The organism is Vibrio sp. M60_M70, assembly GCF_037162085.1.
Taxonomy (GTDB): domain Bacteria; phylum Pseudomonadota; class Gammaproteobacteria; order Enterobacterales; family Vibrionaceae; genus Vibrio; species Vibrio diabolicus.
Genome location: NZ_JARLUL010000002.1, coordinates 1,787,815 through 1,845,355 on the forward strand (window position 1 = coordinate 1,787,815; position 57,541 = coordinate 1,845,355).

General features: G+C 45.7%; 56 protein-coding genes and 2 pseudogenes. 27 read left to right on the forward strand and 31 right to left on the reverse strand.

Annotated features, from left to right (window positions below):
- Positions 1-283 precede the first annotated feature (283 nt).
- Positions 284-2,914, forward strand: coding sequence for a DUF2339 domain-containing protein (locus P4S59_RS23690; RefSeq protein WP_443089056.1), 2,631 nt, complete (start codon positions 284-286; stop codon positions 2,912-2,914).
- An 88-nt stretch (positions 2,915-3,002) separates the two neighbouring features.
- On the opposite strand, the gene P4S59_RS23695 is transcribed toward P4S59_RS23690, so the two are convergent.
- Genes P4S59_RS23695 through flgB form a run of 12 tightly spaced genes read right to left on the reverse strand, consistent with a single transcriptional unit; the run spans position 3,003 to position 12,993 of the window.
- Positions 3,003-4,043, reverse strand: a complete 1,041-nt coding sequence (locus tag P4S59_RS23695; protein ID WP_012842382.1) for a hypothetical protein — start codon at positions 4,041-4,043, stop codon at positions 3,003-3,005.
- 17 nt (positions 4,044-4,060) lie between these two features.
- Positions 4,061-4,960 (reverse strand): flagellar hook-associated protein FlgL, encoded by a 900-nt coding sequence (gene flgL, locus P4S59_RS23700; protein ID WP_005395290.1) that lies wholly within the window; start codon positions 4,958-4,960, stop codon positions 4,061-4,063.
- 11 nt (positions 4,961-4,971) lie between these two features.
- Positions 4,972-6,345, reverse strand: a complete 1,374-nt coding sequence (gene flgK / locus P4S59_RS23705; RefSeq protein WP_337169173.1) for a flagellar hook-associated protein FlgK — start codon at positions 6,343-6,345, stop codon at positions 4,972-4,974.
- On the reverse strand, positions 6,346-6,894 hold the full coding sequence (locus P4S59_RS23710) for a rod-binding protein (protein WP_337169174.1): 549 nt from the start codon (positions 6,892-6,894) through the stop codon (positions 6,346-6,348).
- Between the two features lie 10 nt (positions 6,895-6,904).
- Positions 6,905-8,026, reverse strand: a complete 1,122-nt coding sequence (locus P4S59_RS23715) for a flagellar basal body P-ring protein FlgI (RefSeq protein WP_031780462.1) — start codon at positions 8,024-8,026, stop codon at positions 6,905-6,907.
- Positions 8,026-8,697 carry a flagellar basal body L-ring protein FlgH gene (flgH, locus tag P4S59_RS23720; RefSeq protein WP_005395295.1) on the reverse strand — a complete coding sequence of 224 codons (672 nt, stop codon included), beginning with the start codon at positions 8,695-8,697 and terminating at the stop codon, positions 8,026-8,028. Before flgH ends, P4S59_RS23715 begins: the two co-directional genes overlap by 1 nt.
- Before the next feature lie 32 nt (positions 8,698-8,729).
- A complete protein-coding gene (gene flgG, locus P4S59_RS23725; protein ID WP_005395297.1) occupies positions 8,730-9,515 on the reverse strand; it encodes a flagellar basal-body rod protein FlgG in 786 nt (261 codons plus the stop codon).
- Between the two features lie 27 nt (positions 9,516-9,542).
- Entirely contained in the window at positions 9,543-10,274 is a 732-nt protein-coding gene (flgF, locus tag P4S59_RS23730; protein ID WP_006741308.1) for a flagellar basal-body rod protein FlgF, read from the reverse strand.
- Positions 10,275-10,286: 12 nt separating this feature from the next.
- Positions 10,287-11,483, reverse strand: coding sequence for a flagellar hook protein FlgE (gene flgE / locus P4S59_RS23735; protein ID WP_046873843.1), 1,197 nt, complete (start codon positions 11,481-11,483; stop codon positions 10,287-10,289).
- Positions 11,484-11,510: 27 nt separating this feature from the next.
- Positions 11,511-12,194 (reverse strand): flagellar hook assembly protein FlgD, encoded by a 684-nt coding sequence (gene flgD / locus P4S59_RS23740; RefSeq protein WP_005395303.1) that lies wholly within the window; start codon positions 12,192-12,194, stop codon positions 11,511-11,513.
- Positions 12,194-12,628 carry a flagellar basal body rod protein FlgC gene (gene flgC / locus P4S59_RS23745; RefSeq protein ID WP_005395305.1) on the reverse strand — a complete coding sequence of 145 codons (435 nt, stop codon included), beginning with the start codon at positions 12,626-12,628 and terminating at the stop codon, positions 12,194-12,196. Before flgC ends, flgD begins: the two co-directional genes overlap by 1 nt.
- Before the next feature lie 2 nt (positions 12,629-12,630).
- Positions 12,631-12,993 (reverse strand): flagellar basal body rod protein FlgB, encoded by a 363-nt coding sequence (gene flgB / locus P4S59_RS23750; RefSeq protein WP_005395306.1) that lies wholly within the window; start codon positions 12,991-12,993, stop codon positions 12,631-12,633.
- Positions 12,994-13,070: 77 nt separating this feature from the next.
- On the opposite strand from flgB, the gene flgA reads away from it, so the two are divergent.
- The 4 genes from flgA (at position 13,071) to P4S59_RS23770 (ending at position 15,469) form a co-directional block, all read left to right on the forward strand.
- Positions 13,071-13,868: a flagellar basal body P-ring formation chaperone FlgA gene (gene flgA / locus P4S59_RS23755; RefSeq protein WP_337169175.1), complete on the forward strand. Its 798-nt coding sequence runs from the start codon at positions 13,071-13,073 to the stop codon at positions 13,866-13,868.
- Positions 13,869-14,002: 134 nt separating this feature from the next.
- The gene (gene flgM / locus P4S59_RS23760; RefSeq protein ID WP_006741305.1) at positions 14,003-14,284 is read left to right on the forward strand and encodes a flagellar biosynthesis anti-sigma factor FlgM; all 282 of its coding nucleotides are present in this window, start codon (positions 14,003-14,005) and stop codon (positions 14,282-14,284) included.
- A 20-nt stretch (positions 14,285-14,304) separates the two neighbouring features.
- A complete protein-coding gene (gene flgN / locus P4S59_RS23765; RefSeq protein WP_006741304.1) occupies positions 14,305-14,742 on the forward strand; it encodes a flagellar export chaperone FlgN in 438 nt (145 codons plus the stop codon).
- Positions 14,723-15,469 (forward strand): lytic transglycosylase domain-containing protein, encoded by a 747-nt coding sequence (locus tag P4S59_RS23770; protein ID WP_337169176.1) that lies wholly within the window; start codon positions 14,723-14,725, stop codon positions 15,467-15,469. Before flgN ends, P4S59_RS23770 begins: the two co-directional genes overlap by 20 nt.
- Positions 15,470-15,903: 434 nt before the next feature.
- Here the strand turns inward: P4S59_RS23770 and P4S59_RS23775 are convergent, their stop codons facing one another.
- Positions 15,904-16,422 (reverse strand): NUDIX hydrolase, encoded by a 519-nt coding sequence (locus tag P4S59_RS23775; RefSeq protein ID WP_005395311.1) that lies wholly within the window; start codon positions 16,420-16,422, stop codon positions 15,904-15,906.
- Between the two features lie 278 nt (positions 16,423-16,700).
- On the opposite strand from P4S59_RS23775, the gene P4S59_RS23780 reads away from it, so the two are divergent.
- The gene (locus P4S59_RS23780) at positions 16,701-16,967 is read left to right on the forward strand and encodes a putative hemolysin (RefSeq protein WP_005395313.1); all 267 of its coding nucleotides are present in this window, start codon (positions 16,701-16,703) and stop codon (positions 16,965-16,967) included.
- Positions 16,968-17,216: 249 nt separating this feature from the next.
- Entirely contained in the window at positions 17,217-17,873 is a 657-nt protein-coding gene (locus P4S59_RS23785) for a hypothetical protein (protein WP_048624711.1), read from the forward strand.
- Here P4S59_RS23785 and P4S59_RS23790 read toward each other — a convergent pair.
- On the reverse strand, positions 17,863-18,705 hold the full coding sequence (locus tag P4S59_RS23790; RefSeq protein ID WP_337169177.1) for a YdcF family protein: 843 nt from the start codon (positions 18,703-18,705) through the stop codon (positions 17,863-17,865). The genes P4S59_RS23785 and P4S59_RS23790 overlap by 11 nt on opposite strands.
- A 131-nt stretch (positions 18,706-18,836) precedes the next feature.
- On the opposite strand from P4S59_RS23790, the gene P4S59_RS23795 reads away from it, so the two are divergent.
- A complete protein-coding gene (locus P4S59_RS23795) occupies positions 18,837-20,207 on the forward strand; it encodes an L-serine ammonia-lyase (protein WP_005395319.1) in 1,371 nt (456 codons plus the stop codon).
- A 333-nt stretch (positions 20,208-20,540) separates the two neighbouring features.
- Complete coding sequence (locus tag P4S59_RS23800) at positions 20,541-22,037, forward strand: peptide MFS transporter (protein WP_337169178.1); 1,497 nt, start codon at positions 20,541-20,543, stop codon at positions 22,035-22,037.
- Positions 22,038-22,114: 77 nt separating this feature from the next.
- Here the strand turns inward: P4S59_RS23800 and P4S59_RS23805 are convergent, their stop codons facing one another.
- Entirely contained in the window at positions 22,115-22,351 is a 237-nt protein-coding gene (locus P4S59_RS23805) for a hypothetical protein (protein ID WP_005395322.1), read from the reverse strand.
- A 256-nt stretch (positions 22,352-22,607) separates the two neighbouring features.
- Here P4S59_RS23805 and P4S59_RS23810 point away from each other — a divergent pair, with 256 nt between their 5' ends.
- A complete protein-coding gene (locus tag P4S59_RS23810; RefSeq protein WP_337169179.1) occupies positions 22,608-23,483 on the forward strand; it encodes a LysR family transcriptional regulator in 876 nt (291 codons plus the stop codon).
- On the opposite strand, the gene P4S59_RS23815 is transcribed toward P4S59_RS23810, so the two are convergent.
- The 6 genes and pseudogenes from P4S59_RS23815 to P4S59_RS23840 form a co-directional block, all read right to left on the reverse strand.
- Positions 23,480-24,253, reverse strand: a complete 774-nt coding sequence (locus P4S59_RS23815; RefSeq protein WP_337169180.1) for a phosphotransferase enzyme family protein — start codon at positions 24,251-24,253, stop codon at positions 23,480-23,482. The two genes, P4S59_RS23810 and P4S59_RS23815, sit on opposite strands and share 4 nt — an antisense overlap.
- A gap of 160 nt (positions 24,254-24,413) precedes the next feature.
- A pseudogene (locus P4S59_RS23820) lies at positions 24,414-25,283 on the reverse strand (LysR substrate-binding domain-containing protein).
- Between the two features lie 136 nt (positions 25,284-25,419).
- Entirely contained in the window at positions 25,420-26,400 is a 981-nt protein-coding gene (locus P4S59_RS23825; protein WP_005395330.1) for an OmpA family protein, read from the reverse strand.
- Between the two features lie 457 nt (positions 26,401-26,857).
- On the reverse strand, positions 26,858-27,982 hold the full coding sequence (locus tag P4S59_RS23830) for a M14 family metallopeptidase (protein WP_046873853.1): 1,125 nt from the start codon (positions 27,980-27,982) through the stop codon (positions 26,858-26,860).
- A gap of 113 nt (positions 27,983-28,095) precedes the next feature.
- Positions 28,096-29,495, reverse strand: a pseudogene (locus P4S59_RS23835) (FAD-dependent oxidoreductase).
- A gap of 215 nt (positions 29,496-29,710) precedes the next feature.
- Positions 29,711-30,070, reverse strand: coding sequence for a DUF3316 domain-containing protein (locus P4S59_RS23840; RefSeq protein ID WP_005395335.1), 360 nt, complete (start codon positions 30,068-30,070; stop codon positions 29,711-29,713).
- Between the two features lie 424 nt (positions 30,071-30,494).
- Here P4S59_RS23840 and P4S59_RS23845 point away from each other — a divergent pair, with 424 nt between their 5' ends.
- Both P4S59_RS23845 and P4S59_RS23850 read left to right on the forward strand, forming a co-directional pair.
- Complete coding sequence (locus tag P4S59_RS23845) at positions 30,495-31,403, forward strand: VirK/YbjX family protein (protein WP_046873855.1); 909 nt, start codon at positions 30,495-30,497, stop codon at positions 31,401-31,403.
- A gap of 51 nt (positions 31,404-31,454) precedes the next feature.
- Positions 31,455-32,006, forward strand: a complete 552-nt coding sequence (locus P4S59_RS23850; protein WP_047008000.1) for a porin family protein — start codon at positions 31,455-31,457, stop codon at positions 32,004-32,006.
- A 47-nt stretch (positions 32,007-32,053) separates the two neighbouring features.
- Here the strand turns inward: P4S59_RS23850 and P4S59_RS23855 are convergent, their stop codons facing one another.
- The 5 genes from P4S59_RS23855 to P4S59_RS23875 form a co-directional block, all read right to left on the reverse strand.
- Positions 32,054-32,962, reverse strand: coding sequence for an EamA family transporter (locus P4S59_RS23855; protein WP_337169181.1), 909 nt, complete (start codon positions 32,960-32,962; stop codon positions 32,054-32,056).
- 131 nt (positions 32,963-33,093) lie between these two features.
- Positions 33,094-33,795 carry a phosphonate utilization transcriptional regulator PhnR gene (phnR, locus tag P4S59_RS23860; protein WP_301571250.1) on the reverse strand — a complete coding sequence of 234 codons (702 nt, stop codon included), beginning with the start codon at positions 33,793-33,795 and terminating at the stop codon, positions 33,094-33,096.
- A gap of 9 nt (positions 33,796-33,804) precedes the next feature.
- On the reverse strand, positions 33,805-35,529 hold the full coding sequence (locus P4S59_RS23865) for a putative 2-aminoethylphosphonate ABC transporter permease subunit (RefSeq protein WP_005442364.1): 1,725 nt from the start codon (positions 35,527-35,529) through the stop codon (positions 33,805-33,807).
- Positions 35,530-35,537: 8 nt separating this feature from the next.
- Positions 35,538-36,644: a putative 2-aminoethylphosphonate ABC transporter ATP-binding protein gene (locus P4S59_RS23870; protein WP_005432488.1), complete on the reverse strand. Its 1,107-nt coding sequence runs from the start codon at positions 36,642-36,644 to the stop codon at positions 35,538-35,540.
- A 325-nt stretch (positions 36,645-36,969) separates the two neighbouring features.
- Positions 36,970-37,980 (reverse strand): putative 2-aminoethylphosphonate ABC transporter substrate-binding protein, encoded by a 1,011-nt coding sequence (locus P4S59_RS23875; protein WP_005384363.1) that lies wholly within the window; start codon positions 37,978-37,980, stop codon positions 36,970-36,972.
- Between the two features lie 266 nt (positions 37,981-38,246).
- On the opposite strand from P4S59_RS23875, the gene phnW reads away from it, so the two are divergent.
- From phnW to phnX, 3 genes are all read left to right on the forward strand, one after another.
- Positions 38,247-39,350 carry a 2-aminoethylphosphonate--pyruvate transaminase gene (gene phnW, locus P4S59_RS23880; protein WP_337169182.1) on the forward strand — a complete coding sequence of 368 codons (1,104 nt, stop codon included), beginning with the start codon at positions 38,247-38,249 and terminating at the stop codon, positions 39,348-39,350.
- 26 nt (positions 39,351-39,376) lie between these two features.
- Positions 39,377-40,756: an aspartate aminotransferase family protein gene (locus tag P4S59_RS23885; protein ID WP_337169183.1), complete on the forward strand. Its 1,380-nt coding sequence runs from the start codon at positions 39,377-39,379 to the stop codon at positions 40,754-40,756.
- 90 nt (positions 40,757-40,846) lie between these two features.
- Complete coding sequence (phnX, locus tag P4S59_RS23890) at positions 40,847-41,662, forward strand: phosphonoacetaldehyde hydrolase (RefSeq protein ID WP_337169184.1); 816 nt, start codon at positions 40,847-40,849, stop codon at positions 41,660-41,662.
- Between the two features lie 76 nt (positions 41,663-41,738).
- Here phnX and P4S59_RS23895 read toward each other — a convergent pair whose 3' ends face one another.
- Positions 41,739-42,767, reverse strand: coding sequence for a LacI family DNA-binding transcriptional regulator (locus tag P4S59_RS23895; RefSeq protein WP_337169185.1), 1,029 nt, complete (start codon positions 42,765-42,767; stop codon positions 41,739-41,741).
- Between the two features lie 249 nt (positions 42,768-43,016).
- Here P4S59_RS23895 and P4S59_RS23900 point away from each other — a divergent pair, with 249 nt between their 5' ends.
- The 3 genes from P4S59_RS23900 (at position 43,017) to P4S59_RS23910 (ending at position 45,081) form a co-directional block, all read left to right on the forward strand.
- Positions 43,017-43,460 carry a PTS sugar transporter subunit IIA gene (locus P4S59_RS23900; RefSeq protein WP_005463973.1) on the forward strand — a complete coding sequence of 148 codons (444 nt, stop codon included), beginning with the start codon at positions 43,017-43,019 and terminating at the stop codon, positions 43,458-43,460.
- A gap of 67 nt (positions 43,461-43,527) precedes the next feature.
- Positions 43,528-43,815 (forward strand): PTS sugar transporter subunit IIB, encoded by a 288-nt coding sequence (locus tag P4S59_RS23905; RefSeq protein ID WP_005463968.1) that lies wholly within the window; start codon positions 43,528-43,530, stop codon positions 43,813-43,815.
- 9 nt (positions 43,816-43,824) lie between these two features.
- Complete coding sequence (locus tag P4S59_RS23910; protein ID WP_047007992.1) at positions 43,825-45,081, forward strand: PTS ascorbate transporter subunit IIC; 1,257 nt, start codon at positions 43,825-43,827, stop codon at positions 45,079-45,081.
- 122 nt (positions 45,082-45,203) lie between these two features.
- Here the strand turns inward: P4S59_RS23910 and P4S59_RS23915 are convergent, their stop codons facing one another.
- Together P4S59_RS23915 and P4S59_RS23920 are read right to left on the reverse strand one after the other, a co-directional pair.
- Complete coding sequence (locus P4S59_RS23915) at positions 45,204-45,551, reverse strand: hypothetical protein (RefSeq protein WP_005395359.1); 348 nt, start codon at positions 45,549-45,551, stop codon at positions 45,204-45,206.
- A 9-nt stretch (positions 45,552-45,560) separates the two neighbouring features.
- On the reverse strand, positions 45,561-47,594 hold the full coding sequence (locus P4S59_RS23920) for a S8 family serine peptidase (RefSeq protein ID WP_337169186.1): 2,034 nt from the start codon (positions 47,592-47,594) through the stop codon (positions 45,561-45,563).
- Positions 47,595-48,060: 466 nt separating this feature from the next.
- On the opposite strand from P4S59_RS23920, the gene P4S59_RS23925 reads away from it, so the two are divergent.
- From P4S59_RS23925 to P4S59_RS23945, 5 genes are all read left to right on the forward strand, one after another.
- Positions 48,061-49,317: a type 2 secretion system lipase gene (locus P4S59_RS23925; RefSeq protein WP_005395362.1), complete on the forward strand. Its 1,257-nt coding sequence runs from the start codon at positions 48,061-48,063 to the stop codon at positions 49,315-49,317.
- 761 nt (positions 49,318-50,078) lie between these two features.
- On the forward strand, positions 50,079-51,383 hold the full coding sequence (locus tag P4S59_RS23930) for an OmpP1/FadL family transporter (RefSeq protein ID WP_443089057.1): 1,305 nt from the start codon (positions 50,079-50,081) through the stop codon (positions 51,381-51,383).
- Positions 51,384-51,461: 78 nt separating this feature from the next.
- Complete coding sequence (locus P4S59_RS23935; protein WP_020841751.1) at positions 51,462-52,181, forward strand: carbonic anhydrase; 720 nt, start codon at positions 51,462-51,464, stop codon at positions 52,179-52,181.
- A 78-nt stretch (positions 52,182-52,259) separates the two neighbouring features.
- Positions 52,260-52,811: a YtfJ family protein gene (locus P4S59_RS23940; RefSeq protein WP_337169187.1), complete on the forward strand. Its 552-nt coding sequence runs from the start codon at positions 52,260-52,262 to the stop codon at positions 52,809-52,811.
- 20 nt (positions 52,812-52,831) lie between these two features.
- Positions 52,832-53,266: a hypothetical protein gene (locus P4S59_RS23945; RefSeq protein WP_005374106.1), complete on the forward strand. Its 435-nt coding sequence runs from the start codon at positions 52,832-52,834 to the stop codon at positions 53,264-53,266.
- A 78-nt stretch (positions 53,267-53,344) separates the two neighbouring features.
- Here P4S59_RS23945 and P4S59_RS23950 read toward each other — a convergent pair whose 3' ends face one another.
- Both P4S59_RS23950 and yjjG read right to left on the reverse strand, forming a co-directional pair.
- A complete protein-coding gene (locus P4S59_RS23950) occupies positions 53,345-53,884 on the reverse strand; it encodes an NUDIX hydrolase (RefSeq protein ID WP_337169188.1) in 540 nt (179 codons plus the stop codon).
- Between the two features lie 51 nt (positions 53,885-53,935).
- Positions 53,936-54,610, reverse strand: a complete 675-nt coding sequence (yjjG, locus tag P4S59_RS23955; RefSeq protein ID WP_029800868.1) for a pyrimidine 5'-nucleotidase — start codon at positions 54,608-54,610, stop codon at positions 53,936-53,938.
- Positions 54,611-54,748: 138 nt separating this feature from the next.
- Between yjjG and P4S59_RS23960 the strand changes: the two genes are divergently transcribed.
- From P4S59_RS23960 to P4S59_RS23975, 4 genes are all read left to right on the forward strand, one after another.
- Positions 54,749-55,672 carry a LysR family transcriptional regulator gene (locus tag P4S59_RS23960; protein WP_006741275.1) on the forward strand — a complete coding sequence of 308 codons (924 nt, stop codon included), beginning with the start codon at positions 54,749-54,751 and terminating at the stop codon, positions 55,670-55,672.
- 115 nt (positions 55,673-55,787) lie between these two features.
- Entirely contained in the window at positions 55,788-56,102 is a 315-nt protein-coding gene (locus P4S59_RS23965; RefSeq protein WP_005497913.1) for a hypothetical protein, read from the forward strand.
- A gap of 47 nt (positions 56,103-56,149) precedes the next feature.
- Positions 56,150-56,836, forward strand: coding sequence for a helix-turn-helix transcriptional regulator (locus P4S59_RS23970; protein WP_229614688.1), 687 nt, complete (start codon positions 56,150-56,152; stop codon positions 56,834-56,836).
- A gap of 164 nt (positions 56,837-57,000) precedes the next feature.
- Positions 57,001-57,183: a hypothetical protein gene (locus P4S59_RS23975; protein WP_047008158.1), complete on the forward strand. Its 183-nt coding sequence runs from the start codon at positions 57,001-57,003 to the stop codon at positions 57,181-57,183.
- The last annotated feature ends 358 nt before the right edge of the window (positions 57,184-57,541 follow it).

Sequence of the window (57,541 nt, forward strand, 5' to 3'; positions counted from 1 at the left end):
GCATCAGAATTATGAATATAGTTGAACCCCAATGACTTAACGACTCATTTCTGTTCATCAGGTCTTAAAGTGACATACAAGTATGTAGCTTCGTCGAATTCATCATTACGCATTGAGTTTCATTATGTAGAATGATTCTTAAAGAAAGCGCGGAACCTAGCACTATATGAAGCTAAGGCAAAGCGCTTGGACTAAGCTTTAGCGTACGTGCTCAAAGTTAAGAATCGTGTGTCACGCGACGTACGCAAGGAGAAATGGATTGTACGTAATACTAGCACTATTCATGGCATTGCTCGCCATCCTCATCGGAGTGAAAGCCGCCAACCGAGCAGCACTTTTAGAAAAAGAGCTAACCAAACTTCGTGAAGAGGTAACATCACTGCGAGTCAGTCTAAATAAGGACTCGAACCAACCAACGCGCCAACAATCCAGTGTTGAAGAGGTAACAAAAGAGGCAAACTCCTCATCCTCTAAGGAGCATGACCCGATTACCGACCGAGCATCTTATCCAAACGCAACACATCAAGCTCAATACCAGACAAGCGAAGTTCAACTGGACGTTTTTAGTCAAGAACAAGAGTCTATATTGCCAAGTAGAGTGCAGAGTCTGTTTAGCAACATTCAAGAAAACTGGTTGGTTTGGGTGGGCGCGCTGGCAATGCTAATTGGTGGGGGGTATCTCGTACAGGTTATTGGTAGTCACATTGAGTTTTCGCCACTTATGCGTGTGTCCTTTGCGTTTGTACTCTCGTTACTTATGGTGCTTGTTGGCGAATGGTTCCACCGCAAAGAACAACAAAATCCTCAACGAGCAACACGAGCCCAAGGCTTTACTTATGTGCCTGCCGCCGTTACCGGAACCGGGCTAACTGGCATTTACTGCACGGTTATCTTTGCGTTTGTTGTTTATCAAATGCTGACGCCTAGTGTCTCGCTTATCATCTTAGCCGCTGCTGCATTTTGTAGCTTGGCTCTATCTTTACAGCAAGGGCCGTTGATGGCGGTGCTTGGTCTGATTGGTGGATATACCGCACCGTTATGGATTGGTGGAAGCGAGCCTAATTACTTCTTATTAGCTGGGTATATCAGCGCGATCTCGGTCGCGGCAACATTGCTAATGCAAAAAGTGCATAGTGCATGGATTTCTCCAAGCATCGCGCTTCCACATGTGGTTTGGATGCTGTTGCTCATTGAAAGCATGCCGCTTGAGACACTTTTTTCTTGGCTGGCTATTTATCTCTCAATTACGCTTTATCTTATTTTCGCCGTTCCAAGACTGGGTTGGACACTCAATCCTCGTTCTCATCACTGCCAGAATAAGTGGACAAATCCGCCGACCGCTACCTCTCTCGCGATTGCGTTATTGACCTTTTCGGCTGTCACTAGAATGCCAGAATTGGACACACTGCAAATGGTGTACTGTTATGCGCTGCTCGTTGCGACAGTATGGCTCCCAGCGGTTCGCACAGGTTGGTCATTGCGCGTATTTTTGCCTTCCATATTGGTCTCTGCGACCGCACTTGTTGTCCTCACTGTCGCGTTTGACGCTTTGTATATGCCAGAACATGGTGCCAGTATCTTACTCGCATTGGCCACCAGTATTGCACTGATCTGCTGTCGAACTTATTGCCAGTCACTCAGTGACCGATCGCAACTTAGCGGCGTACTTCTGTTGGTACTGGCTCCAGCAATGAGTTTGATTACGTTGTTTTATGTCGACGAATTTATGCAAGGCTACCTGTGGTACTGGACTGCATTCTGCGCATTGGTGACCGTTTATTACGTTGTACTTGGTCAGCGCTTACATTCGCTAGCATTGGAATGTTCTGCCGTCATGCACGCTTTAATCGTAGGCATCGCCTTTGTTTGGTTAAGCGATACCTGGTTGACGACAGCAATCTCGATACAAGTTGCGGTAATGGCGTTGCAGACGCAATCAGGGTTATTTCGCCCCGCAAGTTGGGCGATTAAAGTGGCGATGGGGATACTGGTCATCCGCCTCACACTTTTACCCTTCATCCCTGAATGGCAACCCGTAGAAGCAGGACATTGGGCTTGGGTTATTGTGAGTTACCTACCGTCTCTCATCATCCTGCTCTATGCTCGATCAACGCTAAAGCAAGTGGACCTCGAACTGACCAACTGGTTTGAAGGCGCATTTTTGCATGTATTCTTAATGGCGCTATTCACTCAAACCAACTACTGGTTAACTGGGCAGTACGGCTATTTGGGACACATTGATTTCGCAAGCGCCATCGTTTTTGCTAACCAAGCGTTGGTTATGGGTATGGTGTACAGCTACCGTAGCCAATTTGCACAACGCTTAAGCCGCATCTATGAAGCCTACAGCTACCTGCTTTGGTGTGCCTTCGCATTGCTGATAATTTTGCTTAATACGGCAGAGTCGCCATTGGTGACTGACAACGTCTCAGCCCAAGCTCTTCCCGTTATTAATATGCTAAGCGTCGGCTGGTTGCTGCCAGCTTGTATCCTACTTATCGCAACATTTAGAGGCTGGAATACGTTACAGGTTCATCGATTTGCGGTTGCTAGCCTAGGCTTTGCACTTGCTGCTATTTGGTTAGGTATGTCTATCCGTCAATTCTGGCAAACCACATCCATGATGCTGTACCAACCGACTAGCATGGCAGAACTGTTCAGTTATTCAGTAGCAGGTTTGCTTGTGGGTGGATTGCTTACTTGGCGCGGTGTGACACACAGAGGGTTGATGATGCAGCGCGTGGGTCTAGTGGTTTTAGCTTTTGTCGCACTAAAAGTATTCTTATGGGATGTTAGTTCTCTGGATGGGTTCTGGAGAGCAATCAGCTTCTTAGGTTTAGGAGCATCTTTAATCGCGCTTGGGTGGTTATTCCAGAAATTGAATCGCTCGGTGGCAAAAGCACTCGAACCATAAACGAATTAAAGAGAGATTCCCGACAATGCGCCGTTATCGTTATTGGGGGGCGATAGCGATGCAAAGCCGGGAATCATTGGAGTGTTCGTTATTTTAGCAACGCAACAACCGTATGACGACGCACGTTTGCTTGTGCATTCAACGCTTGGAAAGTCGAGGTAAACTCACCAGACTTCTGCACAAAACCATCCAGTTTTGCATTCACATCATCCACAGAAAGCTGCGCGGTTTTATTTTGAATTGAGCGCATTTGAGTATTCAACTCTCCATGAAATGCTTTCGCTTCCTGCAAGCTCGTTTGCACTTGTCTTAGGTGCTGGTTCACTTTGGCAATCGTCTGTTTCATACCATCGCGTGACGCCAAATCAAACCCAAGTTCTGCAATACCATCTGGCTCTGACTTTAGATTCAGAACGTTCGGCTGGCCCGCAGGAAAACGGTGTCCTTCGCCCGTGACCATCACTTTCTGCTGCATTTGCTGATAAGCGTTGTCTCTGGCTTCAAATAAAATGCTGCCATCGTCAGCTAATGAGGCACGCATCCCTAAAGCAATCAAGCTTCGGTCAAGCATTTTGACAGTTCGAGCACCATCGGCTTGTCCATCGAACTGAATCATTACCGCTTGACCCTGAGGGAAATCCAAACGAATTTGCTCAGCTTTGTCACTTAAGCGATGCACATTCAAGCCAGGAATAGAAAAGCGACGAATGTCTGCTTTATCTAGCTTTAAATGCAGTTCGTTGTTGAGCACTTTCTGGCCGTCGAACCGAGCATGCTCCACAACGTTCTGAATGGTGGCTTTAGAACGAACCAATGTATCCTGCAAGCCAGGTACATTTTGCACGCCTTGATTCACCGCTTGCGTCAAACCACGTTTAATTTGAGTCAGCTCTTTGCCTATCACCTGCAACGATTTCGATGCGATCTGCACTGCCGTCGCTTGCTGCTGACCCTGGGTCAGTTGAATCCCAGAGACAGAGTAGGCTGACGCAGTGTCAGCCTGAACTTGCGCCGGGCGCGGTTTAATTGCAGTACTTGAGTCTGCAGAACGGGTCGGCATGATAGAGGCTTGTTCTTGCCCACCCAAGCGTATGCTATGGGGTCTAACCTCTACTGTACTCATTACCATAAAAGAACTTCCTAACCTTATAGACGGTCAAACAACGATAGATCATTGATCTTTACATAGCTCGCTTGCGTTGCTTGCAAAGCCGCCATGTAATTGCTCAAGCGTACCGATGCTTCACCGTAATCCAGAGCTGAGAGGTCACCTGATACTTTATCGACGAACAGTTTATTCTCACCATGAGCACCGCCAACCAAATCTAGGTTATTGTGTCGACCACCAATCTCCGTCATCGTGCCAAGTACGCTTGCCAACGTATCATCAATGGCACTCAGGCTTGCGTCCACTTCAGCTTGGAAATTCGGACTCGGGTTCTCAAATTCTGTAATTAGATTATTAATTTGATCCAGTACGTTTTTACCGCCACCAAGGTCCAAAATGTCCTTTGCCGTCATGTTGGAATCCATCGTTACGCCTTTCGCAATCGTCACGACACGTTTATCGCTGTTGCCCTCGATGACATAACTACCGCTTGCACTGTTTATAGCAGGGGTGTCAGTTTTGGTGCCTGAAAATAGGTAGTGCCCTTCTTCATCCTGAGCATTGAAAGACGATTCAATTGAATCACGATAGCTCTTTAGCTCCGTGATCATACCGGTACGGTCTTGATCAGTCAGTGAGCCATTCGCGCCCCATAATGCAATATCACGCATGCTCATTAGGCTCTCTTTCACTGAGTCTAAATGTGTTTCTTGACTCGAAAGCGTGGTTTTGACGTTTGCGATATTGTTTTGATATTGGGCGATGGCGCTGTTTTCACGATCCAAATTAAGCAGCTTAATCGATGCCATTGGATCGTCAGATAGTTTAGTTAGACGCTCACCTGTCGTCATTTGTTGTAGCACGTGCCCCAGACCTGCATTGTTACCTTGCAGGCTTTGCAGCATCATTTGGCTAAATTGATTGTCACTGATTCGCATCTGGGTTTCCTTTAGAATAACTGCAATACAGAATCGAACAGCTGATTCGCTGTGCTGATCACTTTCATGTTGGCATTGTGTGCATTAGCAAACGTCATTAAGTTAGCCGCTTCTTCATCACTGTTAACGGCACTCACATTGTCACGAGCCGCATGTGCTTGCTTGTTCATGGCTAACTTAGCTTGGTAATCAGCGTCTGCTTGGCGTGCTTTAATCGCGGTTTGACCCACCATAGAACTGAATGCGTCATTCAAGCTCACAGAGCCATAGCCAGTCACAGAAACAGGCTTGTTGCTTAAATTAATCAACGACTGCAACACATCCGCATTACCTGGCGTACCATCACTTGAAAAAGCAAGCTCACCTGGAGGTAACTCAGTGATATCCAAACTTGCCGCTGGGTTGGCAGGGTCGTAACTGAACAATGGTTTACCTGGGTTACCATTTAAATCTTGTCCAGTAGCGAGCACAGCGTTGTATTCATCCGCTAACGCTTTCGCCATGTCATTCAAAGCCAATTGGTTTGGTTTTAATACATCGGTTTGATAATCGTTAATCGCACCTAATTTGCCACCAAGAGAGTCACCAATCGCAAAACTTTGGCTTGAGAATGTTACGTGTAAGTCTGCTACGTAAGGGTCACTAGGGTCTGGAACGGCTGCGAGTTTGCCATGGTCCGTGCCCATCACAAGTGGCTGACCAGAGGTCAACGTTACCTGAACACTGCCGTCAGGCTGTTCTGTTGTTCTGATTTCGATGGTTTGAGATAACTCGCCGATCAATTTATCTCGTTCATCCATAAGTTGCGATGGGTTGCCACCTGTTCCTTGCATTTCAACCAGCTGCTTGTTTACCTTCGCGATGTTTTCCATGAGGCTATTCGCGTGGTTGAGTGCCGCATTACGCTGGTCGCTCATATCTTTATGTTGGTTGTGCAAAGACTCGGTAAGCGTATTAAAGCGGCGTGCCAACGCTTCAGATTCGTTGATGATTTGTTGACGGTAAGGGATCGACTCAGGCTTAACCGTGGCATCGTTAAGCGCAGCGTTTAGAGAGTCCAAACCAGCAGAAATACTGAAGCCATCGGCCCCTAGCGTATTTTCCAATTGGCTCATGTTGCTGGTGTAACCAGAAGCGTACGCCGCCATACTGTTAGTTGACCACGTTTGCTTAATCAGAAATTGGTCTGTAACGCGGCGAATGCTGGTGACCTCTACCCCTAAACCAGGGCTTAAGCGGTTGGCTTTTCCGTCATCAACTGATGCCATCAACGCTTGTTGACGGCTATAGCCCACAGTATTCACGTTCGCCACGTTTTGTGCCGTTACGTCTAAGGCCACGCGGTTCGCGCCTAAACCTGAAAGGGCAATATTAACTAGGTTCATTTACAGCTCCATTTTCCTGATCAACGGCTGAGAAAACGCGGTAGTCATACCGGCCTCACCGAGCACCTGTTTTACAGAGGCGACGGCTTGAGAGGCGGTATTAAATAAGCTTGAGTTCCCCTCAATCTCGTTAGCATCAAGCTGTGAGATAGATTCAGAATTCGCACCTTTACCATCATTTGCAGATGAGATGTTACGCGCAGCATCAAAGGCGACTTCGCGCATAGAGGGGCTAAGTTGCTGGATGAGCATATTGGCAATGCCGGAGCTCTGCTTTTTTGCCAGTTCCATTGCCAGTTGCCCATCGTACATATCGCGGAAAACGCCTTGCTGTTGGCTCGCAAACGGGCTGTCTTTATCCGCTAGAACATCGCTGCTGCTGCGCATTTGACGCAGCACCATTTGTAAAAACATCGCCTCAAATTGACCCGCTACTACTTCAAGCGCGCCTTCCTGCTCTCGACTCTGCTTGATGTTGGCAAGTGCGCTGTTGTCGTGATACAGCATCGAATTCAGTTGAGTTTGTTCATTGGTACTGTCTAGTTTCATCCTTAACTCCTTAAATCACGACCAATTCAGCGTTCAATGCACCCGCTTCGCTCAGTGCTTGCAGGATAGACATTAAGTCAGTAGGTGTGGCACCTAAGCTGTTTACCGCAGTCACAATAGTGTTGAGCTCCGTGCCTGGAGGCCAAATCACCATTTGAGCTAAATCTTCGTTCACATCAAGATCCGTTTGGTTAACGACTTTCGTATCGCCATTTGCAAACGCATTTGGCTGACTGACTTGTTGTGATTCAGAAATTCGCACGGTTAAGTTGCCATGGCTCACTGCTGCCTCACTTACTTTGACACTCTTACCGATCACGACCGTTCCCGTACGAGAGTTAAAGACAATTCGAGCCGGCTTGCGGCCTTCCACGACGCTCATTTCTTCAAGCATCGACATCATCACTACGCGCTGTTGGGTATCTTTTGGTGCACGCATATCAATGCGCGCTTTATTGATCGCAACAGCAACGTTAGGCCCAAAAGTGTTGTTGATTTCACGCGCGATATTTTTTGCCGTCGTGAAGCTTGGTTTACGCAGGTTTAAAGTAACTTCATCACGCTGGTTGAAATCAGTTTTGATTTCTCTCTCTAACGTCGCACCATTCGGGACGCGACCTGCCGTTGGCGTATTAACTTCGACTTTAGAGCCACTTCGCCCTTCTGCAGATAAACCGCCAACCACGACGTTTCCTTGTGCAATGGCATACACTTCACCATCAATACCGCGTAAAGGCGTCAACAATAGCGTACCGCCACGGAGGCTTTTCGCGTCACCAATTGAAGACACGACCACGTCCAAAGTTTGTCCGGGGCCCGCCATTGGATCAACGGTTGCTGTCACGCTCACAGAAGCCACATTTCGTAGCTTAGGGTTCATACTGTCATCAATTTGAACCCCAAACTGACGGAGCATGTTGGTGATAGATTGAGAAGTAAATTTCACTTGGTTTCGGTCACCCTGGCCAGCTAAGCCAACCACCAAACCATAACCGACCAATTGGTTTTCTCGAATGCCGCGCACATCGACCAAGTCCATGATCGGAATTTCCACTTCGGCATGTGAAGTGGTTGGTAATCCCAAGGTCAACACCAATAGGAAAGACGTAAAGAAAGATTGCATTGTCTTCATTAGAAAGGTACCCATGGGCTGTTGAAGAATTGAGTTAGCCATCCGGCTGCGTTGCTGTCAGCCAGAGCTCCGCGACCTGCGTAGGTAATTCGTGCATCAGCAATTCGTTGAGAAGAAACTTGGTTGCTGCGATTAATATCATCCACACGAACAATGCCAGTGAGACGAATAAACTCATCTCCCTGGTTTAGGCGCAGCCATTTTTCGCCACTGATACGCAATACACCATTAGGTAACACCTCGTGTACCGTTACGGTGATTGCACCTTGCAGCTTATTGCCCTGTGAGCTTGAAGCACTGCCATCAAAGTTGCGGCTGCCATCGACACTAACCCCTAACTCATCGAACGTTTTCGTTCCTATGGTCGGCGCCGCGAAATTAACCGCTGAGCTTTTGCCAAACTTAGTACCCGCTTTTTTGCTCGATGAGGTTTCTTCTGATAGTTGAACCGTTAACACATCGCCAACTCGGTAAGCACGACGATCCTGAAACAGGGTCATCGTGTATTGGTGACGATAAAGGCTACCAGACTGGGTTTCCGGCAACGTGTAATCGAGCGTTGGTGGTGCATATTCCTCGGCATTTGGCTCAGGCGGAATAAATTCCTGACGGCCGGCACATCCCACCAGCAACACGGCGGCTACTGCCCAACTCTTAGAAAGCCATTTCATTGCTTTTTCCTTCATCATCACCAATTTCATACTTACATTGATTGCGAAACAAACTTCAGCATGTCATCTGCAGCAGAGACCACTTTCGCATTCATCTCATACGCACGTTGAGTCGTGATCATGTCGACCATCTCTTCCACTACTTGTACGTTTGAACCTTCCAATGCACCTTGCTTGATGAGGCCTGCGCCATCTTCACCAGCAATCAGTTCATCTGCCGGGCCGCTGGCTTCCGTTTCACGGAACAAGTTACCACCCACGGCCTCTAAGCCTGCTGGGTTAATGAATTTTGCGAGCGTGATTTGACCAAGCTGCTGTGGCGTTGGATCGTCCGCCGTCGTTGTTGTTACCGTGCCATCAACACCAACAGAGAATGAAGAGGCATTATCTGGGATCTGAATTTGTGGCTCTAACGGCAAGCCTTGGCTATTAACCATCAAGCCTTCAGAGTTGACATGGAACTGACCATTACGTGTGTACATGATCTGTCCATCCGAGTTTTCGATTTGAAAGAAACCCTGTCCCATTACGGCAAGATCCAACTCTTGTGTTGTATTTTGAGTGTTACCTTGCGTAAACACTTTTTGCGTGCCAACTACGCGAACACCGCTACCTAGCTGAATACCACTTGGCAACTCGTTAACTTGGTCTACTTGAGCACCAGGTTGACGCTGAATGCTGTAGAAAAGGTCTTCGAATACAACTCGGTCACGCTTAAAGCCAACTGTATTTACGTTCGCTAGGTTGTTAGAAATGGCAGTCATCTTCGTGTCCTGCGCTGCCATGCCTGTTTTACTTACCCATAATGCTGAATGCATTTTTTATTACTCCTTGCGGGGCGAGACTTATCTCGCCGCCATTAATTTATTACCAGCTTGTGCCAACGTCTCGGCCGTTTTCATCATGCGAACTTGCATCTCGAAGTTACGCGTTAACGACATCACGCTAATCAACTCATCAATGGCAGATACGTTACTGCCCTCGATGTGCTCAGGAGAAAGTTGCACCGTTTCATCGGCAGCGAATGGCACGCCATCTACACTGTGCAGTAGGCTGTCACTCTCTTTTTGAAGTTGGTTCATTTCTGGTTTAACCAACTTCAACGTTCCTGCGACGATTTCTGCGCCACCACCTGGTGGAATCACGGATACTTGACCACGCTCGCTGATTTCAATCTTTTGATAATCAGGCACAACCAAAGGCCCATTTTCACCAAGAACAGGAAAACCGTTGATGGTCATGGCACCAAAAGTGTCGACTTGGATATTGCCCGCTCGCGTGTACGCTTCGTTACCCGCAGGAGTTTCAACAGCAAGATAACCCTCACCCATGATGGCGACATCCAACGGGCGTCCCGTTTTCATAATGTCGCCAGAATCAAAGCGCGTTGAGGCAGAGTTGGTCACAACCATAGTGCGACCATCAAAACCTGGGCCTTGCATTTCTACACTGCGCACGCGCTCCATATCCGCTCGAAAGCCAGCAGTATCAGCGTTTGATAAGTTGTTTGAACGCACGTGCTGAGCCTTAAGAACTCGACTCGCACCTGACGTTGCAGTAAATAACAAGCTATCCATGCAAAACTCCCATTACACCGCGTTAAACAAAGCTTGAGTTAGCTTGTCGCTGGTAGAGATGGTTTTCGCGTTTGCTTGGTAGTTACGCTGTGCGGTCATAAGCGCCACAAGCTCACTGGTTAGGTCAACGTTAGAACCTTCTAGCGCACCTGGGGTTAAATCACCCAACGTACCTGAACCAGGGACACCCATGATTGGCGCACCAGAGCTAAAGCTTTGAGTCCACGCCGTACCACTCACTTTTGCTAAACCTTGTGTGTTGGCGAAGTCTGCAAGTACAACTTGACCTTGCAGCTGTGATTGGCCGTTAGTGTAGGTCGCGTAAACCATGCCATTACCTTCAACGCGTACACCTGCAAGCTCACCGGATGTGTAACCGTTCGGGCTGTTAGTACTTACGCCGAATTTAGCACCAAACTGCGTGCTGCCTTTCAAGTTAATGTCGACACTCATCGCGTTTGCGCCTGCCGCAGGGAATGAAACATTAAACGGAGCCGTCGGTGAAGAAAGCGAACCGTCTTTGTCAAACGTTACTGGTACCGTTGTCACTGGTGTTGCGCCACCATCCACTTGAACATTCACTTCCCAAGAGTTAGAAGCGGTCTTAGTGAAGTACTGGGTTACCGTGTGCGAGTTACCCAGCGAGTCATAGACTTTTGTGGTGTAAGACGAATTGAATGAGTTTGGATCGTCCGGATTAAACGGCGTTACCGTTTTATCAATGGCAGACGCACTTGCATCAAAGTTTGCAACAAAATCAAGACCGTCTGTCGCTTTTGCATTCAGTGATGACGTAGATACTTGGATATTGCCCACAGAGCCTGTCATCAGGTTGTTGTTGCTATCCACACTGTAACCTTGCAGTTTTGCGCCACTGTTAGCTGTAACAAAGTTATCTTTATCTGTCGCGAATACACCTGAACGCGTGTATAGCGTTTGACCCATGTTGTCTTTAGTGACAAAGAATCCGCCACCGTTGATCGCCAAGTCCATCGCACGGCCAGTTCCTGAGATACTGCCGTCTTTGTCGAAGTTCTGTGAAATTGACGCGACTTCTACACCACCAGGTTGCATGCCGTTGTATACTGCGGAGAATTCTGTGCGGCCACCTTTAAAACCATACGTTGATGCGTTGGCAATGTTGTGACTGATTGTGTTTAGCTCTGTGTTGGTCGCGTCCAGACCACTTAGTGCGATGTTAAAACTCATAAAAAGACCTCTGATTTCCCTATTTGGTTAAGCACCAAACTGAGTGATTTGATAGAAAGGAACGTTGCCAACGCCATGGACATTGACTAATGCTGCGCCGCCAGTATTTGGAATACGCACTTGCTCAACAGTGCCAGCCATGAGCACATTTGGACTTGCTTGCCCTTCTTGCACTTCTACTGCCACTGAGTATTTGCCTGGTTTAAGACCAAGTTCTTCAGGATTAATTGAAAAGTCGACGTCACCTTTGCCGTGAGCACCTAATGGCACTTTAGTAGATTGACCAAACTCATCTTTCACAACTAACGTCACTTGGTTTGAGCTATGAGCGAGTTCGATTTTTCCGTTCTGTACGCCTTCACCAAGCTCAAATTCTTTGGAATTGACGTAAACAGTTTGTCCGACGAGCCCCGCTGTCGATAGCACTTGCATGTTGTCGAGGAGAATCATGCTCTGTTGCATTGTCTTGGACATATTCTCGGTACTTTGAACTTGAGAGAATTGAGCCAACTGACCAACGTATTCCGTGCCATCAAGTGGGTTAAGTGGATCTTGGTTTTGGATCTGCGCCACCATCAAAGAAATGAATTCGTTCTCTAATGAAGAAGCACTGTTCATATCTTTAGGATTTGGTGCAATGCCATTGTTCTCTTTTGCTTTAGTGCTCACAGGAGCATCAGACGATAAAGGTGTATATTGTGCGAGACTCATTAACTGCCCTGCCCTAATCTAAGCAGACCTTGCTGCATACTTTTCACATTTGATAACACTTCAACATTGGTTTCGAAGCTACGTGTCGCTGACATCATGTCTGCCATTTCAGCCACGACATCGATATCTGGGTAATACACATAACCTTCACCATTGGCCAACGGGTTGTTTGGCTCAAAGCGTTTCTCGGCTTCTCCCGCATTTTTCACAACGTCAACAATGCGAACTTCAGCATTGGGATAAACCCCGTTTTCCGTTGTCAGCTGCGCTTTTTGGTACACAGTCGCGAATACGGGCTTCAGCGCTTTATAAGCGTCATCTGGATTTGCAGACACCGCGTCCGCGTTAGCTAAGTTACTGGCGACCGTGTTAAGACGCACAGTTTGTGCCGTCATCGCGGATCCAGTGATCGAGTAAATATCAGTGAATGACATAATTAACGTCCCTCAATCGCTTTCGTTAAGCCATTAAATTTCATGTTGAGAAACGTCAGGCTAGTTTGAAAGTCCATGTTGTTTTGCGTGAATTTCGCTTGTTCAACACCCAGTTCTACAGTGTTGCCATCTTTGCTGTTCTGGTAAGGCACCGAGTATTGGGCCTGAACCTGAAACTTAGGCACTGGTTTGTTCACACCGCCTGCAGCCACCTGGTTCATTACGGTGGTGAAACTTAGGTCTTTCGCCAAATACCCAGGGGTGTCAACATTTGCTAGGTTACTGGCAAGGACTTTGGTACGCTGAACGCGAAAATTAAGTGCCTCTGGATGTACACCTAAAGCATTTTCAAATGTGATCGCCATGCATCTTCCTTACAGTTGGCTCGAATACGCCAACATACAAACAAGATGCGTGCCATAAAAAATAGCTATATATATCAATGACTTACAAACAAGGATGGAAGCCAAACTTCCGGCTCACGGAAAGCATTAAAAGCAAGGGGAAAGTGCTTACTTCCTCAACATTAATGCTAACTCTGCTTGCTCTAATACCAGGACAAACTTTCGCCAACACCTCTGGCAGAACCCTAAGCGTTGAGGAGATAAAATCTGTTGTAGCAGAGCATTTCAAACAAGAAGTGGCCCAAAATGCTCACTCTAACCAGTGGGGAGAATACCAACTGGATTTCAACATGTGGGTACCAGGCTCGGCGAATCACCTACCTGAGTGTGAATCGCCTCTGGTCATCACTGGTCGCGACAATCAAGCGTTGCCAGTTGGAAACCTTAAGCGCTCAGTAAGTTGCGATGACATCGCTTCACCCTGGCGAATTAACGTCACGATAAAATCTTCTCTGACACTGCCTGTCTTGGTTGCCACAACCACGGTCGGTCGAAATGAAGTTGTGACTGCCAAGCACGTTAAACTGGAAACGCGCACCATCTCGCGACAAGACGATTTTTATACTCGCCCAGGACAAGCAATTGGCTTAGAAACCTCTCGCCGTTTACGTGCAGGGCAAGTGGTCAACCCATCCAATTTATCGGCTCCACCTTTAATCGAAAAAGGCAATGAAGTCATAGTGATTGCGAGCAAAAATGGATTTAGCGCCAGCACGAAAGGAGTCGCCTTAGAAGATGGTGCGAAAGGGCAACAAATTGAAGTAGAAAACCTAAGTTCAGGCAAGGTCATTAGAGCTGTCGTAACCGGGTTAAACCAGGTTCATACTCAATTTTGATTTTGGACTCAGAGTAACATTTTTTAATTTTGGCTCTCGTCAGTAACGCTGAATTTCGAGTACAAAAAAATATTTAATGTTTATCACATCCTAACCGCCTATTTAATTTAGAACATGATGATGAGGACCACAGCATGAAAATCGACAAAGTCGCGGGCGGTCATGTCCCACAAACAAAATTACAGCAAGCAAGCAAACAGCCTGTCGACGTCGTCGAACAGAGCAAAGTACACGAGCCTGCATTTCAAGCGAATACCGTAGCGATAGATCGCGCTCAAGCTGAAATGGCATCACTACCTGATGTTGATATGGAAAAAGTAGAACAAGTACGTAACGCATTAGCGCGTGGCGAACTTAGCCTAGATACCAAAGCACTATCAAAGGCGATCATGCAATTCCATACAGGTCACGAGTAATAACAAACTAGGAAGAGATCATGGCAAGCGCAGTATCGCAGCGAATTCAACAATTTATTCGCTCAATACCTGAGGATATCAAGCTCTATCAACAACTTATCCCTTTGCTTCAACAGCAAAAAACGTTGTACTTAAAGTTTGATGGTGAGGCACTGAGCAACAATGTTCAGAAACAAATGCCAATACTCAATAAACTTAGCCGCTCAGCCAGTGATAGAAGCCAGTGTATGCGAGAGCTGGGGTTAGCGTGTAATGACGCCAGCGTAAAACGAATTTTCAATGCTTTGCCTGCCCAAATAGGTATGCAAGCTAGAAAACAATGGGCGCTATTGGAAACGTTGGTAAGTCAGTGCCAACAATACAATCAGAGCAATGGCCACAGCTCTGCGGCGTTCCATGAGTTGGTCAGTCAACTCAAACAACCTGTGCAACACACTTATGAAGATAAATCGTTCTAAACGATGTTCGTCTTGCCTACAGATTCAGTCGCCATCTCGGCTGAGTACTGTAGGCCTTTTTATTTTTATCGCCTTACTATCCTGCCTTTCAATCACCAGTCAGGCGAAACCAAGCTCAGCTGATATTCAAACGCAATATCAAGTTTTAGCCCCATACAAGCCACAAATTGCCAAACGTCTCGATTCATCCAGCCTGGTAATTCATCACATTTTCAAACAACTGCAAAGCCACTCTTTACCAAAGACTCTAGCCTTAGTGCCAATGTTGGAATCCTCTTACAACCCCAAAGCCGTTTCTCATGCCAACGCCGCCGGACTTTGGCAACTGATACCAGCAACAGCTCAACGATTCGGGTTGACTGTAGATACAAAACAAGACGATCGCTTTGATACAGAAGCAAGCACAGCTGCAGCACTCAAGTATCTGACGTTTTTATACAACAAATTCGATCAAAACATGGCGCTGACATTAGCGGCCTACAATGCAGGCGAAGGGCGTGTCGCACGCGCTATTCAGCGAGCAGGCAGTAACGACTTTCAGAAGCTCACACTACCTAAAGAGACTCGCCAATACGTTAGTCGATTCTTCGCGCTGGAAAAGTTGATAGATATCGGTCAGTTACAATCCTCATCATTTCAACCTTTACTCTTATTTGCTTCAGATGCTCCGATGGTTTCGCAACCGCTGATCGACTTTAGTCCACTACCTCCGTTGGTCAATTTGTGATAAAAATCACGACAAAATCCAATGTCAGAAAAACGTAAAATTACAAGATCGTGTTCGGCCAATTTGAAAACTCGTGATCTCTATGCAAACGTGTGCAAAAAAGTTGAGGTAAGGTATCTCAAAGATAAGAAAGAGTAGTGGTTTATTAAAAGGTACCCAAATTGCGCTTGCCAATTGGGTAGATATGCGTCACATTGCGTTTGCAAAAAACATGAAAACCAATGGTTGGACCTAATAATTATTTACACACTAAATGTAAAACAGCTATTGTTTTCATAGTTCGAAACAAATTTAAAATATCAAGATGACGCTTCGCTTGCGCGTCTGGAATAAGTCCGGGTTCCGGGGGAGTCCGGACTTTTTTTATCGATTTAAAAGCTGACCTATTAACAGAACAACGAGTAGGTAAGTCACTATGAGGCAAGCTAAGTTATTTATAGTAATTCTTTAGAAATCAACTGAAGCAAAAACGTTTCGCGCTCGATGCTCATGCCTTTTTTCGGGCTTTCTGCCATGGTCTTTTCATTGTGCGCTATCGCTTCGTGAATGTTCATCCATACTGGACGCATTCCATTTTTAACTTCATAGTCTTCATAAGCCGTTTCGCCTAACTCACGATCGATTTTACATGTATAGCAATACGACACCATGTGCATTACGTCAGCGTCGTCTTTGTACCAAGGACGAAATTCCTCAAAGATCCCGAAAGGCTTAATACCATGGATATTCTGCGCGCCGGTTTCTTCTTCTAGTTCACGAACTAGTCCAGCAATCACATCTTCACCATCATCAATACCACCACCAGGCAAAGTGTAGTCATGGTAACGCTCTGTATAGAGCAACAACACATCTTCACCATCTAGTACGATGGCGCGTGCCGCATTGCGCTGGAAAATAATTTTGTCGTCCAAGTGCTCAATGTCCGGATGAACGGTCGATTTTAAGTGTCTCATCGAAAATACCACTGTCATGTTTTGCGCGCATATTACCGAACTTCACGCTTTAAATCATCGTTGTCGGTCCAAATGCGTTCAAGACATTGGTTTGAACGCAACGGTTCTAACCTTCGTAACAATCCGCAACAAATAGAAGTGTGACGTGATAACCAGTAAAAGATGAGAATATCTAAATTCTTATACGTCCCTCTTACTTTTAACATCGATAAGACAATAATCTCTGAAAGTTGCCTATAATCAATACAATACTCGCCCACCCCATGCGGAGATAAAGAATGAAAAAGACAAATTTAATGATGGCTATGGCTGCAACGTTGGTACTGGCTGGTTGTTCAACTTACGAAGGTGCCACTCGCTCGACTGAGTATACCTCCGTCGCAAATCCTGCAGCCGTTTACTGTGTTCAGCAAGGTGGTGAGTTGGATACCGTTTCGGAAAATGGCGAACGTGTGACTTACTGCGTGCTGTCTGACGATAATCGTGTCGAGCAATGGGAATACTATCGCGACAATCATAAAGAAAGTGAGAGTGGCGACTACTAAAATTTTTTGTCGACACGCCAGATTCCCTCTATCACTTAGGAGCCTTTAGGCTCCTTTTTTATTTGATTTATCAAAACTTTCTCACTTCATTTTTACATACCTCTGACTTTACCGCATATCGACACTATATCGAACAGTGTTCTATTCTTGACATTCCTCTGACATAACTTTCCACTTGGACAATAAAATCCCAAACACAGATCACACTAATTCACATTTCTTCCACATTTTCTGGAACAGGTGAGCAAGATGAAAACACAAATAGTAAAAGAAGCCGAGTCAGCCCCAAGCAACGTTGTTACTGAAGAGTCAAAGCGCATCATTTATAAATCGAGTTTAAGCGCATTGATGATTGTCGCTATCAGTATTCTCGTTAACCTCAGTCTTCGCCTTGATTATGTCGTGTTGGGTTCAAGCCTTGGTGAGCTTTCCATAACAGAAACACTCCAGCTTGTGATGCTCGCGATTGCGTCATGGTCATTTTTCAGCCTATCTAAACAACAGCCTCAGCTAAAGCATGCGGCCATTTTGATTGCCGGCTTTTTCGCGGTGCTCATTATTCGTGAAACAGACTATTGGACAGACATGATTCGTCATGGTTCTTGGGTTTTCCCTGCGCTCGCTGTAACCGCACTGGCTTGCGCCAAAGCTTACCAAGGTGGTAAAGGTACCATGAACGAAATGGCGACCATCTTAACGGTGCCCCACATGAAACTGTTAATTGGTGCCGTGATGCTATTGTTGGTCTTCTCTCGCTTATATGGCATGGGCAGTTTTTGGCAACAAGTGATGGACGAGAACTACATCCGTGATGTTAAAAATATTTCGGAAGAAGGCATGGAACTCCTTTGCTACTGTTTGATCGCATTGAGCGCAGTCCGCACAAAACGCGAACTTAATGAATAGACTCAGGATCCAAGCGGCGGTTCAATGCAGTTAATATCGGATGAACGATCCTTAACGCTTGTTCCGCAGCTCCTACAGATTCATCCAAGGCCGTCATTTCGATGGCCTTTTTCATGTCTTCAATCTGTTGCAAACTATCTTTATCGAGTGGTAAAGCGAGCAATTGCTGAATGGCATGTCTCGCGATCATAAGCGGCTTCTTTCGGACAACCGATAAGTCTCGTAAAAATGCTCCCTGCTTGACCCCTTCTAAATAAACTCGGTAAGTCGTGAGTTCATCCAGTAATAAAAATGCCGCCGCCACAGGCCCTTTATGTGGGTATGGTACGCTGATATGTTTGTTGATATCCAATGGTAAGTTGAGAGTAACGCCCATGGAGGCGCACTCAGATTTTAGTACTCGTAATAATCCCTGCTCATCCATCAAGGTTTGGATTTCTATGATTCGCTCAAGGTGGTAGTCATTCGACAACAAGGTGACCTCAACCGAACGCGCTGACCATAACTGGAACAAACCACTATCACACAAAACGCGAGAAGCGTAACGCATGTTCTGAAACGTATTCAAAGATCGATTTTCTAAAAGTACTTGATGTTCAGGGAACGGATGCACAGCGGCCGCATTTAGAGATTTAAAATAACTGTACATTGCATCTGCTTCAGAAATGCGTTGACCTTGCGTTAATCCACCACAAAAAATAATCGCCGTTCGCTCTGTCGGCAATGACGCAATCACATTAGATAACGCTTCGACTCTTGTTACCCCCTCAACGGTCAATCTGCTATTGACGAGGCGTTTACCTAAAACGATGACCACATTGTCTAACTTCATTTCAAAATCTCGCGCTTAGTTGGCAGTGTTACAAAAATCTTCTTTCACTCCCGGCCTACAGGCTTTAACATCTAGTTAACAACACTGTTCTAGAGACCTTTATAAAGGTTCACTGCTAAAGGAAGTCAATTATGCTGTCGATTTTCGATATATTTAAGATTGGTGTCGGGCCTTCTAGCTCCCACACTAATGGTCCTATGCTTGCCGGATTCCATTTCACTCAACTAGTTAGCGACTCTATGGCGAAAGTGCATCGGGTGCAAGTGGACCTTTATGGCTCATTATCGCTCACTGGTAGAGGGCACCACACAGACCGAGCCACTGTCCTTGGTTTGATGGGAAATAAACCCGATACCATTAAAATGAGTAGCGCTAAAAGTGCGCTACAAAATACTATAGACAACAACACGCTGCTACTCGCTGGTACGCACCAGATTGAGTTTAGCTACGACCATGACATCGTCTTTCATAGTGACAACCTTCCCCTGCATGAAAACGGAATGACGATTACCGCACTAGACGCTGCGGGAGACCAAGTGGCGTTTGAAATTTATTATTCCATCGGAGGCGGATTCATCGCCACCGCTGACGAACTAGAAAACGGCACGCAACAAGATGAAGTCGCGGTACCATTTCCTTTCACATCAGCGGATGAGATGCTGGAAAAAGCCGAGACTAACGGTTTTAGTTTGGGAGGTATGATTCTACAAAACGAACTGGCATTCCGCTCAGATGAAGAAATTAGCCAAAGAGCAGAACAAATTTGGAAAGTGATGTCGCTCTGCATGCAACGTGGTTTCGATACGGAAGGGATTTTAGAAGGTGGTCTCAATGTCACTCGTCGTGCACCAAACCTTTTGAAGAAGCTCGAAGCCAACGCTGCAGTTGAGAATGATCCAATGGAGATCATGGATTGGATTAACCTCTTTGCCTTTGCGGTTAGCGAAGAAAATGCAGCTGGCGGACAAGTCGTTACTTCTCCAACTAATGGCGCTGCGGGGGTGATTCCGGCGGTATTGATGTACTACCATCGCTTCATCAAAGAGCTTGATATTAAACAGCTGAAAGATTTTCTTGCAGTCGCTGGCGCTATCGGCATCTTATACAAAACTAACGCGTCAATTTCCGGCGCCGAAGTGGGTTGTCAGGGAGAGGTCGGGGTATCTTCATCCATGGCAGCCGCTGGTTTAACGGCACTCAGAGGCGGCAGTAACGAGCAGATTTGTATTGCTGCGGAAATTGCGATGGAGCATTCATTAGGAATGACTTGTGACCCGATCGGCGGCTTGGTTCAAGTGCCTTGCATTGAAAGAAATGCCATGGGCGCAATGAAAGCCATTAATGCCTCACGTATGGCATTAAAGCGCACGAGCAAATGCCTTATTTCATTAGATAAAGTTATCGAAACCATGTATCAAACTGGTAAAGATATGAACAAAAAATACCGTGAAACTTCCTTAGGTGGCTTGGCCGTCATTCATATGGCACCGCCATGCGAATAGTCAAATAAGCCCGCTATATCATTGCTGGCGATGCACTTCGTCAGCAATTTCCTTTCTCGCAAGACCTCTTTTTATTTGCCAGTAATCCTATAAAACCCCACCAGCCCCAATCAGTAACAAATACAACAAAATTAAACAAAAACAGAATTAAGCACTGCTTTATTCAAATTGATCTAGAACAACACATTAGCATTTAGCCACCTAAGCATTAGAAAATATAGTGCAGCATTTCCACGTTATGCGACAATTATTTCAATACTCAATCTTTCGTTTCATTACTATTTAATAGAAATAACAATACCTACCTTTCTCCGCTAATGTGAGTACAAAATTATGTGGAATAAACTCAATAAATCCATGATGTTCTGCCAAATGATGTTTGGCTTATCATTTTACGGTGTATTAGTAAGTCTAACTCGATTTTTTCTAGAGGATCTAAATTACAACGAAGCCGATACGATGATGATCGTTGGTGCTTTTTCGGCGATCGGGCCACTTTTCGCGATCGCGGGCGGCTTTATTGCAGATAAGTTTTTAGGAGCTTATCGCTCACTTTCTATCGCATATTTCGCTTTTGCATCCGGTTACGTATTACTCGTGTTGGGGGCTTCTGCTTCTAACGTTCCACTTTCAATGTGTGGTATTGCGCTCGCCAGTTATGGCCGCGGCCTGATGTCACCCTCTTACCCTAGCCTCTATAAACGAACGTTCAAATCACAAGAAGATTTTGAAAAAGGATACCCAATCAATTATTCAGTGAATAATGTTGGCGCCTTTTTAGGTCAATATTTGTTCCCAATGATTGCCCTTGTGATCGGCTTTAATGGCGGTTTTACCATCTCTGCTGTTATGGCAGCAGCAGCATTGATCATGCTATTGGTATTCCGCAAAGATCTTGTTGGCGTAGCCTCTGAGCTTGATCAAAAAACCGTAAGTTTAAAAAACTGGGTACTTTTTGCATTGATTTCATTGGCAATGATCGCGTTGGTATTTTTCATGTTTTCAAACATGGATATTGGCCAAAATATCGTATACGCCATCGGAGGGGCGGCGATCGCATACTTCATATCTCTGATGCTTAAAGCGAGCAAAGCTGAGTCTTTGAAAATGGGGACCATCTTAATTGTGACCTTGCTGACAACCTGTTTCTTTGTTTACTACGGACAAATGATGACCTCGATGAACATGGTTGCTATCAACACATTAAAAGGCTCTCTATTTGGTTTTATTCCGCTCGAACCAGAAGCAGCAATGGCAATGAACCCGCTTTGGTGTATGGTTGGTGGTCCTATCGTAGCTGGCTTTTTTGGGTTGCTGGAAAAGCGAGATATCTACCTCTCTACCGCGACAAAAATCGCCTTGGCATTTGTACTGACCGCAATAGCGTTTGGTATCTTGACGTTTGCCGTGACTACCGTGGGTGAAGATGTCGTGATCATGCCAGAAATCTTTCTCGCTATTCACTTCTTCCAGGCGATTGCAGAAGTCATCGTGGGTTCGATGGTCGTAGCGTTTATTCTTTCCGTCGCGCCGAAGCACATCGAAAACTTCTCTGTGAGCCTATTTTCTGTGGCAATCGCATTAAGCGGTATTATTGGTGCTGCATTCTCAACCTCTATCGCGTTAGAGAAAGGACAGACCATCACACAAGACATTGTACAAAACTTATATGGTGATTATTTCCAATTACTCACTGTCCTTGCTGTCGTGATGGTCGCTATCGCAATGGCAGCGTCACTCATTATTCGCAAGATGCTTGATGCGGCGAAAGAAAGCGATCCTCAAGCGCAACCAGTCGAGATCGAAGCTGGGGTTGAAGTTCAAAGCTGAGTTTGATGATTTACCTATCTCAAAATATAAAAAATGCCGCGATATTCGCGGCATTTTCTTAACAACAACATGTTCGATTAATCACGTCGACCACGAAGTTCAATTTTTTGTGTAGCAGCATCCGTTTGGATGATTACCCCGCCATAAGCCGTTTCATTTCGACCTTTCAGCGTCAGTTGAGAATCTGCGCGCTCGACGTCGACCTGATTTTTCGTAGCCATCGTCATATCAATCGTGCCCGTGTATGACCCATCGCCAGCTAATGCTATGTTTGTTGAGCAAACCATCAAACCAAGTGCGATTAATTTTTTCATACGTCACCTCTGTTTTTGTTATTACTTTCTTTCGATGAAAAAACTGTAACAACAGAAACATGTTCATACGAGGAAAGTCATCATTTACCAAATGGAAATCCAAACCACTAAATTGATATGACCAAGCCTATTTGCTGTCCACCGTCGCCTTCAATAAACCATAAGATACGACAGCATGCTTAAATTGACCGAACGTTGTCTTTTATTCAGAAATTCAGAGATATGATTTCTCGGCAGAAGATAAATGAGACGATGTATGAGCATTAATCTGGACATTCAAAACATATTGGTACTAAAGCGGATGTATGAGTTACGTAGCGTCCGATTGGTGGCAGATTCACTCGGAAAGACATCAGGATCAATCAGCAAAAACCTGACAAAAATGAAAGCGCAGCTCGATGATCCTTTGTTCATTCAGACTAAAAATGGCTTTGAACCGACCGCTTTTGTCGAAGCGAACATGCCACATTTTGAACAAATCCTCACCAGTATTGATTCCATCAAACCACAGAGTTTTTCACCCGCTCATTTTGACGGCTCGATCACTATTTATGCGAACACATTGTTTTGGGATTACTTTGGTGACAAGTTTTACTTAGAATTACTAAAACACGCCCCAAAAGCAAAGTTCGCTTGTTTACGTTGGGGGAGCGACGCGAAAAAGCGATTAACTGAGGGTGAAAACGCTATTGCGATTCATTATTTTGATGAGGATCTTCCGCAGTCAATTATTCAAAACGAACTAGGTCGAGGAAAAGCAGTATTTTTTGTTCGAGATGAGCATCCCGCTCAACATTTCCAAGAGCTAGAAAACTACCCCTTTTTACTTTTCAAAACGCCGGGATGGAACGACTACCGATACCCGTTGTTGGAAAGGCTCAATCATATGGGGTTCAGAACCACACCTAAGGTAGAAATTGAACATCCTGCGATGATTCAAAAAGTGCTCCTACAAACGGATCATTTTGGTATAACCATGAGTGGACATGTACCTAAGGGCTGCCGAAGTATCGCGCTTCCTGGCGGGTTAGAGCTTGATGTTCGCTACGTGATGAGCTGTCGTCGCTCACAACAGCAAGCCCCGATAAACCAGTGGTTATTCAATGTCATTAAAGATATCACCCAGCCCTAACCTAAAAGTCCTAGGGTGATGACTTGTCTATGTTTTCTTAGGTACTCGATATCGTTGAGGTAAGCGGTATGATGGCAATCTTCTAGGTTCGCTTGAAACCTATCATCACCTTGAGCTGCGACCCCTCTCATATAATCAACTAACGCGGAGAGTCGATGTGTCATCACCTCCACCAGCTCTTCCCGTTCCAATCTCGAACACCCATAAGCGTCACAGAAGAGTTTTGCACGCTGAATTTGTTGCTCCAAACAGCTCATTTTATCGTGCTCATCGGTTTTAAATGGTGCCCAACCATAGACCGAAAAAGCGACATCCCAAACTCTTGGCGCCGGATGCGCCGTATCAAAATCAAACACACCAACGACAAACTCTCCACGGAGTGCCACGTTATATGGCATGAAATCACCATGACAAATCACCTCTTGTGGTGTTCGTGGTGGCAGCATCCAGTGCAGCGTTTCATTTTGATATTGCTTAAGGAAACCCTCAGATGCATCGTGCATATCGCGTAACATTTTTGCCGCAGATTGGAGCGCGGAAACAGAAGCAATGTTGCCAATCAATGGATAGTTGTAAGTCTCTCCTTCGACATAGCTAACCCACTCTTTTCCTTTTTCAATACCAACCGCTTTAGGGCATGCCGTAAAGCCTCGTGAATGAAGATAGGTAAGTAGCTGATGGATAGTCATCGTCCAATAACTGGCAGGACGAGATATCAAATTCCCTTTTCGATAGATGGCATTTTCTCTACCGCCTTGCATTGTTTCCATAACAGTATCCTGTGTGGATTAAGTGCGCATCAGATAACGTAAAGCTAGATCATCATACACTCAAAGCTTTTAGAGAAGGTTGACTGACCCTATAAGAAACCGCGCATTTTGTTAGGTAAATCGCAAGAATAAGTACCGCTGTAAAATAGACCGTAAAACATCAAAGGCTTTGTATTAACCATTGGGCAAAGGTGTTTACGTGTGACTTTTCTGATGCTCTAACCATCATATAGTGTGCGCCGGAGCTGGGCATACGCCAATCTCCGATTTGTACTAATATCCCTTGTTGCAACTCATCCTCAACAAGAAAGTCTCTCACCAGCAAGACACCAAGTTGATTGGTTGCAGCTTGAATAGCAAGCAGTGAATGTTCAAATTCGGCTATAACTTTGCTCACCTTGCCTTGATAACCTTGGTACGCAAACCACACCGGCCAAGATTCATGATAACCGCCGGTGCAGATTTTAGGTGTTTGAGACAACTTCGTGAGGTCATCAATCGGATTTAACTGAATAAAGCCGGGGCTTGCTACAACGATCCAGTTTTCTTGGGTAAGCTGAATAGCTTGTTGCTCTTGCCAACCGCCATCTCCGTTAATAATTTCTATATCTGCGATCGCACTGGCGTTTGGAACCGTATTCGCGGTTGTCGAGATCTTAAAGGAAACATCTGGAAATTGACGCTGAAAATCGGCCAGCCTTGGCATTAGCCATTGCGAGCAAAAACTGTGGGCGACATGTAAGGTAATTTGCTTGTTCTGTGGGCGAGTAAATAAATGATGGGTCGAGGTTGATAAGGTTTGAAGCACATGGTTAACCACAGGCCAGTATTCTTTTGCTGAGCTGGTCAGCGTAAGGCGCGTACCCTTGCGCTCGAATAATGTTGCATTTAACTGCAGTTCTAGCGATTTCACCTGCTGACTGACGGCCGCACGGGTCACATTTAGCTCCTCTGCGGCTTTAGTGAAGCTCTGTAATCGCGCCGTGGCTTCAAACGCTCAGAGCAAATTAAGCGGCGGTAAACTTTGCATAACACTCTCCCAAATACTCAGTAGCCATGGTATGAACTGGTGATGACAAATTGATGAAAGTGCTGAGTTTGTTAAGCGGGATCAAAAAAGCCAGCGTGATACACGCTGGCTTTTGGAACTGTCTCTTAAGCAGGAATTATTCTGCTTTCTCAGTGGTTTGGTATTCAAACGCAGGGACAACTACTTCAACACGACGGTTCATTTGACGACCTTGACGTGTTTCGTTGCTTGCTACTGGGTTAGCTTCACCCATGCCTTTCACTGTCATACGCTCAGCCGCAATACCTTTTGCTTGGAACTCGTCAGCAACGGCTTTAGCGCGTTTTTCTGTAAGTTGCTGGTTGTACGCAGCAGAACCCGTCGTATCACTGTAACCCGTGATCTCAACTTGAGCTTGTGGGTAAGTGTTCATCAGATCAACGGTACCAGAAAGGGTCGATGCATCTTTCACTTCTGCACTTTCTAGGTCGAATTGTACTGTCGCTGTTGTTTGAGCAGGGTAAACATGCTCAACAATACGTGTTGCAGGGCGTGTTTCTACTACTTCCTCAACCACTTCTTCTTGAACTACTGGCTCAGAGCCGAACTTGTAGTTAAAACCAATACCGAAGAAATCTGAATCCATATCTTCAATCACGTCATCAGACATATCTTGGTAACGTTGGTATTCAGCACGTAGGCTCCAGTTGTAGTTGATTTTGTACTCAGCACCTAGAGAGCCTGTTGGTACGAAATCTTTTTCGTCACCCGCCATCATGTATGCAGCACCAACTTTCGCGAATAGATTCCAAGAATCCGTTAGCGGTAGGTTGAATTTAGGAGCAAGAGTCAACGCCCAAAGATCACCGTCAACGGTGTTTAGGCCCGGCTTTTTGAAGTTTGCAGTGAAGTCACCAAGGTAATCAACACCGTACTCTGCTGCAACGTACTCGTTGAAGCTGTAGCCCAGGTGCATAGATGCTGCAAAACTGTCGTCGTCACAAGGTTCGTTTAGGTAACACGCATCATTTAGAGAGTTGTAACCTACTTTACCGCCCATGTAAGTGTCAGCAAGTGCAACGTTTGAGATCACACCACCAGCAAGTACAGTAGCCACTGCTATAGCGATTTTTTTCATTATTCTTTTCCTTTTTCTTGTACACAAAGCAACACATCGAGGCAGCATACTGCCGTAAAATATGAAGCCGTAACTTTCTCTTTTCTTCGAACAGAAATAGCTAAATAGCGTAGGAAAGAATCAAAAAATGATATTCAAACGCCAATGACGTAAAACGGAGAAAGATAACCTCAAGACCATCTATTCATGAGCTTCATCCGCATACCCAACCGAGAAATAAAGTCTCGTTGCGTTGGTTTAGCCATAGTCAATTCGTTGCGGAGAATATCACAAAATAGCCAGTTTTCTGTGACGCAAATCACCATAAAAACCCATTTTCTCAAATTTAAGAATCGACATTTAAGCCTGTGAATGGCAACAAATTTTTACAGGAGAGAATAGATATCGAAGGCATAAAAAAACAGCTCATTTAAAATGAGCTGTTTTCGAAATAATGAACAGACGTGAACTTATCGAACTAGATTTTATCCGCCACGGTAAGCGTTGCAGCTAAGACATCTTGCCCAAATAATACACTGCGTTCTGGTGACCAACCATAAAGCGGATCTGGGTGATTGTTGTTGTCTTTAAATGGCATCTCGATCGTGTACGACAGGCATTTGAACTGCTCCGCGACCCAGTTTGAGCCTACCGTCAAATTCGCTTTACCCGGCTCATCTTTATCATAACCAATCTCATCTTGGAACTCAGGTGTAATAGTCAGTAACGCTTGCTTAAATGATGCCTCTAAAGTGGCAAGATTTTCATCGTAAGAAGGAATACCTTCTGAGCCAGCGACGAAGTTGTAAGGAATTGCTTCATCACCATGGATATCTAAAAACATGTCAACACCCGTTTCCAGCATACGTTGACGCACAAGGTAGACTTCTGGACTTTTCTCCATAGACGGAGTTTGCCATTCACGGTTCAAGTTCACGCCTACCGCGTTCGTACGTAAGTGACCACGAATACCACCGTCTGGGTTCATGTTTGGTACCACGTAAAGCACTGCTTTTTCCAGTAATGCACGCGCAACCGTGTCATTTTCGTCCAGTAGACGTTGGATCATACCTTCCATGAACCATTCAGCCATGGTTTCACCCGGATGTTGGCGTGCAATCATCCAGATTTTCTTTTTGCCTTCTTCTGGCTCACCAAACGTTAGCAAGCTCATGTCATTGCCGTCTAATGTGTGGCCTAGTGTTTCTAGTTGGCAGTGGTGCGCGCTTTGTGCCATGTGTAACAGATCTAAATGACGATCGTATGTGTAAGGCGCAAAGTACGCGAAGTAAATTGAGCTACGCTCAGGGATAACAGTGAAAGTCAGCGTGTCACCATCGAACTCTGCTGGTATACGGAACCATTCTTCACGGTCGTAAGACGCTACGACATCATAACCTTGCCACCCTTCTGGATAAGCCGACTTAGCCAAATCAAGCAGTTTGATCGTGTGCGACTGCTCGGCTTCGGTTTCTAGACGGAAATGGAACCACTGGTAGAATTCCGACATATTGTCATTAGGGATTTTAAGTTGGATGTCATTTTTGTCGTCCGCTTTCACTACGTGAATGCTGCCGCTATCGAAGTTGCTGAATACTTTCATTATATTACTCACCTTTTAAATCTGAGCTTGAAAGACAGAGGCTAACACAAGGGTACATTGCCCCCCAATGACTTTCACTGCAAACTGTCTCGTTTGTGGCTAAAGTTTTCAGTTTAGTCGAGCTTATCCGCTTTGCCTGCTGGTCCTGCGAGTTTCGCTAGCCATTTATCCCAAACAAACGGATGTTTCTCATTATCTTCCGCTTCCTCTTTTCGGCGAACAGCATTTCGTACCATCATTGCTCCCAGCCAACGTATTGGTTCTGATGGAAAATACCCAAGCGGTCCTTGCGCTAAACCACTTCGCGTCCACTCGTTATCTAGCCCTAACACCAACGACGATAAAATTTTTCCACCCATTCGAGTTTGGGCAACGCCGTTACCTGAATAACCAAACCCGTAAAAGACATTGCTTTGCTTATCCAATTGGCCAAAAAAGGAAACCCAGTTGCGGAACGATCCGAACCGCCAGTCCAAGAGTACTCAAATTCAGCCCCTTTTAAGCGAGGAAAAAGGTTGTCGAATGATTTTTTTAGTAGAGTTTGATAACGCGTCGGCTTGTTAAACATCGCGTCAACTTGGTTGTTGAAAGAGAACTGATTACCGCCTTTGCCTAGCATCAAACGGCCATCTGGCGTATCTCGGTAATAATGTACGAAGATGCGTGAGTCCAACACACTCGAACCCGCTTGCCAGCCAGATTGAGACAAAGTATCACCAAGCGGCTTGGTGATCACCATGTCGGAAGAGACCACCACGATACTGTTTTTGAACTGTTTAAACTGCTCCACCATCCATGCATTTAATGCCAACACCACCTGCTGCGCTTGAATGTTTCCTTTAGGTGTACAGACGGTGGCAGGTTTTCCATAATCTAGACGCGTCATTGGCGTGTTCTCATAAACTTCTACACCCAGATCAATAGCAATACGGCGTAACCCTCGCGCAAGTAAGGCGGGTTGTACGTTAGCAGCAACCGGAGAGTGGTAGCCTTCAATATGGCGAGGTGAACCCGCATTAGCACACAGTTCCTCCACCGAGCAACGACGCCAACTGTTCACATCTAGCCGTTGTAACTCGTCGACAACTGGTTGCATTCCTCCAGCTTGCGCTCGGTTTGTCGCCGTATAATAAACACCGTTGAGTGATAGCTGTGCATCAATCCCATGTTGCTTGCAAAATGCGTCAATCTCCAACACCACTTGTTCCGACTCTTTTACCAACCAAACAGCATGTTCTTCACCGAATAACCGTTTTAACGTCGGGAACTTGGTAGACCATGTCAGTATACAGCCGCCATTCGCGCCAGATGCCCCACTGCCACACAAGCCCTTTTCGATAACAACCACCTGTTTTTCAGGAGATTGCTGCTTAATCATAATCGCTGTCCAAAGTCCGGTGTAGCCACCACCGACAATAGCAACATCGGTATCAATATTTTGATGTAATGGTTGCGGCGTTTCTGGCTGTTCAGCTTCAATGGCCTGTTTGAACCAGTATGAACTGTGTGTCATCGGATATCCTTGTTAGTGCGTTGCATCGTTTCTGTAAACACTTTACAAACGATGAGCACAATCAACGAGCAAGAATATCTAACGCTGAGCGATAGCAAATGTTGCGCTGAGAGAGTGGAAGTTTCCGCTATCAATGAATACAAAAATGGGGAGCAGCGCTCCCAAAACAAACAGCAAGGATATAAATTATCGGAAAATCGAGACCGTCTTACTGGTTAGTATTTACCGGTTTCACGCATGCGGTACTCGTATTGAACATTGAGAATAGGCTGGTATACAACTTGCCCGTCACTTTGCAAGAACTCATTCACCATGACTTTTGAGTCAGTGATAGAAAACGACTGGCGATCAACATACTCTGTAAGGCTTGTAAACTCGTCACGAAGCTGACCTGGTGATTTGCTTTGATAGTTCTGAATCATGTCACGACCCATTTCATAAGCCGCTTGTTTGCTATCCATAACATCACCGTGGATCGTTTCGGTATCGTTTGTCCACTGATAGCCACCAGCAAAAACAACAGAAGGTGCAGCAGTCAGAGCAATCATACTTGCTAAAGTCATTAAGCGTTTCATAAACCTCTCCTTACTTACCTTTATACCGGGCCTAAATTGGCTCGATATTTATAAGGTACGTATAAAGACCAGAAACACGTCAAAATAATTTCAAATAACGTTCAATTCTTGTTCAACTCATTTCACTTTAACTTAGCAACACGGCATCATACTCTGCCAACACGAGCATTTTTCTACCTCGTAATCACAACGTTCAAAGTGGCTTCCAAACTGACATTTCCTTACCAACCCATACAATACCTAAGGTCAATTTTCTCTTAGAATCCCAACAAAAGAACAGTGTTCAAAACCTTATATAAACGTCGGGCACAGCAAAACCTCCCCTTTTAGTAGTGCTTTGCATTTCCCCCTTTTTCGGGTTCTTCGCTGCTCGTCCGTCGGTTCTTAATTGTGGCTGTTGAGCACACGTTAATCTGGAGTGAAAATGACCGCGAACAAATCCATTTTTTACCATAGCAAATCAATTTACTCAGATGATTATGCTGATGTCTATAAGCCAATTTGGACCTACAGAGCTAAGTTCATCTTGCGCGCACTTTACTACAAACGAGCGTTTAAGCACCTGTCAGATAATATTGAATCGTCATTGCTAGAGATGCTTTGTGCACGTACGCACCGATTTTTAGAAAAACCGTTTCGTCCCTACATCATCAAAAATAACTCAGCGTTCGATCGTTCAAACCTAGTGGTTGATCACTACAAAACCATTTCAGAGCTGTTTTCTAAACAGACCATTGAAGAGATCTATACCGATTCGACTGGCTTAACATTAACATCATTTGAAATCGACGAGACATTGTACTCTGTGCGATTGGTGTACGAAGCGCGTTACCAAAAAGAAGGCGACATGAGCCTAGTGCTACACAGCGCGGAGGATGGCAACTTCTATACACTCTCATTTACTCTCGGCCACATAGAATCTGGACGCAGCATTATGATTGGCGGCTTGCAAGGGCCACGCAGCAGTGAAGAGAACAACGCGAAAATTAAAAAGTTAACCCGTAAGCTTTACGGGCAAAGACCAAAAAGCTTGATGGTGAGTTTGCTCACTTTACTCGCGCAAATTTGGGAAGTGAATACGATTCTAGCGGTAAAAACACAATCCCATACTTATGCTGCACGACGCTACAGTAAAGGACGAATCAAAACGGATTACGATGCACTCTGGCAAGAGTTGGGCGGCACCGAATACAACCGTCATTTCTACTCACTCGATGTGAATGCCCCACGTCGTGATATCGAAGGCATGTCGCGTTCTAAGCGTTCGATGTATCGACGTCGTTACGAATGGTTAGACAATACCAAAGCGGAGTTCATGACAAGGCTACGTTAACCCAACGCAGCACATGACGCTTTGTTTTTCATTTTATGATTCGGAGTTTTTATGTCTTACAAGTACGCCGTTGCATGCTTACTGTCCGCACTTTCCTTAACGGCTCATGCACAACCAACCCAACATGTTGTTGGTGCAAATTTAGGCTACGGCAATGTTAGTTACGATGTGAACAATAGCCATGATGAAGGTGACATGTTCCTTGGTGATGTATATTACCGTTACATGTTCGATCACAACTTTGGTATTGAAGCCGGCTATAAGGGCGCATTTAACGGCATTGGCTCCGTACTTATCAGTCCCTTAACAGAAATCACCGATGTCAGTTATGGCGGGCCTCGACTCAGCGGTTACGCAAGTTACCCTCTGGGAGCTGGCTTTGAGCTTTACGGGAAAGGCGGTATCACTTACTACACGTTAAGTTACACGCTTAAAAACAATGGTCAGAATAAAGAATATGACGAGTCTAGTCTTGGCGGAGAAGCCGCTGCTGGTGTCGCTTGGGCCTATAAACACTTTGGTTTGAACTTAGAGTACAACTACGCCAAGAATAGCGATTTTGATTCTGGCGGTGTGATGTTTGGTGCACAATTGCGATTTTAAAAATTTAGCTGTGCCAAGGCACCGAATCGACATCGGTGCCTTATACCTCAAGCAGAGATCAATGACATAATGATTCCGCTCAGGATCAACAGCACCCCGACGCCTCGCGTGAAATACCATTTTTCAGCCAACAACCACACGCCCATTAATAAACCAAATACAATGCTGATTTGTCGCAAAGCCACAACAAGGCTGACGTTATCAGTCATAGTCATCGCAAACAGCACCAAGCCGTAGGTTGATGCCATCATGATGCCAGCCATGCTCGCACTTTTGCGAATCATCCAAGCGGTTTGTAGTTCTTGCTGACTCCCCGAAACAATACACCACAATAAAACCGGTACTCCCATAACCCAAAACTGCACGCCTAGATAAAAGATCGCGCTATAGTGGTCGTTAAGAATGGTCGATGTTTGTTGAGTTAGCAGATTCAGTGCTTGCTTGTCCACAACGGAATAACCCGTCGTGCCAAACGCTGCAATCAACGCCCAAAACACACCCACATTTAGATACTCCCCAAGGGTAATTTGACGAAAACTGGTCACTGGAACTAGGACACAACCTAAAGTAATAAGCAGGAAACCCAACCACTGCTGAGCATTCAACTCATAACCTAAGGCGACGGTGAGTGCGCCCACCATCATTACAGGAAGTGCTCTCGCAATCGGATAAATCACTCCCACATCGGCGTGCTTGTAGGCCACGATCAAACCAACCAAATAGACGATTTGAGATAAACCACTGATAAACAGCATTCCCCAAAACACGCTGGGCAACGTCGTCCAGCCAATGTTAAAGAGATACCAAATAAGATAAGGCGTGAGCAGAAGGCAAGCAGATAAACTTGCCGCCATCGTAAACGCGAGCCCTGAACCAGCATTGCTTTTACCAAGAATATTCCAGCCAGCATGCATAACCGCAGACAATACAACGAGTGCTATTGCCAAGAGATCCATTCCGTTTTCCTGTTTATGATATTTAGATACCCTCAAGGTGCTTGGGTACAACAAAGGCCCCAATATGGAGCCTTTGAATTTGAGATATAAATTGCTCGCCGCCAACTAGACAGATGCCCAGCAAACAGAGATTAATTCAGCTCTGCGACAGACTCAATGCTGATGGCATCGTGTCGCCAATACTCGATATCGCAATCAATCAACTCACCGTGCTGGTTATAGTTGATGCGCTCCACCACCATCGCTGGCGTACCGGCTGTCGCACGCAGTGCCTGAGCCATTTCACCCAACAAAGTGCTGGTTGAAATGCGGTAGCGAATCTTTTGATACGTCACGCCATAATGATCGCGGTAAATGTCCGTCAGTGAATTTGATAAATCGTAATCCAGCAGGTTCGGAAACAGCTCTGGACGAATGTAGTTTGTTACGAATACCACAGGTCTGTCTTCAAGGTATCGCACACGGTCGACTCGATACACATCCGAGAAAGGTTGCAAGTCCAGCAAGCGCGCCGCTTGTTTGTTTGCCAACGTCCCTTTTGCTGCGACCAACTCCGTTTTTGGCACACGATTTTGCGCTTTCGCCATGTTCGGGAAGTTTAGCGTTTGGGTTGGATCGTAACGCAATGGCTCAGGTGAGATAAACCAACCTCGGCGATCTTCGCGATAGATTCGACCTTCCGCTTCTAGCAGTGATAAAGCTTCACGCAGAGTGACGCGTGTAGTATCGAACGACTCCGCCAACTTACGCTCTGCTGGCAGTTTTTGACGCGGCGATAGCATGCCCGCTTCAATCTGTTCAACAATCGAATCTTTAATTTTTACGTATTGCACGAAGTGTCCTTATCTTTTGCGCCAAGCTTGTGTGCGATTCTCTAACAATTTACCCAAAGTCATCTGAACAATCTTCGCAATTGCGGCAGCCATCATGATCATCACCGCCATTGCCGCTGCAGCGCCAGTTTGACCTGCATCGTCCATATTCAGAATCGAGACCGAAGCCGGAATCGTATCGGTTGAGTAAAGGAATACTACCGCAGAAGTGGTGGTCAATGCATTAACAAACAAGTAAGTCGCAATGTCCAAAATCGCAGGTAAACACACAGGCAATGTCACTTTAAAGAACAACTTGTATTGAGGAAGCTTCACCGATGCCGCAGTGGCTTCAATCTCCGATGGTAACTGCTTTAGCGCTGTCAGGGCGGTCATGTGACCCACCGTGTAGTAATGCACTACCGTGTTAATCACCAAGAATGCCATGGTGCCATAAAGCACATTCAAAGGATTGTTCGCATCGTTGAAGTAAAAGATGTAACCCAAGCCAAGCACCATACCAGGAACCGCCATTGGCACCACGCTGAGCATTTGCATCACCTGACGAATTGGACCAAACGCACGCCCTTTCTCAATGCAGTAAGCACCGACAAAGATAATGGCTGTACCGATCACTGCCGTCCAACCTGCCAGTGTTAGTGAGTTGAAGAATGGGCTCCAACCGTAAGTGCTCATTTCGGCAAAGTTGTAGTTGTTTAACGTCAACGCTTTGTTCCAAGGCCAGAACGTAACTAACGAGCCATACACCGCCATACCAAGCACTGCCAACACTGCAATAGAAATGATGCTGCAGTAAACCAAACAAATGCTGTCGCGCGCTTTGTTAGGTTCTGGCTGATAAGGTACCGAGCGAGTGTCAAATAAGCTCTTTTGCTTTTTCTGTACCCAGCGGTCTGCACCAAATGCCATTACCGCAGGGAATAGAAGCATAATGCTGGTCACCGCACCCATGGCAAAGTTTTGCTGTCCCACAACTTGTTTGAAGATGTCAGTCGCCAAAACGTTGTAGCTGCCCCCAATCACTTTCGGCACACCAAAGTCCGTGATAACCAGTGTAAAGACGACGATAAGCGTACTGATCAAACCGTATTTCGCCGCAGGTAACGTCACCATAAAGAAGGTTTTTATTGGTGAGGTCTTCAGTGCGCGGGCTGCTTCATACAAGCGGGCATCAGAAGTGCGCAGCGAAGTAGTTAAAATCATCAATGCATGAGGGAAGGTCCAGAAAATCAAACCCATCGAGATACCAATCACGCCGTAAATAGAGTTTCCTAACAACATCTCTTTGGCAATTCCTTGATTCCCGAAAAGGAAGATCAAACTGATCGCTGGTAGCAACGAAGGCGCGAGAATCGGCGCAGTACCTAGGATTTGAAACAAACCTTTAAATGGCATACATGAACGAGTCAGCGCGTAGGCATAGCCAAATGCAAGCACACCCACTACCGAGGTCACTATCACGCCCAAAGTGAAGGTGTTGCCTACCGACACCCACAAGCTTGAAGAAGAAAAGTACGTCGCAAAGTTTGCCAGACCGACAAATTCGCCATTGGCATTTTGCACACTCTTGGTCAACATTGCCCAAAGCGGCATTAAGATGAACAGCACCATCATGGTCGACAAGCCAGCGAGCAAACCAAACAACACAAGGTTGTCGCGGCTAACACGTCCGAGTAAGGATTTTGCTTTGTCTTGTGTGGTCAGGCTATTCATCGTCATTGTCTTCGCATCCATGTTTACACCTACGCTGCTAGCGCTTTATCAACCGAGGGCACGGCGTAACCATGCAGCCCTTCTTCAGCAAACTGGATGTAACGTACATCGCCCGCCTTGATATTTAGTTTTTGAACCGTTTCCACAGGCACATCCACGACGATGGTTTTCGTTGAGCTGTCGTTTTGCAATACGCAATCAATGCGGAAAAACGCCCCCAAAAACTCGGTAGCCGTCACTCGCACTGGTAAAGAGTTGGTGTAGTTTTCAACGAACTTGATGCTTTCAGGACGCACCGCAAGGTCGAAGCGGTCACCACGTTGGATCTTTCGATTGGTCAAGCTTGGCGCTGGCATCAGGGTTTCTGCAATTCGTACTTGGGAGTCCGTTGCGACTGAGGTTTCAATAAAGTTCATGCTGCCGACAAACTCAGCAACAAAGCGCGTAGCTGGTTGTTGGTAGATCTCTTGAGGTGTGCCGACTTGCTCAATCACACCATGGTTCATCACCACAATACGATCCGCCATCGATAACGCTTCGTCCTGATCGTGCGTAACCATGATGGTGGTGATGCCAAGTTTGCGTTGCAACTTACAAATCTCGTCACGTAAGTGAACACGTACTTTTGCATCCAGTGCTGACAGCGGCTCATCCAGTAGCAGTAGACCCGGAGACAACGCCAATGCGCGAGCAAGTGCTACACGCTGCTGTTGACCACCAGAAAGTTGGTTAGGGAATTTCTCACCAGAGGTTGGAAGACCAATGGTTTCTAACCAGTAATCTACTTTCTCTAGCGCTTCTTTGGTTGACATGCCTTGGTTCTTCAAACCCACCGCAATATTCTCTTGCACAGTTAGGTTCGGAAACAGCGCATAAGATTGGAATACAATGCCGAAATCGCGCTTCTCTGGTGGCAGGAATGTGGTCTCTTGACCGTTTTGAAAAATCGCACCAGACGTTGGCAAGTCTAAACCTGCAATGGCACGTAACAGAGTGGTTTTACCGCAGCCAGAAGGACCAAGAAAACAAACAAACTCGCCCTTTTCAATCGCTAGCGAGATTTTCTTTAATGCAGTGAACTGTCCGAATTGCTTCACTACATTTTCGATATTTAGGTAATGTTGGTTAGTTGACATAACACACGCTCCAAATGGTATATACCAAATTTAGTTTTGGAGTGTTACGTTCCAATGACAAATTTATAGCCAGAAGATGACAAATAGATGAAGGGCGATGAGGTTTGTTTAAGTGGTAATTAGAGATTCCCGACTCACTCCTTTATTACTCTCGAGAGTGATGCTGTGAATACGAATAGAAGCTCCCAACTTTCTTAAGTCCGTCATTCCAGCAAACCTAGGTGAGACTAGGAATCTACTTTCAACAAACTCTGAAATAACAGAGAAAACCAAAAATCCACCTCAACCGAGGTGGATTTCAGTATTCAACTCAAAGCAAATTCAATTAAGACTTTGGCTCTGATTTCGCGTCAAATTTCTCAGACCATGCCGCTAGAATCTCTGCACGCTTGCTGCCCATTTGCGCGAAGTCCATCTTCGCCATGTTCTCTTGAACGTTCGGGAAGTTAGATACGGTCGCTTTCACTTCTTTATGTGCAACCACTGGGTACATTTCTACGTAAAGCTCGTTTGCCGCTTTAGAGATTGACCAGTCGACAACACGCTTCGCGGCATCAGACTCTTTTACTAGGCCAACGGCTTCTGATTCCCAGCCGATACCTTTAGGTGTGATAACCGCAAGTGGTGCACCTTGTGTTTTCAGCTTCGCACCGCGGCTTGCCATTGAAATACCGATAGCCACTTCACCCATACCCGCTTGAACACATGGCTTAGAGCCAGAGTGCGTGTAGTGTGCAATGTTTTTGTCTAAGTCACGCATGTAGTTCCATGCCTGATCTTCACCCATGTTTTGTAGCCAAGCAGAAACCTGCATGTAGCCAGTGCCTGAAGACGCTGGGTTCGGCATTGCAATGTGACCTTTGTAAACCGGCTTCGTTAGGTCTTCCCAAGACGTTGGTTTCGGTAGGTTAAGTTGTTTCGCTACCGCTTCGTTGAAACACACTGCGTTAAAGAACGCATCGTTACCGAACCAAGCTTGGTTTGATTGAGGGTCGTTTAGGTTCGCGTGCAGCTCTTCCAAACCTTTTGGTGTGTAAGGCTTAAGAAGACCTTCATCTTTAAGCAGTGCCATTGACGAGCCAGCCAGACCCCAAACCACTTCCGCTTGAGGGTTGTTCTTTTCTGCCAGCAATTTCGCCGTCATGATACCGGTTGAATCGCGAACCCACTTAATCTTGATATCTGGGTTATCTTTCTCAAACGCAGACTTGTATTTAGCAAGAATGTCAGTTTCGAAAGCGGTGTAAACCGTGACTTCCTGTGCTGCCATTGCATTCGTAGCTAGCAGAGAGACAAGTGCAGCCAGCGATCCTTTCATCAAACGGTTTTTCATCATTTTCTCCAGTTAATTTGGCTAAGTTTTCATTTGGTCTGTACCAGTTGACGATAACCACCCTACTGAGCCTTTGTGACGAAATCATGACCATCAAATGGCAGTTTTACGAAAATTTGCGATGAATAATCGTTCAATTGATCCGCCATTTTCTGGATATTAAAGTTTTATGAAATTGGAGATTCGCCTATTTACTGCCCTTTTCTTCCTCGCTAGAGTGAACTAGAAATTTGGTGTAGACCAATTAGCCTATTCTGACGGAAATCGAGATGAAAAACGAATACCTACTACTGACTCCAGGTCCTCTATCTACTTCTGAAACGGTACGTGAAGCCATGCTAAAAGACTGGTGTACTTGGGATGATGAATACAACAAAGACATCGTAGAAGTGATCCGCACTAAGCTTGTAAAACTGGCGACTCAACAAGACGGCTACACCAGCGTACTAATGCAAGGTAGCGGCACCGCATCAGTAGAAGCAACGATTGGCAGTGCCATTGGCAAAGATGGAAAATTGTTGGTTGTCGACAACGGTGCTTACGGTGCGCGTATCGCTCAGATCGCTGATTACCTAAATATTCCATGCCATGTAGTTTCCCCAGGCGAAACATCACAGTCACACTTGAATGAGGTGGAAGCTGCATTGGCATCGGATCCTGCGATCACACACGTGGCGATTGTTCACTGCGAGACAACCACTGGCATGCTTAACCCAATTGAGGCATTTGCTTCTGCGGCAAAAGCGCACGGCAAAGTGGTGATTCTCGATGCCATGTCGAGCTTTGGTGGTATTCCTATCGATATCGCTGAGCTAGGCATCGATTTTATGATCAGCTCAGCGAACAAATGTATTCAAGGCGTGCCGGGTTTTGGCTTTGTGATTGCAAAACAAACTGAGCTCGAAAAGTGCCAAGGTCGGGCACGTTCTTTGAGCCTTGATCTTTACGACCAGTGGCACTGTATGGAAGTGAACCACGGCAAATGGCGTTTCACGTCTCCAACGCACACGGTTCGCGCTTTCTACCAAGCATTGTTAGAGCTGGAACAAGAAGGTGGCATTGAAGCTCGTCATAACCGCTACAAAACGAACCAGAAAACACTGGTTGCAGGTATGCGTTCTCTGGGTTTCGAACCACTACTGAGTGATGACCTTCATTCGCCAATCATCACTTCTTTCTACTCTCCGACGCACAGTGATTACCAGTTCAAAGCGTTCTACACACGTTTGAAAGAGCAGGGCTTCGTGATCTATCCGGGTAAGGTATCGAACGCAGATTGCTTCCGTATCGGCAACATTGGTGAAGTTTACCCAGCAGATATCGAGCGCTTAATCGGTGCGATTGAAAAAGCAATGTATTGGCAAGTTGCGTAAAGCAACCTTCTGATTGAGAGAGCGTTATGACTCAGAATATCAAACCGACCCATTTCCGCAGCGAAGGCGATGTCAACACGACACCTGCGCGCCAAGCTTGGAATGCATCGATGGATGACGAACGCACGCAAGCATTACTGAAGCGTGATTCGGAGGTCTTTCTTCATCAAGCCATGTCAACGCCTTGCTTAGATACCTTGGAAGCAGCAGAAGGCATCTACATCCAAGATGCTACCGGCAAAAAGTACATGGATTTCCATGGCAATAACGTCCATCAACTGGGCTACGGTCATCCGCATGTGATTAAACGCGTGCAAGAGCAAATTGCCAAACTTCCGTTTTCACCACGCCGTTTTACCAACGAGACCGCGATTGAATGTGCCGAAAAACTCACCCAAATCTGTGGCGGCGAGTTGAATCGCGTGTTGTTTGCTCCGGGTGGCACATCTGCGGTTGGCATGGCGCTTAAACTAGCCCGCCACATCACGAGCAACTACAAGGTGGTGTCTCTGTGGGATTCCTTCCACGGCGCATCGTTGGATGCCATCTCAGTAGGTGGTGAAGCGTGTTTCCGCCAAGGCATGGGACCATTAATGGCGGGTGTTGAGCGCATTCCACCAGCCGTATCTTACCGCGGTGCTTTCCCAGTCGCGGACGGCAGCGACGTGCATTACGCCGACTACCTTGAATACGTGATTGAGAAAGAAGGCGGCGTGGGCGCGTTTATCGCAGAAGCGGTTCGTAACACAGATGTTCAAGTGCCAAGTAAAGCCTACTGGAAACGCATCCGTGAAATCTGTGACAAACACAATGTCATGCTGATCATCGACGACATCCCTAACGGTATGGGTCGCAGCGGTGAATGGTTTACCTACCAAGCCTACGACATCGAGCCAGATATGCTCTGTATCGGTAAAGGTTTGGGTGGTGGCTTAGTGCCTATCGCAGCCATGGTAACCAAAGACAAATACAACACCGCCGAGCAAATCTCCATGGGTCACTACACTCATGAGAAAAGCCCTATCGGTTGTGCTGCAGCACTGGCAACCATGGAAGCCATTGAGCAAGACGGCTTGCTAGATAAAGCCAAAGCCGACAGCCAATTCATGCGTGAAAAGCTGCTAGAGATGAAAGCCAAATACCCAGTGATTGGTGATGTTCGTGGCATCGGCATGTTGTGGGGCATTGAACTGGTCACTGACCACGAAAGTAAAGCGCGCGCTTATAACGAAGCGGAAGCTGTGTTGTACCAATGCCTCAACAATGGTGTGAGCTTCAAGGTATCGCAAGGTAACGTGATTCAACTCAGCCCACCGCTGATCATCACTCGCGAGCAACTGACAGAAGCGTTGGCGATCTTCGAAGAAGCGATCGCCAAAGTGTGCAAAGACTTTAACTACTTCTAGGGTCAATAGACCTCTACAAAAACCAATTTATCTAGAGCGCGGTTCCAACGTGTAGGCAAGCGCTCTGGCAAGCAAGAAAAAGGATTGAACATGAGCAACTCACCAATTCAAGCAGTGATCTTTGACTGGGCTGGCACTATCGTCGATTTCGGCTCTTTTGCACCAACCAGCATCTTTGTGGAAGCGTTCAAACAAGGTTTTGATTTTGAAATCGACCTTGAAGAAGCGCGTGAACCAATGGGGCTTGGTAAGTGGGATCACATCCAAGCTGTGGGTCGCATCCCTGCAGTTGATAAGCGTTGGAACGAGAAGTTTGGGCGCTCAATGACCAGCGAAGACATCGACGCTATCTATGCGGCATTTATGCCTCTGCAAAAAGCAAAAGTGGCTGACCACGCAGAACCAATCCTCAACGCAGTTGAAGTGGTAAACGGTCTGAAAGACAAAGGCATCAAGATCGGTTCTTGTTCGGGTTACCCTCGCGAAGTAATGGATGTACTGATTCCAGTTGCAGCGGATTACGGCTACCAACCAGATTACGTTGTCGCGACAGACGATCTGCCACAAGGTGGTCGCCCTGCGCCGTTTATGGCACTGAAAAACGTGATTGAGCTTGGTGTAACCGACGTTAAAGCATGCGTCAAAGTGGACGACTCAGCACCAGGCATCTTTGAAGGTCACAATGCGGGCATGTGGACGGTAGGTCTGCTGCTTTCTGGTAACGAAGCGGGTCTGACATTTGAAGAATACCAAGCTGCAGACGAAGCAACCTTAGAGAAAGCTCGTGAAAAAGCACGCGCGAAGTTTATCAAGAGTGCACCTCACTACTTAATCGACACCATCTCCGATCTGCCAGAGGTGATCGTAGATATCGAACAACGCCTAGCCGCGGACGAACGTCCGTAGTTTTCGCTCGCGAATTCAGAATGTAAAAAGCCTCTCCATATTGAGAGGCTTTTTACATTTATGGAAAGAGGAAGTGTCAGTTAATCGCAGTACTTGCTCGACGCTTTAGCTTAAAGCCCATACTGGTTGGCCGTTCTTCTGGCTCACCTTTGATGGCATGCAACAGTTTTTCTGCCGCCTTGGTGCCCATGCGCTCGTAATCAAATTCTGCCGATGTCAAACTTGGGTAAGCATGCTCCCCCATAGAAGAGCCTTCAAGGCAAATAATGGCAATGTCGGTCGGGACTTTGAGCACGCGGCGATGGCACTCAAAGAGCGCACCAATTGCTATCTCCTCATGGCTACACACCAAAGCATTCAAGCTTGAATCGCGCAGCAATAACTTCGCCAATCCTTCCGCACCCAATTGTGAAGATGGCGCTTCATGAGTCGTTAGAAAATGATCTGGGGTGAGATAGTTTTCAATCATCGCACTTTGCCAACCGTGTAACTGGCGTTGCAACGTTGAGTGATTCCCGCGCGCCCCAATAAAACCAACGTTCTTAAAACCTTGTTCAATCAGGTGTCTGGTACAGGCCTTACCCACTTCGAAGTGATCCACGCCAATGTTGAGATAACTGGCCTTTGAGCTCAGTTCGGTAATCTCTAACACTGGCGTATTTGATGCCTCTAACAGTTGATGCGTTCGCTGACTATGCTCACTTCCAAACAGTACCACGCCCGCAGGACGGCTCTCTAAAAAAGTCGAAAGCAACTTTTCTTCTTGCTCAATCGAGTAGTCGCTGTAACCCAGTAATAATTGATAACCCGCTTTGTTTAACGCCTGTTGGAAGCTTGGTAAGAAAAGCGCGCACGCTTTTTCAAACAGGGAAGGAATGATAAGAGCGATGGAGTAACTTTCAGCAGACGCCAAAGCCCCTGCCGCTTTATTCGGGATATAGCCGAGCTCATCAACCACTTGTTGAATCTTTTCTCTCAGCTTGTCAGATACTAGCTCGGGCGTTCGTAATGCTCTCGATACCGTCATGGTGCCTACGCCGGCTTTTTTAGCGACGTCCGCCAAGGTGACATTGCCAGTACTTCTTCGTTTGCGAGGTTCGCTCATTGTTCTTATTTAGTGTTCTCTATTTTCTGCCGCGACATCTTACCACAGCGTTTTAGTGGTTTTGATATTAGCGCATTAGAAGTCGATCACAAGCATATGAAACTCGGATAACTGATAAAAATGGTAGCGCTATCACAATTTATGATAGCGCTATCAGATAGCGCTACCATTTGTGATCACTCTCAGGTTTTTCTGGCAAATTGATCGATAAAGTACGCAGCAACAAAACAACAAATCGGAAACATTCCAATGCTACGTGAACTGATTACCTCTGATGTCATTCGCATCCATTCTGACGCAACCGACTGGAAAGATGCGATCAGCAAATCTTGTGAAGCTTTGATTGAAAATGGCGCGATAGAACCAAGTTACGTTGAGGCAATTTACCGCTCGCACGAAGAGCTTGGTCCTTACTACGTGGTAGGTCCGGGCATGGCGATGCCACACGCTCGCCCTGAAGATGGCGTTAACCGCTTGTCATTGGCGATCACGGTGATCCAAAACGGCGTCAACTTTAACTCTGAAGAAAATGACCCAGTAAAAATGCTGGTCACGCTAGCGGCAACGGACAGTAATAGCCACGTTGATGCGATTTCGAAACTGGCGGAATTGTTTATGAATGAAGAGCATGTAGAGGCCATCTGCAACGCTCAAAGCAAAGAAGATGTTCTTGCGATCATCGACAAATACTAAGTTTTACTCCTGACATACCCCATTCACAAATGGGTATACCCCCTATAAAAAAGAAAAGGTCTGAATTATGAAAATTATGGTTGTTTGCGGTCACGGTCTTGGTACTAGCCTAATGATGGAAATGAGCATCAAAAGCATCGTAAAAGAATTGAACGTCGATGCCGCTGTAGATCACATCGATCTTGGCTCAGCAAAAGGCACAAGTTGCGACATTTTCATCGGCACAAAAGACATTGCAGAACAGTTGGAAGCTCTTGGCGTTGAGCAACGTATCGTAGCGCTTGATAACATGGTCGACAAAGTCGCAATGAAAGAGCGTTTATCTGTGGCACTTCAAGAGCTTGGCGCTCTATAAGGTGGCGTTATGGAATTCTTCAGTTTCTTAATGAACGATGTCCTATCAGAGCCAGCGGTTCTGGTCGGTCTCATCGCTCTAATCGGCTTAATTGCCCAGAAAAAACCAGTCACCGAGTGCATTAAAGGCACGGTAAAAACCATTCTTGGTTTCATCGTGCTTGGCGCAGGTGCAGGCTTAGTTGTGAGCTCGCTAGGCGACTTCGCGACGATTTTCCAACACGCATTTGGCATTACAGGCGTGGTTCCAAACAACGAAGCTATCGTCTCTATCGCGCAAGAAGCGTTTGGTAAAGAGATGGCGATGATCATGTTCTTCGGTATGTTAGTGAACATCTTGATCGCTCGCTTCACGCCATGGAAATTCATCTTCCTAACCGGTCACCACACACTATTTATGTCGATGATGGTAGCAGCGATTCTGGCATCTAGCGGCATGAAAGGTGTTCCACTGATCGCGCTTGGCTCTGTGGTTGTGGGTTCTGTAATGGTGTTCTTCCCTGCGATCGCTCACAAGTACATGAAGCAAGTTACAGGTTCTGATGACGTTGCGATTGGTCACTTCTCTACCCTTTCTTACGTGCTAGCTGGCTTTATTGGCAGCAAGTTCGGTAACAAAGAACACTCTACTGAAGAGATGAATGTCCCTAAGAGCTTGTTGTTCTTACGCGATACGCCAGTGGCTATCTCGTTCACAATGGGCATCATCTTTGTGGTGACGTGTTTATTCGCTGGCGGTGATTTTGTCCGTGAAGTCAGTGGCGGTAAACATTGGTCTATGTTTGCGCTAATGCAATCCATCACATTTGCAGGTGGTGTGTACGTTATCCTGCAAGGTGTACGTATGGTTATCGCAGAAATCGTTCCTGCATTTAAAGGCATCTCAGACAAACTGGTTCCAAACGCAAAACCTGCACTGGATTGTCCGGTTGTGTTCCCATACGCACCAAATGCGGTATTGGTGGGCTTCCTATCGAGCTTTGCAGCGGGTCTTGTGGGCATGTTCCTGCTGTACGTGATGGGTCTTACTGTGATTATCCCTGGCGTTGTACCTCACTTCTTCGTTGGTGCGGCAGCGGGTGTATTTGGTAACGCAACAGGTGGTCGTCGCGGCGCAATTCTAGGTGCGTTTGCACAAGGTCTACTGATTACTTTCCTACCTGTCTTCCTAATGCCAGTACTGGGTGATCTTGGCTTTGCAAACACAACATTCAGTGATGCTGACTTCGGCATTGTAGGTATCCTACTTGGCCTGATTGTGCGCTAAGCTTTTATTCTTATGAATGCAGAATTAGGCTCGTCGGCATTCATCTCTCAAAGGCTCTAGCAGGAAAAGCACTCAAACAAAACGCCCTTCACGTGAGGGGCGTTTTTCATATTGAGGCTATCTTATTGAGACAACAACTTTCTCGTTGGTTCTTGCTCGGTGTATTCAACGGATTCGTTACCAGATAGCTTATCGACGTCAGCTTGTTCGCCGCTCACCACCAGTACCTGTTGCTTCACCAACGCATCAACCACTTTAAGGTTATGTTGACGAAGAAGCGCTCTCACTTCGCTCTCTTTCCCTTTGTGATACTTAACAAAGTAACGCGTAGGTTGTTGCTCAGCTTGTTCAGAACGTTCATCCACGAGCGGAAATCCTTGATTGTTCGCCAAGCTGGCCGAGCTTAGTCCGATTGCCAATAGTGCGGTAGCACTCACCGCAGACAAAGAAAGTAAGGTCAACTTCTTCATAGCCACTCCTTATTGAAAAGTCAGAGTCCAACTGTTGATTGTGCCTGTGTCTCTTCTGGCACTGTCTACCGCTTTTAGTTCCCAAGAACCTTGTGATTCAAAACCAGAGAAATCCGCTTGGAAAGTGGCTTTGATATCGTTAGCGCTGCCGCCAGTATTATCGTGAAGCACGACTTCTCCACCAGTAGGTGAAGTTAGCGTCACTCGTAGGTCACCGATGTAAGTGTGGCTAATATCAACGTCAATACTTACTGTACCTGAATCACCAGAGCGATCGACATCTACTGCGCTGATTACGCCAGAAGATTTGTTGTCAGGAATCGCAACAGGGCTGGTGTTTGAGAAGCTAGAGTCCGAAGAGCTACCGCCACCGTCAGGACCGTTACAGCCCGCATCCAAGAACAGTTTCGCCGCTTCCGCATTCACTAGGCCGTGACCTGTGCGGTTGTCTCGTCCAGCGACATCAATGTCTGTTGCCGTTTGAACTAGGGCATTACGTACTTGCGCTGCTGTACACGTTGGGTGGTAACTCCACACCAAGCCTGCTACGCCAGTTACATGAGGTGTTGCCATCGATGTACCATTGTAGTACTCGTAATCTTCACCAGAGGTGGTTGAAACCGTAATTTCTTGACCAACATACCCCAACAGCTCTTGACCAAATGCACGGTCAACCGTCACCGAAACCATACGATAAGCGTTGTTTGTGTCTACCAAGAATGGGTTTTGTAAACCAGGTAGTTCAGAGTTGCTGTATACGATTGCAGCTCGCGCACCCGCATTGTAACAAGCCTGAACTGCATCCACTTCTGGGTAGTTACCTGAAGACTGGTTGCCAATACGCTCAGTCAAACAAATTTTGCCCGACATATCACCACAGTTAAAGTTACCGCCAGATACATCACAGCTATCTAGCATTGCTGTTACTGAACCAGCGATTGGATCTGGCACATACGAAGAACCGTTATTGATCAAACGATTGTGAGGGACAATACCGCGATCAAATTGGCTTACGCCATTCAAGGTAATATCAGAAAGTTTACCTTCGCCTACCGTAACCGTTGATAAGATCGCCACACCTGGGCCAGAGATCTCAACTTGATCAGTAGACTGCGAGAACGCCGCATGATCATTTTGGTTATCGACAGCAGCAACAGACATAACTGAATCGTAAGAAGCTGGGTAGCTGTGTGCGGTGTTACCGTCATTACCAGCTGCGGCGATTAGCAGAACGCCTTGATCGTAAATGTTTTGCAGTGCATTTTGCTCAGTTCGGCTTGATTGACTACCACCAAGACTCATGTTCACAACGTTGGCACCATTATCTGCACACGTTTGGATCGCTTTAACAAGCCCAGATGAGTAACCCCAACCTGATTCGTTAAATACTTTCACGATGTGCAAATTCACATTCTGGTTTGGCATCACACCCTTTACACCTTCGGTGTTGGCAATCGCTGCGATAGTACCTGCTACGTGAGTACCGTGGGCGTTATTGTTACCCGGATCGCTCCATGATCCTGTACCACTATCGTTGGTACCTGCAACACGGTTACCGCTTAGGTCGTTGTGCGAGATGTCGTACCCTGAATCGATAATACATACAGTGCGATTACCAGCATTGAAGTCGTCTAACTGTTGAGCATTAACCGCTTCATAACCCCACGGGGTGGTTTCGCTGAGCAAATAGCGAGGCGGATCGACTTCGACATATTCCACATCACTGCGATTACGAAGTGGTTCTAAGTCATCACCATCCAACTCAACGCTGTAAATGGCGCGATTACCTAGTTTTTCCACCTTACGTGCCTTCACCTGTTCTAAAACAGACTCCTGCGCGATTCGTGGTCCCCAAAAAGAGTTACCACCCATTGAAGATCGGCTGACTGCATCTTCTTTGAATTTGACGATGTACTTCGTCGGTAACTTAGATTCATCAAATCCCATTGGTGGAGCCGCAAACGCTGACATAGAAGTGGTCAGTGCTATCGCTACGGCAGACAACGAAAATAAGCCTTGTTTTTTACTTGTTGTGTAGTGCATTTGCCCTATTCCTTATTTGAGCTAATTTTTATTCACTATATTCTCATGAAAAGTCATCACCATGATGTTCGCATGAGAGCTTCAGCTATAGTTTATAGGCCAAAAATGCCAAACAATTTGTTTCATGAATATACAACTTTGTACAAAAGATCATTCAATAAACATTTTTAGTTAACATCAAAAAGCATAAACAAAACCTTATAAAGCAATCACTTAATTAACGAAAAGTGCATGTTAAATTAATGTTAGTGAGTAATTATTCTAAATAATACACATTTAATCGATTGCTATGCTGAATGGATTTTTTGACCGTGGTGCCAAAACTGAAATATTGAATATTTAGTTGTTGACTGTCTTGAGTATTTACTCAGAATTAGAAGGTTTAGTGAGAAAAATTCTCATCTAAATACTGTTATAGCCGAGCGTATTCACGTATTCGGAACCATAACCATTACAAGAAGAGTGAATGATGAAAAAAACAATCACACTATTAACTGCATTACTTCCGCTTGCCTCTGCCGTTGCAGAGGAGCCAACATTATCACCAGAAATGGTTTCTGCGTCTGAAGTGGTCAGCACGCAAGAAAATCAAACCTATACTTACGTTCGCTGCTGGTATCGTACGAGCCACTCTAAGGATGATGCGGCTACCGACTGGAAATGGGCAAAAAACCAAGATGGTAGTGACTTCACTATCGACGGTTATTGGTGGAGCTCTGTTTCATTTAAAAACATGTTCTACACCAACACTTCACAAAACGTGATTCGCCAGCGCTGTGAAGAAACACTAGATCTGGCGAACGAGAACGCAGACATTACGTTTTTTGCTGCTGACAATCGCTATTCTTATAACCACACGATCTGGAGCAATGATGCTGCAATGCAACCAGATCAAATCAACAAAGTAGTGGCTTTGGGCGACAGCTTATCTGATACAGGCAACATCTTTAACGCTTCCCAATGGCGCTTCCCTAACCCAAACAGCTGGTTCTTAGGTCACTTCTCGAACGGTTTTGTTTGGACGGAATACGTTGCTAAAGCCAAAAACTTACCGCTTTATAACTGGGCAGTTGGCGGCGCAGCAGGTGAGAACCAATACATTGCGCTAACAGGTGTCGGCGAACAAGTTTCTTCTTACTTGACCTACACAAAACTGGCGAAAAACTACAACCCAGCAAACACATTGTTTACGTTGGAGTTTGGTTTAAATGATTTCATGAACTACAACCGTAGCGTGCCGGAAGTAAAAGCGGATTACGCTGAAGCTCTGATTCGTCTAACAGACGCGGGCGCGAAGAACTTCATGTTGATGACACTGCCAGACGCAACCAAAGCACCACAGTTCAAATACTCAACGCAGGAAGAAATTGAAACGATTCGCGCGAAAGTATTGAAAATGAACGAGTTCATCAAAGCACAAGCGATGTACTATAAAGCTCAAGGTTACAACATTTCATTGTTTGATACGCACGCGCTGTTTGAGACGTTAACCTCGGCACCAGAAGAACACGGGTTCGTGAATGCAAGTGATCCTTGTCTGGACATCAACCGCTCATCCTCTGTTGACTACATGTACACTCACTCATTACGTTCTGAATGTGCAGCATCTGGCGCAGATAAGTTTGTGTTCTGGGATGTGACTCACCCAACTACAGCCACGCATCGTTATGTTGCTGAAAAAATGTTGGAAAGCAGCAATAACTTAGAAGAGTTTCGCTTTTAATAAGACTTTCTTATAGGTTAAACTCTTAATCATCATAAATACGTTGATGATTAAAAATGGCCACGAAATATCGTGGTCATTTTGTTTTAATATATATGAGTCTATTTTTATATTTAAATATATATGAACAATGATTAAAATACAAAAATTCAAGTTATAAGCATTATAAACAAAACTTTTAAATACCAACAAACCAGTAAAATAAAAAATTATTCCACATGCCACCCATTTAAATTTCATTATGGCCATTTTTAATTGTTGAATTTCAAGAGGAGTTAAGTGACAAGTTAAATAAAAAATACCCACATAACACAGGTAAGACCGAGAGGAGTGTGTCATGTGGGTTTAAAACGATAGTTCTCTTGCTGATTCGAGCTACCAACGTTGGGATGCAATGGAAATACAAATGACTCAGAGTTTCCATCACGAACACTTTATCGCTGGATTTCCCTCTATTTGTTAGGGAACAGTCAGCACAATAAAAATAGAGAAGTAATACCGCAAAAATAAAAATAGAGGTTCAGGATTTAATTTACACGTAAAATAACTACTATATTCACGCCATGAAGCATTAATAAATTCAACAATAAATATTTATTAAGTTAAATTTACTTATTGTCAGCACACTGTTAGTTTTACTCCTAAATACACTGGTCAGATTTGTTTATTTTACTGATTTTCGTTGCAATACAACTTCTAATTAATTCATGAGAAAAACATGCAGCGACAATTAACTCTTTCACCGATTTATTTATTTATTAATCGGGTTAGCCTCCTCGACGGCGTATGCCGGTGGTTTTCAAATTAACGAACATTCTGCGACGGGTCTTGGTCGTGCTTTTGCTGGTGATGCCGTCATTGGTGATAATGCGTCTGTAGTCAGTCGCAACGCCGCAGCGATGACGCTGTTTAAACAAAGTGCCTTATCGTTCGGTGTCACTTACGTCAAACCTGACGTTACCGTAAAAAATGCGCAATATCATCGAGCTAATATTAATGCAGATGTCAATGTTGGTATGGGCGGCTTCCCTCCATCCCCTCAAGTTGACATTACCCCGTCCTTCTCTCAAACCGTGACCGACATTGATGACGTCGATGGCGTTGGTCAACCAGCCGTTGTACCCAATTTTTACTTTATTCACCCTATCAACGACGACTGGTATCTAGGCTTATCGGCATACTCCAACTTCGGAACCGACATGGAGTTTAAACCAAACTATGGCGCACCTGTTTTTGGCGGTGTCACCAGCGTAGCGAGTGTCAACCTTGGTGCAAGCTTGGCATACAAGGTGAACGACCGTTTTAGTATCGGTGGTGGTATTGATGTGATTTACGGCTCTGGTGAGCTGTACCGCGACATGGACGTGGGTGTTTGCGTTGGTGGGAACATCCTTGGAAACGAACTAGAACAACGTTGTGGATCCGTAAAAGGCAACGCACTTGATGTGGAAGCTGGCGGCATTGGGCTTGGCGCGAACATTGGCATAATGTACGAGTTTAACGAACGTCATCGCTTAGGTTTGAGCTACAAACACAGCCCTAACATTAATGCCAAGGGTGACATCCACTTTGCTGGCGAATCGTACGACTCGCTTGCCATGCCGCTACCGGATATTGCGGAGTTTTCCGGTTATCACCGCGTCTTACCTAAATTTGCCCTGCACTATTCTGTGCAGTGGATTGGTTGGTCAGCATTTGACAGCTTGAAAGCTGATGATCAGTTGCTAAAAGATTTTCAGTGGCAAGACTCCGCGCACTACTCCATCGGTGCGACTTGGTACGCCAATGAACGTTGGACACTTCGCACGGGTTACATGTTCGACAAAACACCTGTCGATGAGCTGACTTCGCTTTCTATCCCAGATTCGAACCGTCACTGGTTATCCGCGGGAGCCTCTTACCAATGGTCATCAGATACCACGGTTGACATCGGCATGACGTACTTGATTGGTGAAGATGTCAACGTAGAAGAGTACGCGTATGAAGGTGTTCCTGCACCGATGGTGACGGGCGTGACCCATTCAAATGCGTTCCTAATTGGTGCCCAACTCAGCCACCGTTTCTAATTTGTCAGGCAGTGATCAAACCTCTAGGTCATTGCCTTGTAACAACGCTTATCAAAGCGACCGAACAGAGACATTATTATGAACAAAACACTACTTGCTTTTTCACTCTCACTTCTCACTCTAAGCGCTGCTCAGGCTTCGGAATGGGGCTATGGCAATGACAAACACGGGCCAGAGCACTGGGGAGAAATCGCCAAAGACTGTGCTACCACAAAAAACCAAAGCCCAATCAACATCGACAACCCTGCCGATGCAAAACTGGAAGCATTGAACCTTTCGTACACTGGTCAGGTCATTGGTTTAACCAACAATGGTCATACGCTGCAAGCGCAAGTGAACGGACGTAACAGCTTCACCATCGATGGCGAGACGTTCGAGCTGCAACAGTTCCATTTCCACACACCTTCAGAAAACCAAATCAAAGGCCGCCAATATCCACTTGAAGCGCACTTTGTACACGCCAACGCAGACGGCGAGTTGGCGGTAATTTCGGTGATGTTTGATGCAGGCGATCAAAACGCAGCGCTGTCTAAACTGATCAACGCAATCCCACAAGAGAATCAAACCACGTTCTTTAAAGATACGTTTGAGATTAACGACTTACTGCCAAAAACTGCAAACTACTATCGATTTAACGGCTCCTTAACCACACCACCATGTTCAGAAGGTGTGCGCTGGTTTGTGCTTAAAGACACTCAAACCTTATCCAAAGATCAAGCCGCGAAACTGATGGAAGTCATGGGACAAAACAATCGTCCGCTGCAACCGCTAAATGCGCGCGTTGTACTTTCTAACTAATCGCCAAATCCGATAAGGGGCATCGTATTTGCTCCTTATTTGATTCGCTCTAACCTCACTTCGTTACAGGAACCCCCAATGAAAACTCCATCTGTTCTGTCACTCTTACTCGCACTCGCCCCGACACTCGCCTTCTCTCATAACCTTTCTGTCGGTCAAACCACCCCTTCCGTCAGCATTGATACCTATGGCGAAATGACGCTGCGAGGAGACGATGTGGCTTATCAACCTTGGGCAACTCAGCAGATGTTAGGCAAAGTCCGTGTGATACAAGCCATTGCAGGTCGTAGTAAAGCTAAAGAGATGAACGCGCCGCTGATGTCAGCAATCACTGCCGCTCACTTTCCTGAAGATCAGTATCAGACCACAACCGTGATCAACCAAGAAGACGCCATATGGGGAACCGGTACATTTGTAAAATCGTCGGCAGAGAACAGCAAAAAGACATTCTCTTGGTCTTCCATGGTGTTAGACAAAAATGGCGTATTAGCAACTACTTGGGATCTACAGCAAGAAAGTTCTGCGATTATCGTACAAAATAAACAAGGCGAAGTTTTATTCGTGAAAGAAGGGGCTTTAACTCAAGACGAAGTCACACACGTCATCGAACTGATTAAACAGAATATCTAAACCTAAGGTAAGGAAAAGCTATGAAACTGTTCAACACCATCGCGCTCTGTCTTTTAGCGGCTGTAGCCTCTTTCCAATCGATTGCTGGAGACAACGATTGGGACAAGATTGCAGATAAAACCGTCAGTTTTAAATCGGAAACCGACACAGTCAATCCACTGTCACCATTTGCTAACGCTCGTTTCAGCCACATCAAAATCAAATGTACGCAAGGTACGGTCGATCTGAAAAGCGTTAAAGTAATCATGAAAGATGGTCAGGAAAAGACGTTCGACAGTTTAGGTGTTCTGACTAAAGGCATGTCATCAAGAAGCTTAAGCCTACCAACAAAAGATAACGCGAAGTTAGACAAAATCGAGTTGAACTATGAATCGGTTGGCAGCACAGCGCTGCAAGTCGCGGGGGTGACCAAAAAAGCGCAAGTGGAAATCTTAGGTAAGAAAATCGACGAGTAAGCGATGGCTCAACGAACTCACCCAAACTAAAAACAGCGGCACTAGGCCGCTGTTTTCATTAAAAATCGTCATGGATAACTAAATGAATTTCTTCAGCTTCGCCAAACCATAAGCGGCGATGGTGACACAATCTTTGATCGTGCCGTCGATCATCATCTGTTCGAACTCCTCAACAGAAAAAGCGCGAGTGATCAAATCCTCTTCTTCACTGTCGAGTTGATTGCCCACGTCCGTTAAATCACTGGCGAAGTAGACGTGACATGTCTGATTCAAAAAGCCGTATGCGATAAACTGCGCGCCGACATACGCCATGGCGCTCGCCTGCATGCCCGTTTCTTCACGTAGCTCACCTTTGGCAAGCTCAAGATGATCCGTATCTGGGTTTGATTCCCACGCCCCTTGTGGGATCTCCCAGCAACGTTGACCTACGGTGTAACGGTACTGCTGAACCAAGTGAATCATCCCATTATCGATAGCCAGAATCGCAGCACAATCAGGTTTGTCGACCACACCATAGATGCCCTCTGCACCGCTCGGACGTAAAATTTTGTCCTCACGCACCGTCATCCACTTATTCTGGTAAACGACTTTGCTGTCTAGCTGTTTGATGTCTGGCATGGTTATTCCTTGATTTTTCTGAGGGTTACTGCGGAATAATACCCGATTCGGTTACGCCACCAAAATGTTCTTTAGTTCACTCAAAGACTCAACGGTGTAATTTGGTGCGATACGCTCATCGACACTTGCGCCTGTGGTATTTAACCAGCAAGTTTCAATACCAAAGTTATTGCCACCAAGAATATCGGAATGCAGGTTGTCACCCACCATCAGTACACGCGTTTTGCATGGGTTGCCCATTTGCTGCATCGCGTATTCAAAAATGCCTAAGTCCGGTTTTGCGACGCCCACTTGTTCAGAGATCACCACTTTATCGAAATACTCAGTCATCCCTGTGCGCTCAAGGCGAATTGCTTGCAACTCTGTAAAACCGTTGGTGATAATGCCCATTTTAGCTTTGCCTTGCAGCGCTTCCATCAGCTCTTTTGCACCTGGCAACAAGCTGCAAATATCGGCCATTGCTTCTAAAAATGCGCTATTGAGATCTGCTGTTGTGGTATTCAACTTCTCAGCCCACTCGGTAAAGCGGTTATGTTTTAGCTCATCTGCCGTTACTTTGCCATCTTGGTAATCCACCCAAAGCGGTTTGTTTACGGTTTGGTAATGAGCAAAATCTTGTTCAGTAAAATCTACGCCTTTGCGAGAAAACATAAGCTGCAAACCTTTGAAAGCATCAAAGTGGAATAAGGTTTCGTCAGCGTCAAACAGGATCCAATCGTACTTCATTTTCTTCTTCCCAAAATCAAGGTCGTAATACTGGTGCATAGTCTAGATTGTTTTCTTCTTGAAGATAATCTCTATAATTGGAAATTAATTGTATCCTTGTGCTCAACAATAAATGCTTCACGATAATAGGAGATTGATGTGAACGCGATTGCCTCCCTGCCCGTTTTTGTTGCTGTTGTCGAATGTGGCAGCTTTTCCCTTGCGGCCAAACAGCTGAATCTGACGAAATCGGCGATCAGCAAACGCATCAACCAGCTAGAAGACGATTTGGGCATTCGTCTCCTTAATCGAACTACGCGTAAGCTGAGCCTGACCGAAGCGGGAGAACGCTATTTTGAGTACGCCTCTCAAGCGCTCAACCTAGCCCAGCAAGGCGTGGACGCGGTATCGGAGCTGCAAGGCTCTCCACAAGGTCGGCTCAAAATTACCGTGCCGATGTCTTTCGGTGTGCTGCATATCGCGCCTTTGATCAGCGAGTTTCTCGCTCGTTACCCGAAAATTGAAGTGGATTTAAACCTCGAAGACAAAATGGTCGATTTGGTTAAAGACGGGTTTGATTTGGGGATCCGTATTGGTGAACTCACCTCTTCCAATCTCATCGCAAAACGTCTCGCCCCTTGTAAAAGTGTGCTTTGTGCCTCGCCAGATTACTTAGCGGAGTTCGGCACACCACAAAAACCAAGTGATTTAGTCAGTCACAACTGCCTGCGCTATTCCTATTTCCGTGGCGGCGTCGAATGGATGTTCATCAACAACGGCAGCGAATACAAGGTGCTTCCAAAAGGAAACTTTATCGTCAATAACAGCGAAGCCATTCGCCAGTTGCTGTTAAGAGGTTCGGGCATTGCGCAACTGCCAACATTTATTGCAGGAAGAGACTTTGCCGCAGGAAATCTAAAACCGGTGATGGAAGAGTATTCTCTACCAGAACACGCCATTTATGCGGTTTTTCCTGAGCGCAAGCACATGCCGTTGAAAGTAAGAGCCTTTATCGATTTTATCAGCGAAAAACTCGGTACAGATTTACCTTACTGGGATCGTTACAACCGCCCAGAAAAATAACCATATTGATGATAAGTGAGTGAGATTTCACTACTGACATGTTCTGACATTCCATCCGCGTAACCTTATTTGGAACTCAACAGGCAATCCGCCAAAACCAATAAGGAATCACAATATGGAAACCGTTATCGAAACTGTGCAATTTCGTCTAACCGCAGGCACAACAGAGCAAGACGTGATCGCCGCTGCCAAACAGTCACAAACGTTTGTGAAGAATCTGCCGGGCTTTTTGTACCGATCGCTCAGTCACGAAGCGACGGACGATGTGTGGACAGACATCATTTACTGGCGTTCAATGGACGATGCCAAACAGGCGGGAAAACAGATTAAGCAAGCCGTTGAATTTCAGCCTCTGTTATCAATGATTGACTGCGAAAGCTTCGAGCTTAAACATCACAACTTAAAAATGTGCAGTGAGCTAGAGAAGTAATCAGCCACACTACTACTAACAACCAGTAGGTCTAGATAAGGAACATCATGAGCAAATCAGAACGACTGTTTGAGCTACTGACGCTTTTGCGCGCAAAGCGTTACGCCGTGACAGCGAAAGAGCTCGCAGAAAGAATGGAAGTCAGCGAACGTACGATTTATCGCGATATTCAGTCGTTGCTCAGTTCTGGTGTTCCTATTCAAGGTGAAGCAGGTGTCGGCTACCTGTTGCAAGCTGGCTCTCATCTGCCGCCTTTGATGTTCTCAGAAAAAGAGATGATGGCGCTTGAACTGGGTATGCGGATGGTTCGAGCCTGGTCGGATGCCGAACTTGCCGAAGCGTCTCACTCTGCGTCCACCAAAATACTTTCGGTATTGCCCGATAAGCTCAAACAACAAGTGGAAGATTGTCCGCTGATTGTGCCCGATTATCATACCCAATCCGAGACTGCCAAACGAGGGCAGCTTCTGCGCCACGCGATTGATCATCAGTTTAAGGTCAGTTTGGATTACCAAGATGAAAGCGGACAGGTGACCGAGAGAAAAATCCAACCGTTAGGCCAGTTCTTTTGGGGCAAAGTCTGGACGCTGGTCGCCTGGTGCGAATTGCGCGATGACTACCGCCAGTTCCGCCTCGACCGTATACAAGCACTGCGTATGCACGATGAAGAGTTTCAGAATGCGGAAACCAAATCTCTCAAACATTATATTGCGCAGTATGAATCGAAAGATTGAGTGTTTTTCATCCCTCCATCACAAGGATTCTAAATTGCTCTGCTCAATGCGCGATATTTGGAAAGGCACATTTGGTTAAACTAATGTTTCATTTTTAACAGATGCGCAACTAACCTAAGATCGTTAACTTAAGTAGCACGTCAACCACACCGGAGCGTGAAGCTATGAAAGTACTGATTCAATACACCCAAGCAGGGAAATATCGAGATCAAGCGTGGGAGTCTTTAACTCTTCGATCTAAAGGTGATATGCAGGCCGTTACCCCTTCTTATGCAGCCCAACTTATCGAACAAAGCAAAGCGACACTTGTGATGACAGAAGATCAACAAATCGTTATTCATCCATAACCGACTATTAGCCTTGTTTAACCAACCTTTGTTAGTTACGCAAGGCTTACACCTCGCCATTACACGTTATCAATTTTATATACGACCACCTATATTTACAAAAAACCAATAAGATAGTTCTTATTTTCATTCTCGACATTCTTCTAAAACGCCCTTCCATTCATAGCTAAGATATAGGCTATCTGTTAGTCTCTTTATTTCTTCATGATAAATATTAGGATATTGATATCCTATAAATAGGATAAACCTTGAAAAAGCATCGGTTTATTATAAGGATAGGTGTAATATGCAATTGATCTGGAACATTATTGGATACTTAATGTTCTCTGGTGTATTAGTTATTTTTTTCCAGACATTC

Excerpts from the sequence above, each read along its gene's own strand:
- P4S59_RS23915 (WP_005395359.1), bottom strand. The coding sequence starts at position 45,551 with ATGAAGAAGTTGACCTTACTTTCTTTGTCTGCGGTGAGTGCTACCGCA.
- P4S59_RS23790 (WP_337169177.1), bottom strand. The coding sequence starts at position 18,705 with ATGAAGTTAGACAATGTGGTCATCGTTTTAGGTAAACGCCTCGTCAAT.
- P4S59_RS23965 (WP_005497913.1), top strand. The coding sequence starts at position 55,788 with ATGGAAACCGTTATCGAAACTGTGCAATTTCGTCTAACCGCAGGCACA.
- P4S59_RS23780 (WP_005395313.1), top strand. The coding sequence starts at position 16,701 with ATGAAAAAGACAAATTTAATGATGGCTATGGCTGCAACGTTGGTACTG.
- P4S59_RS23795 (WP_005395319.1), top strand. The coding sequence starts at position 18,837 with ATGCTGTCGATTTTCGATATATTTAAGATTGGTGTCGGGCCTTCTAGC.
- flgK (WP_337169173.1), bottom strand. The coding sequence starts at position 6,345 with ATGAACCTAGTTAATATTGCCCTTTCAGGTTTAGGCGCGAACCGCGTG.
- P4S59_RS23690 (WP_443089056.1), top strand. The coding sequence starts at position 284 with ATGGCATTGCTCGCCATCCTCATCGGAGTGAAAGCCGCCAACCGAGCA.
- yjjG (WP_029800868.1), bottom strand. The coding sequence starts at position 54,610 with ATGAAGTACGATTGGATCCTGTTTGACGCTGACGAAACCTTATTCCAC.
- P4S59_RS23905 (WP_005463968.1), top strand. The coding sequence starts at position 43,528 with ATGAAAATTATGGTTGTTTGCGGTCACGGTCTTGGTACTAGCCTAATG.
- P4S59_RS23920 (WP_337169186.1), bottom strand. The coding sequence starts at position 47,594 with ATGCACTACACAACAAGTAAAAAACAAGGCTTATTTTCGTTGTCTGCC.
- P4S59_RS23975 (WP_047008158.1), top strand. The coding sequence starts at position 57,001 with ATGAAAGTACTGATTCAATACACCCAAGCAGGGAAATATCGAGATCAA.
- P4S59_RS23940 (WP_337169187.1), top strand. The coding sequence starts at position 52,260 with ATGAAAACTCCATCTGTTCTGTCACTCTTACTCGCACTCGCCCCGACA.
- P4S59_RS23770 (WP_337169176.1), top strand. The coding sequence starts at position 14,723 with ATGAAGATAAATCGTTCTAAACGATGTTCGTCTTGCCTACAGATTCAG.
- P4S59_RS23935 (WP_020841751.1), top strand. The coding sequence starts at position 51,462 with ATGAACAAAACACTACTTGCTTTTTCACTCTCACTTCTCACTCTAAGC.
- P4S59_RS23800 (WP_337169178.1), top strand. The coding sequence starts at position 20,541 with ATGTGGAATAAACTCAATAAATCCATGATGTTCTGCCAAATGATGTTT.
- P4S59_RS23950 (WP_337169188.1), bottom strand. The coding sequence starts at position 53,884 with ATGCCAGACATCAAACAGCTAGACAGCAAAGTCGTTTACCAGAATAAG.
- phnX (WP_337169184.1), top strand. The coding sequence starts at position 40,847 with ATGAGCAACTCACCAATTCAAGCAGTGATCTTTGACTGGGCTGGCACT.
- P4S59_RS23885 (WP_337169183.1), top strand. The coding sequence starts at position 39,377 with ATGACTCAGAATATCAAACCGACCCATTTCCGCAGCGAAGGCGATGTC.
- P4S59_RS23715 (WP_031780462.1), bottom strand. The coding sequence starts at position 8,026 with ATGAAGACAATGCAATCTTTCTTTACGTCTTTCCTATTGGTGTTGACC.
- P4S59_RS23810 (WP_337169179.1), top strand. The coding sequence starts at position 22,608 with ATGAGCATTAATCTGGACATTCAAAACATATTGGTACTAAAGCGGATG.
- P4S59_RS23875 (WP_005384363.1), bottom strand. The coding sequence starts at position 37,980 with ATGATGAAAAACCGTTTGATGAAAGGATCGCTGGCTGCACTTGTCTCT.
- P4S59_RS23910 (WP_047007992.1), top strand. The coding sequence starts at position 43,825 with ATGGAATTCTTCAGTTTCTTAATGAACGATGTCCTATCAGAGCCAGCG.
- flgE (WP_046873843.1), bottom strand. The coding sequence starts at position 11,483 with ATGAGTTTTAACATCGCACTAAGTGGTCTGGACGCGACCAACACAGAG.
- P4S59_RS23850 (WP_047008000.1), top strand. The coding sequence starts at position 31,455 with ATGTCTTACAAGTACGCCGTTGCATGCTTACTGTCCGCACTTTCCTTA.
- flgN (WP_006741304.1), top strand. The coding sequence starts at position 14,305 with ATGGCAAGCGCAGTATCGCAGCGAATTCAACAATTTATTCGCTCAATA.
- flgM (WP_006741305.1), top strand. The coding sequence starts at position 14,003 with ATGAAAATCGACAAAGTCGCGGGCGGTCATGTCCCACAAACAAAATTA.
- P4S59_RS23775 (WP_005395311.1), bottom strand. The coding sequence starts at position 16,422 with ATGAGACACTTAAAATCGACCGTTCATCCGGACATTGAGCACTTGGAC.
- P4S59_RS23825 (WP_005395330.1), bottom strand. The coding sequence starts at position 26,400 with ATGAAAAAAATCGCTATAGCAGTGGCTACTGTACTTGCTGGTGGTGTG.
- flgC (WP_005395305.1), bottom strand. The coding sequence starts at position 12,628 with ATGTCATTCACTGATATTTACTCGATCACTGGATCCGCGATGACGGCA.
- P4S59_RS23925 (WP_005395362.1), top strand. The coding sequence starts at position 48,061 with ATGATGAAAAAAACAATCACACTATTAACTGCATTACTTCCGCTTGCC.
- flgL (WP_005395290.1), bottom strand. The coding sequence starts at position 4,960 with ATGCGAATCAGTGACAATCAATTTAGCCAAATGATGCTGCAAAGCCTG.
- P4S59_RS23695 (WP_012842382.1), bottom strand. The coding sequence starts at position 4,043 with ATGGTAATGAGTACAGTAGAGGTTAGACCCCATAGCATACGCTTGGGT.
- P4S59_RS23815 (WP_337169180.1), bottom strand. The coding sequence starts at position 24,253 with ATGGAAACAATGCAAGGCGGTAGAGAAAATGCCATCTATCGAAAAGGG.
- P4S59_RS23895 (WP_337169185.1), bottom strand. The coding sequence starts at position 42,767 with ATGAGCGAACCTCGCAAACGAAGAAGTACTGGCAATGTCACCTTGGCG.
- P4S59_RS23710 (WP_337169174.1), bottom strand. The coding sequence starts at position 6,894 with ATGAAACTAGACAGTACCAATGAACAAACTCAACTGAATTCGATGCTG.
- phnW (WP_337169182.1), top strand. The coding sequence starts at position 38,247 with ATGAAAAACGAATACCTACTACTGACTCCAGGTCCTCTATCTACTTCT.
- P4S59_RS23870 (WP_005432488.1), bottom strand. The coding sequence starts at position 36,644 with ATGTCAACTAACCAACATTACCTAAATATCGAAAATGTAGTGAAGCAA.
- P4S59_RS23970 (WP_229614688.1), top strand. The coding sequence starts at position 56,150 with ATGAGCAAATCAGAACGACTGTTTGAGCTACTGACGCTTTTGCGCGCA.
- P4S59_RS23785 (WP_048624711.1), top strand. The coding sequence starts at position 17,217 with ATGAAAACACAAATAGTAAAAGAAGCCGAGTCAGCCCCAAGCAACGTT.
- flgA (WP_337169175.1), top strand. The coding sequence starts at position 13,071 with ATGACTTACAAACAAGGATGGAAGCCAAACTTCCGGCTCACGGAAAGC.
- flgH (WP_005395295.1), bottom strand. The coding sequence starts at position 8,697 with ATGAAATGGCTTTCTAAGAGTTGGGCAGTAGCCGCCGTGTTGCTGGTG.
- flgB (WP_005395306.1), bottom strand. The coding sequence starts at position 12,993 with ATGGCGATCACATTTGAAAATGCTTTAGGTGTACATCCAGAGGCACTT.
- P4S59_RS23945 (WP_005374106.1), top strand. The coding sequence starts at position 52,832 with ATGAAACTGTTCAACACCATCGCGCTCTGTCTTTTAGCGGCTGTAGCC.
- flgF (WP_006741308.1), bottom strand. The coding sequence starts at position 10,274 with ATGGATAGCTTGTTATTTACTGCAACGTCAGGTGCGAGTCGAGTTCTT.
- P4S59_RS23830 (WP_046873853.1), bottom strand. The coding sequence starts at position 27,982 with ATGAAAGTATTCAGCAACTTCGATAGCGGCAGCATTCACGTAGTGAAA.
- flgG (WP_005395297.1), bottom strand. The coding sequence starts at position 9,515 with ATGCATTCAGCATTATGGGTAAGTAAAACAGGCATGGCAGCGCAGGAC.
- P4S59_RS23805 (WP_005395322.1), bottom strand. The coding sequence starts at position 22,351 with ATGAAAAAATTAATCGCACTTGGTTTGATGGTTTGCTCAACAAACATA.
- P4S59_RS23865 (WP_005442364.1), bottom strand. The coding sequence starts at position 35,529 with ATGGATGCGAAGACAATGACGATGAATAGCCTGACCACACAAGACAAA.
- P4S59_RS23845 (WP_046873855.1), top strand. The coding sequence starts at position 30,495 with ATGACCGCGAACAAATCCATTTTTTACCATAGCAAATCAATTTACTCA.
- P4S59_RS23855 (WP_337169181.1), bottom strand. The coding sequence starts at position 32,962 with ATGGATCTCTTGGCAATAGCACTCGTTGTATTGTCTGCGGTTATGCAT.
- flgD (WP_005395303.1), bottom strand. The coding sequence starts at position 12,194 with ATGAGTCTCGCACAATATACACCTTTATCGTCTGATGCTCCTGTGAGC.
- P4S59_RS23900 (WP_005463973.1), top strand. The coding sequence starts at position 43,017 with ATGCTACGTGAACTGATTACCTCTGATGTCATTCGCATCCATTCTGAC.
- P4S59_RS23840 (WP_005395335.1), bottom strand. The coding sequence starts at position 30,070 with ATGAAACGCTTAATGACTTTAGCAAGTATGATTGCTCTGACTGCTGCA.